53 protein-coding genes, 1 tRNA gene and 1 riboswitch (1 of these 55 running past the window's edge) are annotated in these 56,879 nt (G+C 66.3%); of the genes, 28 read left to right on the top strand and 26 right to left on the bottom strand.

Annotated elements, in window-relative coordinates; all coding sequences use genetic code 11:
- Positions 1–454: 454 nt before the first annotated feature.
- A complete protein-coding gene (gene apaG, locus QX039_RS31245; protein WP_315735770.1) occupies positions 455–847 on the bottom strand; it encodes a Co2+/Mg2+ efflux protein ApaG in 393 nt (130 codons plus the stop codon).
- 323 nt (positions 848–1,170) lie between these two features.
- On the opposite strand from apaG, the gene QX039_RS31250 reads away from it, so the two are divergent.
- The 3 genes from QX039_RS31250 to QX039_RS31260 are packed head-to-tail and all read left to right on the top strand — an operon-like array spanning position 1,171 to position 4,446.
- Positions 1,171–2,511, top strand: a complete 1,341-nt coding sequence (locus tag QX039_RS31250; RefSeq protein ID WP_315773993.1) for an OpgC domain-containing protein — start codon at positions 1,171–1,173, stop codon at positions 2,509–2,511.
- Positions 2,511–3,269, top strand: coding sequence for an SGNH/GDSL hydrolase family protein (locus QX039_RS31255; protein ID WP_315735774.1), 759 nt, complete (start codon positions 2,511–2,513; stop codon positions 3,267–3,269). Before QX039_RS31250 ends, QX039_RS31255 begins: the two co-directional genes overlap by 1 nt.
- A 13-nt stretch (positions 3,270–3,282) precedes the next feature.
- Positions 3,283–4,446, top strand: coding sequence for an SGNH/GDSL hydrolase family protein (locus QX039_RS31260; protein WP_315773991.1), 1,164 nt, complete (start codon positions 3,283–3,285; stop codon positions 4,444–4,446).
- A gap of 101 nt (positions 4,447–4,547) precedes the next feature.
- Here the strand turns inward: QX039_RS31260 and QX039_RS31265 are convergent, their stop codons facing one another.
- Complete coding sequence (locus QX039_RS31265) at positions 4,548–5,756, bottom strand: O-succinylhomoserine sulfhydrylase (RefSeq protein ID WP_315773990.1); 1,209 nt, start codon at positions 5,754–5,756, stop codon at positions 4,548–4,550.
- A gap of 76 nt (positions 5,757–5,832) precedes the next feature.
- Positions 5,833–5,912, bottom strand: a riboswitch (SAM riboswitch).
- Positions 5,913–6,024: 112 nt separating this feature from the next.
- Between QX039_RS31265 and QX039_RS31270 the strand changes: the two genes are divergently transcribed.
- Positions 6,025–7,131 carry a 2'-deoxycytidine 5'-triphosphate deaminase gene (locus QX039_RS31270; RefSeq protein ID WP_315735780.1) on the top strand — a complete coding sequence of 369 codons (1,107 nt, stop codon included), beginning with the start codon at positions 6,025–6,027 and terminating at the stop codon, positions 7,129–7,131.
- 120 nt (positions 7,132–7,251) lie between these two features.
- Positions 7,252–8,730: an MATE family efflux transporter gene (locus QX039_RS31275; protein WP_315735782.1), complete on the top strand. Its 1,479-nt coding sequence runs from the start codon at positions 7,252–7,254 to the stop codon at positions 8,728–8,730.
- 16 nt (positions 8,731–8,746) lie between these two features.
- Here QX039_RS31275 and QX039_RS31280 read toward each other — a convergent pair whose 3' ends face one another.
- From QX039_RS31280 to QX039_RS31300, 5 genes are all read right to left on the bottom strand, one after another.
- Positions 8,747–9,148, bottom strand: coding sequence for an SRPBCC family protein (locus tag QX039_RS31280; protein WP_315735783.1), 402 nt, complete (start codon positions 9,146–9,148; stop codon positions 8,747–8,749).
- A 10-nt stretch (positions 9,149–9,158) separates the two neighbouring features.
- Positions 9,159–9,518: a VOC family protein gene (locus QX039_RS31285; protein WP_315735785.1), complete on the bottom strand. Its 360-nt coding sequence runs from the start codon at positions 9,516–9,518 to the stop codon at positions 9,159–9,161.
- Positions 9,519–9,570: 52 nt separating this feature from the next.
- Positions 9,571–10,410, bottom strand: coding sequence for an AraC family transcriptional regulator (locus tag QX039_RS31290; RefSeq protein WP_315735788.1), 840 nt, complete (start codon positions 10,408–10,410; stop codon positions 9,571–9,573).
- 76 nt (positions 10,411–10,486) lie between these two features.
- On the bottom strand, positions 10,487–11,059 hold the full coding sequence (locus tag QX039_RS31295; protein WP_315735790.1) for a methylated-DNA--[protein]-cysteine S-methyltransferase: 573 nt from the start codon (positions 11,057–11,059) through the stop codon (positions 10,487–10,489).
- A gap of 224 nt (positions 11,060–11,283) precedes the next feature.
- Positions 11,284–11,703 (bottom strand): SPW repeat protein, encoded by a 420-nt coding sequence (locus QX039_RS31300; RefSeq protein ID WP_315735792.1) that lies wholly within the window; start codon positions 11,701–11,703, stop codon positions 11,284–11,286.
- A gap of 242 nt (positions 11,704–11,945) precedes the next feature.
- Between QX039_RS31300 and QX039_RS31305 the strand changes: the two genes are divergently transcribed.
- Positions 11,946–12,019 (top strand) — tRNA-Gly (locus QX039_RS31305).
- 34 nt (positions 12,020–12,053) lie between these two features.
- Here QX039_RS31305 and QX039_RS31310 read toward each other — a convergent pair.
- Together QX039_RS31310 and QX039_RS31315 are read right to left on the bottom strand one after the other, a co-directional pair.
- Positions 12,054–13,919 carry an AMP-dependent synthetase/ligase gene (locus QX039_RS31310; RefSeq protein ID WP_315735794.1) on the bottom strand — a complete coding sequence of 622 codons (1,866 nt, stop codon included), beginning with the start codon at positions 13,917–13,919 and terminating at the stop codon, positions 12,054–12,056.
- 174 nt (positions 13,920–14,093) lie between these two features.
- Positions 14,094–14,459, bottom strand: a complete 366-nt coding sequence (locus QX039_RS31315) for a nuclear transport factor 2 family protein (RefSeq protein WP_315735796.1) — start codon at positions 14,457–14,459, stop codon at positions 14,094–14,096.
- Between the two features lie 165 nt (positions 14,460–14,624).
- On the opposite strand from QX039_RS31315, the gene QX039_RS31320 reads away from it, so the two are divergent.
- The 7 genes from QX039_RS31320 (at position 14,625) to QX039_RS31350 (ending at position 19,954) form a co-directional block, all read left to right on the top strand.
- Positions 14,625–14,984, top strand: coding sequence for a hypothetical protein (locus tag QX039_RS31320; RefSeq protein WP_315735798.1), 360 nt, complete (start codon positions 14,625–14,627; stop codon positions 14,982–14,984).
- A 426-nt stretch (positions 14,985–15,410) separates the two neighbouring features.
- Positions 15,411–15,701, top strand: coding sequence for a hypothetical protein (locus QX039_RS31325; RefSeq protein ID WP_315735800.1), 291 nt, complete (start codon positions 15,411–15,413; stop codon positions 15,699–15,701).
- Positions 15,698–16,222, top strand: coding sequence for a hypothetical protein (locus tag QX039_RS31330; RefSeq protein WP_315735802.1), 525 nt, complete (start codon positions 15,698–15,700; stop codon positions 16,220–16,222). The genes QX039_RS31325 and QX039_RS31330 overlap by 4 nt, the downstream gene beginning before the upstream one ends.
- A 132-nt stretch (positions 16,223–16,354) precedes the next feature.
- A complete protein-coding gene (locus QX039_RS31335; protein WP_315735804.1) occupies positions 16,355–16,543 on the top strand; it encodes a hypothetical protein in 189 nt (62 codons plus the stop codon).
- Between the two features lie 21 nt (positions 16,544–16,564).
- Positions 16,565–17,158 carry an SCO family protein gene (locus QX039_RS31340; RefSeq protein WP_315735806.1) on the top strand — a complete coding sequence of 198 codons (594 nt, stop codon included), beginning with the start codon at positions 16,565–16,567 and terminating at the stop codon, positions 17,156–17,158.
- 98 nt (positions 17,159–17,256) lie between these two features.
- Positions 17,257–18,165 (top strand): transporter substrate-binding domain-containing protein, encoded by a 909-nt coding sequence (locus QX039_RS31345; protein WP_315735807.1) that lies wholly within the window; start codon positions 17,257–17,259, stop codon positions 18,163–18,165.
- A gap of 142 nt (positions 18,166–18,307) precedes the next feature.
- Positions 18,308–19,954 (top strand): lysine--tRNA ligase, encoded by a 1,647-nt coding sequence (locus QX039_RS31350; RefSeq protein WP_315735809.1) that lies wholly within the window; start codon positions 18,308–18,310, stop codon positions 19,952–19,954.
- 193 nt (positions 19,955–20,147) lie between these two features.
- On the opposite strand, the gene QX039_RS31355 is transcribed toward QX039_RS31350, so the two are convergent.
- Positions 20,148–20,909 (bottom strand): carbonic anhydrase family protein, encoded by a 762-nt coding sequence (locus tag QX039_RS31355; RefSeq protein WP_315735811.1) that lies wholly within the window; start codon positions 20,907–20,909, stop codon positions 20,148–20,150.
- A 254-nt stretch (positions 20,910–21,163) separates the two neighbouring features.
- Here QX039_RS31355 and QX039_RS31360 point away from each other — a divergent pair, with 254 nt between their 5' ends.
- Together QX039_RS31360 and QX039_RS31365 are read left to right on the top strand one after the other, a co-directional pair.
- Positions 21,164–21,508: a DUF952 domain-containing protein gene (locus tag QX039_RS31360; RefSeq protein WP_315735813.1), complete on the top strand. Its 345-nt coding sequence runs from the start codon at positions 21,164–21,166 to the stop codon at positions 21,506–21,508.
- The gene (locus QX039_RS31365; RefSeq protein ID WP_315735815.1) at positions 21,505–22,599 is read left to right on the top strand and encodes a quinone-dependent dihydroorotate dehydrogenase; all 1,095 of its coding nucleotides are present in this window, start codon (positions 21,505–21,507) and stop codon (positions 22,597–22,599) included. The genes QX039_RS31360 and QX039_RS31365 overlap by 4 nt, the downstream gene beginning before the upstream one ends.
- 63 nt (positions 22,600–22,662) lie before the next feature.
- Here the strand turns inward: QX039_RS31365 and QX039_RS31370 are convergent, their stop codons facing one another.
- The 5 genes from QX039_RS31370 to QX039_RS31390 form a co-directional block, all read right to left on the bottom strand.
- Positions 22,663–23,967 carry an MATE family efflux transporter gene (locus tag QX039_RS31370; protein ID WP_315737001.1) on the bottom strand — a complete coding sequence of 435 codons (1,305 nt, stop codon included), beginning with the start codon at positions 23,965–23,967 and terminating at the stop codon, positions 22,663–22,665.
- A gap of 107 nt (positions 23,968–24,074) precedes the next feature.
- Entirely contained in the window at positions 24,075–24,809 is a 735-nt protein-coding gene (locus QX039_RS31375) for an MBL fold metallo-hydrolase (protein WP_315735817.1), read from the bottom strand.
- A 13-nt stretch (positions 24,810–24,822) separates the two neighbouring features.
- Positions 24,823–25,131 (bottom strand): DUF6460 domain-containing protein, encoded by a 309-nt coding sequence (locus tag QX039_RS31380; RefSeq protein ID WP_315735819.1) that lies wholly within the window; start codon positions 25,129–25,131, stop codon positions 24,823–24,825.
- 120 nt (positions 25,132–25,251) lie between these two features.
- On the bottom strand, positions 25,252–27,120 hold the full coding sequence (locus tag QX039_RS31385; protein ID WP_315735821.1) for an ATP-dependent DNA ligase: 1,869 nt from the start codon (positions 27,118–27,120) through the stop codon (positions 25,252–25,254).
- Positions 27,117–28,163 (bottom strand): ligase-associated DNA damage response exonuclease, encoded by a 1,047-nt coding sequence (locus tag QX039_RS31390; RefSeq protein ID WP_315737002.1) that lies wholly within the window; start codon positions 28,161–28,163, stop codon positions 27,117–27,119. The genes QX039_RS31385 and QX039_RS31390 overlap by 4 nt, the downstream gene beginning before the upstream one ends.
- A gap of 115 nt (positions 28,164–28,278) precedes the next feature.
- Here QX039_RS31390 and QX039_RS31395 point away from each other — a divergent pair, with 115 nt between their 5' ends.
- From QX039_RS31395 to pdeM, 4 genes are all read left to right on the top strand, one after another.
- Positions 28,279–29,205, top strand: a complete 927-nt coding sequence (locus QX039_RS31395; RefSeq protein WP_315735823.1) for a methyltransferase domain-containing protein — start codon at positions 28,279–28,281, stop codon at positions 29,203–29,205.
- A 109-nt stretch (positions 29,206–29,314) separates the two neighbouring features.
- Positions 29,315–30,544, top strand: coding sequence for an ABC transporter substrate-binding protein (locus QX039_RS31400; protein WP_315735825.1), 1,230 nt, complete (start codon positions 29,315–29,317; stop codon positions 30,542–30,544).
- A gap of 379 nt (positions 30,545–30,923) precedes the next feature.
- On the top strand, positions 30,924–33,635 hold the full coding sequence (locus tag QX039_RS31405) for a ligase-associated DNA damage response DEXH box helicase (protein ID WP_315773988.1): 2,712 nt from the start codon (positions 30,924–30,926) through the stop codon (positions 33,633–33,635).
- Positions 33,636–33,684: 49 nt separating this feature from the next.
- Positions 33,685–34,338: a ligase-associated DNA damage response endonuclease PdeM gene (gene pdeM, locus QX039_RS31410; RefSeq protein WP_315737003.1), complete on the top strand. Its 654-nt coding sequence runs from the start codon at positions 33,685–33,687 to the stop codon at positions 34,336–34,338.
- 247 nt (positions 34,339–34,585) lie between these two features.
- Here the strand turns inward: pdeM and QX039_RS31415 are convergent, their stop codons facing one another.
- Positions 34,586–35,452 (bottom strand): LysR family transcriptional regulator, encoded by an 867-nt coding sequence (locus tag QX039_RS31415; RefSeq protein WP_315735829.1) that lies wholly within the window; start codon positions 35,450–35,452, stop codon positions 34,586–34,588.
- 97 nt (positions 35,453–35,549) lie between these two features.
- Here QX039_RS31415 and QX039_RS31420 point away from each other — a divergent pair, with 97 nt between their 5' ends.
- On the top strand, positions 35,550–36,470 hold the full coding sequence (locus tag QX039_RS31420; protein WP_315735831.1) for a DMT family transporter: 921 nt from the start codon (positions 35,550–35,552) through the stop codon (positions 36,468–36,470).
- Positions 36,467–37,246, top strand: a complete 780-nt coding sequence (locus QX039_RS31425) for an MBL fold metallo-hydrolase (protein ID WP_315773986.1) — start codon at positions 36,467–36,469, stop codon at positions 37,244–37,246. The genes QX039_RS31420 and QX039_RS31425 overlap by 4 nt, the downstream gene beginning before the upstream one ends.
- Positions 37,247–37,257: 11 nt before the next feature.
- Here QX039_RS31425 and QX039_RS31430 read toward each other — a convergent pair whose 3' ends face one another.
- The 5 genes from QX039_RS31430 to QX039_RS31450 form a co-directional block, all read right to left on the bottom strand.
- Complete coding sequence (locus QX039_RS31430) at positions 37,258–38,037, bottom strand: TIGR02186 family protein (protein WP_315735834.1); 780 nt, start codon at positions 38,035–38,037, stop codon at positions 37,258–37,260.
- Entirely contained in the window at positions 38,034–38,960 is a 927-nt protein-coding gene (locus QX039_RS31435) for a sulfite exporter TauE/SafE family protein (protein ID WP_315773984.1), read from the bottom strand. The genes QX039_RS31430 and QX039_RS31435 overlap by 4 nt, the downstream gene beginning before the upstream one ends.
- Positions 38,961–39,113: 153 nt before the next feature.
- The gene (locus tag QX039_RS31440; RefSeq protein WP_315773982.1) at positions 39,114–39,947 is read right to left on the bottom strand and encodes a hypothetical protein; all 834 of its coding nucleotides are present in this window, start codon (positions 39,945–39,947) and stop codon (positions 39,114–39,116) included.
- Between the two features lie 151 nt (positions 39,948–40,098).
- Positions 40,099–43,620, bottom strand: coding sequence for a hypothetical protein (locus tag QX039_RS31445; protein WP_315773980.1), 3,522 nt, complete (start codon positions 43,618–43,620; stop codon positions 40,099–40,101).
- Between the two features lie 188 nt (positions 43,621–43,808).
- The gene (locus QX039_RS31450) at positions 43,809–44,396 is read right to left on the bottom strand and encodes a PadR family transcriptional regulator (protein WP_315757610.1); all 588 of its coding nucleotides are present in this window, start codon (positions 44,394–44,396) and stop codon (positions 43,809–43,811) included.
- 137 nt (positions 44,397–44,533) lie between these two features.
- Here QX039_RS31450 and QX039_RS31455 point away from each other — a divergent pair, with 137 nt between their 5' ends.
- From QX039_RS31455 to QX039_RS31470, 4 genes are all read left to right on the top strand, one after another.
- Positions 44,534–44,932, top strand: a complete 399-nt coding sequence (locus QX039_RS31455; protein ID WP_315735843.1) for a nuclear transport factor 2 family protein — start codon at positions 44,534–44,536, stop codon at positions 44,930–44,932.
- Between the two features lie 128 nt (positions 44,933–45,060).
- The gene (locus QX039_RS31460; RefSeq protein ID WP_315735845.1) at positions 45,061–46,851 is read left to right on the top strand and encodes an acyl-CoA dehydrogenase C-terminal domain-containing protein; all 1,791 of its coding nucleotides are present in this window, start codon (positions 45,061–45,063) and stop codon (positions 46,849–46,851) included.
- An 87-nt stretch (positions 46,852–46,938) separates the two neighbouring features.
- Positions 46,939–48,147 carry an acetyl-CoA C-acetyltransferase gene (locus QX039_RS31465; protein WP_315735847.1) on the top strand — a complete coding sequence of 403 codons (1,209 nt, stop codon included), beginning with the start codon at positions 46,939–46,941 and terminating at the stop codon, positions 48,145–48,147.
- A 153-nt stretch (positions 48,148–48,300) separates the two neighbouring features.
- Complete coding sequence (locus tag QX039_RS31470; RefSeq protein ID WP_315735850.1) at positions 48,301–50,514, top strand: 3-hydroxyacyl-CoA dehydrogenase NAD-binding domain-containing protein; 2,214 nt, start codon at positions 48,301–48,303, stop codon at positions 50,512–50,514.
- A gap of 327 nt (positions 50,515–50,841) precedes the next feature.
- On the opposite strand, the gene gstA is transcribed toward QX039_RS31470, so the two are convergent.
- Entirely contained in the window at positions 50,842–51,456 is a 615-nt protein-coding gene (gene gstA, locus QX039_RS31475) for a glutathione transferase GstA (RefSeq protein WP_315735852.1), read from the bottom strand.
- Positions 51,457–51,604: 148 nt separating this feature from the next.
- On the opposite strand from gstA, the gene QX039_RS31480 reads away from it, so the two are divergent.
- The 3 genes from QX039_RS31480 (at position 51,605) to QX039_RS31490 (ending at position 54,473) form a co-directional block, all read left to right on the top strand.
- Positions 51,605–52,093: a helix-turn-helix domain-containing protein gene (locus tag QX039_RS31480; protein ID WP_315735855.1), complete on the top strand. Its 489-nt coding sequence runs from the start codon at positions 51,605–51,607 to the stop codon at positions 52,091–52,093.
- A gap of 96 nt (positions 52,094–52,189) precedes the next feature.
- Entirely contained in the window at positions 52,190–53,560 is a 1,371-nt protein-coding gene (locus tag QX039_RS31485; RefSeq protein ID WP_315735857.1) for a glutamate--cysteine ligase, read from the top strand.
- A gap of 250 nt (positions 53,561–53,810) precedes the next feature.
- The gene (locus tag QX039_RS31490; protein ID WP_315737005.1) at positions 53,811–54,473 is read left to right on the top strand and encodes a PAN domain-containing protein; all 663 of its coding nucleotides are present in this window, start codon (positions 53,811–53,813) and stop codon (positions 54,471–54,473) included.
- 96 nt (positions 54,474–54,569) lie between these two features.
- Here the strand turns inward: QX039_RS31490 and QX039_RS31495 are convergent, their stop codons facing one another.
- The 4 genes from QX039_RS31495 to tldD all read right to left on the bottom strand — a co-directional run.
- Positions 54,570–55,139 (bottom strand): nucleotidyltransferase family protein, encoded by a 570-nt coding sequence (locus QX039_RS31495; protein ID WP_315735859.1) that lies wholly within the window; start codon positions 55,137–55,139, stop codon positions 54,570–54,572.
- Positions 55,140–55,215: 76 nt separating this feature from the next.
- Complete coding sequence (locus tag QX039_RS31500) at positions 55,216–55,554, bottom strand: MmcQ/YjbR family DNA-binding protein (protein WP_315735861.1); 339 nt, start codon at positions 55,552–55,554, stop codon at positions 55,216–55,218.
- A 13-nt stretch (positions 55,555–55,567) separates the two neighbouring features.
- Complete coding sequence (gene lepB, locus QX039_RS31505; RefSeq protein ID WP_315735863.1) at positions 55,568–56,359, bottom strand: signal peptidase I; 792 nt, start codon at positions 56,357–56,359, stop codon at positions 55,568–55,570.
- On the bottom strand, positions 56,356–56,879 hold the end of the coding sequence (gene tldD, locus QX039_RS31510; RefSeq protein ID WP_315773978.1) for a metalloprotease TldD. Its footprint extends 901 nt past the window's final position; only the last 524 of its 1,425 coding nucleotides appear in the window; its start codon lies off the right edge, out of view; it ends in the stop codon at positions 56,356–56,358. Before tldD ends, lepB begins: the two co-directional genes overlap by 4 nt.

The raw sequence follows: 56,879 nt of genomic DNA on the forward strand, positions 1-56,879 counted from the left end.
CCGCCGCGGCGGGTGTGTCAGTGCGATCGAGCTTGATCATCTTGATCCTCCGAGGGCCGGATGGTTCGGAAATCCAAATCCTAACCCTTCTTGACCACCCGCCGCCCCATAGGATCTGTGGTACCTGCCGCCTGCATTTTTTTTCTGCAGGCGGGCCGCAGGCCTCAGCCGAGGCCTGGCCTTCCCTGCGCCCTCTATTTGCGGAGGGCGGGCGGATGAATGGGCAAAGCTCGGACGCGGGATGCGTCGCGAGAACGATGACGTGCGGCGTGAGTACAGGATCCATCGTATTGCACGTCGTCCGCTGGCGCGTTGTCGGAAGCTTGCCGGGACGACAGCGGGCCAAACATCGGCAGGCGAGGCGAGCCGCAAGGACAAGGTATTGAACGTCGAGAGCAGCACAAGAGACAGCGAGCGGACGACTGGGGGGCAGTCGAACTGCATGCCTTCTCAGCTAATTCAACACCCGCTTGCCGTCGGGGCTGTCGAGCGAGAAGGCCGGCACGGCGATGTCGAAGTGCTCACCGCTCTCGCTCTCCATCTGGTACGAGCCGGCCATGAAGCCGGACGCGGTGGTGAGCGGGACGCCGGAGGTGTATTCGAAGCGTTCGCCTGGCGCGAGCACCGGCTGCTCGCCGACCACGCCCTCGCCGCGGACCTCCTGCTGCCGGCCGATCCCATCGGTGATGATCCAGTGCCGGCTGCGCAGCCGCACCGTCTCCTCCCCGCTGTTGGTGATGACGACGGTATAGGACCAGAACCAGCGGCCATCGGCCACCGACGACTTCTCAGGCAGGAAGTTCGGTTCGACGGTCACTTCGATGTGGCGAGTCACGGCGCGATACATGGTGGCATTGTAGCGGAAACCAGCGCCGGAACCAATCGGGACGCCATCGTGCTTTCAACACAGTTCCGCATTATGGCACCAGAATCGCGGACTCTGTCGCCCGTATGCGCGATCCGTTCCTTGGGCTCGGATCGGGCGCGGCCGGCAGCACCCTGGCGGTGATCGCCCTGTCCTGCGTCGTGCGATCGCCACCAGCCGTCCGCCAAGGTCGAAAAACTGGGCACGGCCCAGCTGATAAGTCCTTCATCGCTTGCGCGAAAACTGCGCAGCCCTACATTTCCCCTGCCGGGCCTCGAGGGCTGGCAGCTTTGACGCGGTGCCTGATGACGTCGATTGTCGATCGCCTTGCCGGACCGTCCGCCCCCGCAGCCAGCGCCGCACCCGCGCCGGCTACGGAGACTGCCGCTGCGGCGAGCGCGGCTGCACCTGCGGTTGCATCTGCATCTGCCGTCGCGGCTGCGCCGGCCGTCAGCGCTGCACCCGCCACCACCGCCGTCCCTGCGATCACCTTCCCGGCGGTCGGCGAGCGCGAACTGCGGCTCGACCTGTTTCGCGGGCTGGCGCTATGGCTGATCTTCATCGACCATCTGCCGCCGAACCTGCTGACCTGGTTCACGCTCCGCAACTACGGCTTCTCCGACGCCACCGAGATCTTCATCTTCATCTCAGGCTACACGGCGGCGTTCGTCTACGGCCGGGCGATGCAGGATGCCGGTTTCATCGTCGCAACCGCGCGCATCCTGCGCCGCGTCTGGCAGATCTACGTCGCCCACGTCTTCCTGTTCACGATCTTCCTCGCCGAGATCTCCTACGTCGCGACCAGCTTCGAGAACCCGCTCTACACCGAAGAGATGGGAATCATGGATTTTCTCAAGCAGCCGGACGTGACCATCGTGCAGGCGCTGATCCTGCGCTTCCGCCCCGTCAATATGGACGTGCTGCCGCTCTACATCGTGCTGATGTTGTTCCTGCCGTTGATTCTGTGGCTGATGCGTTGGCGGCCCGACGTGACGCTCGGCCTATCCGTCATTCTCTATGCCGTGACCTGGGAGCTCGATCTCTATCTGACGGCCTATCCCAACGGCTTCTGGGCCTTCAATCCGTTCGCCTGGCAATTGCTGTTCGTGTTCGGCGCCTGGTGCGCGCTCGGCGGCGCGCGGCGCATGTCGCGCATCATCAACTCGCCGATCACGCTCGGGCTCTGCGTCGCCTATCTGGTCGCGGCCTTCTGTGTGACCCTGACCTGGTACATTCCGCAGCTCGGCCATCTGATGCCGCGCCGAATCGAGCAGTGGATGTATCCGATCGACAAGACCGACCTTGACGTGTTGCGTTTCGCGCATTTTCTCGCACTCGCAGCACTCACCGTGCACTATTTGCGCAAGGATTGGCCGCTCTTGAAGTCGCCGTGGCTGCGTCCGCTGATTGTCTGTGGGCAACACTCGCTCGAGATCTTCTGTCTCGGCGTGTTTCTGGCGTTTGCGGGCCACTTCGTCCTTGCCGAAGTGTCCGGCGGCGCCATGATGCACGCGGTGATCAGCCTTTGCGGCATCCTCATCATGTGGGGGGTGGCGTCGTTGATTTCGTGGTACAAGCGTGAGGCCGATAAGGGCGCGACGCGAAAAGGTGCGCGCAGCAACGCCGATCTGGCGGGAGGGGGCTGATGAAGTCCGTCTCGTGGTTAAGGTTTGGTATCGCAGTGCTGGCTGTTTCGCTGGCGGCCTCTGCGCGCGCGGAAGAAGCGCCGCAGAACTGCGAGGTGCCGGCCTACCTGCTGACCACCGAGAGCCCGCTCCCGAAGGTTGCAGACGCCGTCAAGAACGGCCGCACGCTGGATATTCTCGTCGTCGGAAGCAGGTCATCCTCCATTGTCAGCACGTCCGACGCCAATGCCTACCCCGCCCGTCTGCAGGCTGCGTTGAAGGACAAGCTGCCAACCGTCGCCGTCAATCTCAGCATCGAGCTGCAGCCCAAGAAGACGGCCGAGGAGGTCGCGGGCAATCTCGTTAAACTGGTGGAAGGAAAAAGGCCTAATTTGGTCATCTGGCAGACCGGCACGGTCGACGCCATGCGGTCGATCGATCCTGATGAGTTCCGGCAGGCGGTCGACGACGGTGTGGCGACGCTGCAGAAAGCGGGAGCTGACGTCGTCTTGATGAACCTGCAATACAGTCCGCGGACGGAGACATTGATCTCCGTGCCGCCCTATGTCGACAACATGCGTGTGGTGGCGCAGCACCGGGACATTCCGCTGTTCGATCGGTTTGCCATCATGCGGCAATGGAACGAGCAGGGCGATTTCGACCTGTTCAATCCGACGCACGGAGTCGAGCTGGCCAAGCAGGTTCATGACTGCCTCGGCCGGGCGCTGTCGAAGTTCATCATCGACGCGGCGCATATCGGGCCGGCGCAGCAGAACTAGGGTTATGTCGTTCATGACGTCGAATGAGTGTCACCGCGTCTCCGGGACATGGGAGAAGCTTTCGGCCGTTGCGGTCATTGCCATTGCCATCGCCCTCGCGCTGAGCCCGCAGAAGCTACGGGCGCAGAGCGCAGCGCCGGCTGCGCCCGCCGCGCTTTCCGATGCGGAGAGCTCCGATCCAAAGGCTCCGCTGATCAGCGGGCTGCGACCGAGCATCGGTCACGTCACGGTGGCGCAGGCGAGCGATCAGGTGCCCGGGCCGATCGCCGTGGCGCGCCCGGCGACCACAACCTCGCCGCCTGCGGCGACGACCGCGCCGGCCATGACCGATGCACAGCCGCCGGCTGCAGCCGGGCAGGCCGTCGTGGCGGCGCCGCCGTCGCGCAGCATCACCGAGCGGGCGATCGACAAGGTCAAGCAGGTCGCGAAGTCGGCCACCGACATCTTCAACCGCGTGCCGTGCCTGACGCCGAAGGGCGTCGCCAAGAAGAATTTCATTTCGCTGCCGCACGTCGCCAACAAGCTCGCCTCCGGCCTGCCGGTCGTCATCGTCGCCTTCGGCTCGTCGTCGACGCAGGGCTATGGCGCGAGCGCGCCGGACTACACCTATCCGAATCGGCTCGCCGCGCAGCTGCGCCGGCAATATCCGATGGTCGACATCAGCGTCATCAATGCCGGCGTCGGCGGCGAGGATGCGCCGGAGATGATGAAGCGGCTGGAGACGTCGGTGATCGACCGGCATCCGGATCTCGTGATCTGGCAGGTCGGCACCAATGCCGTGCTGCGCGATCTCGATCCCGCCGAGACCGCCAAGCTGGTCGATGACGGCGTCGCCAAGATCCAGGCGGCGGCCTCCGATGTCGTGCTGGTCGACCTGCAATATTCGCCGCGCGTCAACGAGCGCTCGGAGAACGCCAGCCGCATGAACAAGCTGCTCGGGCGTATCGCCGAGCTGCATCACGCCGGCATCTTCCCCCGCTTCGAGGTGATGCGCGACTGGCACGAGCGGCAGGCGATCCCGATCAACGAGTTCGTGATCTCGGACGGTCTGCACATGAGCGATTGGGGCTACGCCTGCTTCGCCCAGCTGCTCGGCGACGACATCATCCGCTCGGTCGGCCAGGTCAAGCTCGGCATCAACACGCCGGCCAACGTGCTGACCTATCGGCCGATGTGAGAGTGGCGAGTAGGGAATAGCGAGTAGCGAGTAGCGAGTAGCGAGTAGCGAATAGGATGCAATCGGTACGCCCTATTCGCCATTCTCTATGCGGCCATTCGCTACGCGGCCCTCAGGGCCGCATCCAGATCCTCGATCAGATCGTCGGCATGCTCGAGCCCGGCGGAGAAGCGGATGAAGCCCTCGCTGATGCCGAGCTCGGCGCGCGCCTCCGGCGTCAGCCGCTGGTGCGTCGTCGTCGCCGGATGCGTGACCAGCGTCTTGGCGTCGCCGAGATTGTTGGAGATGCGCGCGAGCTTCAAGCCGTTGAGCGTGCGGAAGGCGCCGGCCTTGCCGCCCTTCACCTCGAAGCCGACCAGCGTCGAGCCGGCGCGCATCTGCTTGCGCACGGTCGCCGCCTGCGGATGGTCCTCGCGACCGGGATAGATCAGCCGCGAGATCTTCGGATGCGCCGCGAGAAAGTCGGCCACCTTCGCCGCCGTCTCGGTCTGCGCGCGCACGCGCACCGCCAAGGTCTCCAGGCCCTTGAGCAGGACCCAGGCGTTGAACGGCGAGATCGACGGACCGGTCTGGCGCATGAAATTGTGGATGTGCTCGGCGATGAACGCCTCCGACGACAGGATCACGCCGCCGAGGCAGCGGCCCTGGCCATCGATGTGCTTGGTCGCGGAATACACCACGACGTCGGCGCCGAGCGCGAGCGGGCTCTGCCAGATCGGGGTCGCGAACACGTTGTCGACGATCAGTCGCGCGCCACGGGCGTGCGCGATCTCGGCGATCGCGGGAATGTCCATCACGTCGAGCGTCGGATTGGTCGGGCTCTCCAGGAAGAACGACTTGGTGTTCGGCCTGACCGCCTTCTGCCATTGGTCGAGGTCGAGCCCATCGACCAGGGTCGATTCGATGCCGTAGCGCGGCAAGAGATCTTCGACGACGTAGCGGCACGAGCCGAACAGCGCCTTGGCGGCGACGACGTGATCGCCGGCACGGAGGGGAGCGAGGATTGCCGTGGTGACTGCGGCCATGCCGGTTGCGGCCGAGCGGCAGGCCTCGGCGCCCTCGAGCTCGATCATGCGGCGCTCGAACATTGCCGTGGTCGGGTTGGAGAAGCGCGAATAGATGAAGCCGGGATCCTCGCCCTTGAAGCGCGCCTCGCACTCCTCGGCGGTGGCGTAGACGAAGCCTTGCGTCAGATAGAGCGCCTCGGCGGTCTCGCCGAATTCGGAACGCAAGGTGCCGGAATGCACCAGACGGGTTTCAGGACGATAGCGGGCGAACGACGCCGGGGCCTTCGCGGGGGACTTCGACATGTGACCTCCATCGTGACCACCGCCTCCAGCGATGGGCACAAAAAAACCGGCCTGGGAAAACTCCTCACGGCCGGGATCACAATCGTCCCCGGCCTGTTTAGCGACTTATTTAACGTGGCTGCAAGCCGGCCGGCTCAAATCACCACGGGATAAGTCGTGCTCATAGTCGCAACCGGCCTTTCCGTCAAGCCAGCCATCGGATAACCGGTAAAAAGACCCTATATAGGCTCGATAAGCCGCCGTTCCGGCGCCTGCAAAGGATCAGGTCTTGCCGTTTTCGCTCAGCCCCGACGCCCACGGCATCCTCCCCGATCGCATGATCGTGGCGATGGCGGAGGCTGGCCTGATCATCCCCGCATACGATTTTGTCGAAAGCCAGATCCAGCCGGCGAGCCTGGACCTGCGGCTCGGCGACATCGCCTATCGCGTGCGGGCAAGCTTTCTGCCCGGGCCGGGCGCGACGGTCGCCGAGCGTATCGACGAGTTGAAGCTGCACGAATTCGCGCTCGCCGACGGCGCAGTGCTGGAGACCAACTGCGTCTACATCGTGCCGCTCTTGGAGAGTCTCGCGCTGCCGAAGGACATCGTCGCGGCCGCCAATCCGAAGAGCTCGACCGGGCGGCTCGACGTGTTCACCCGCGTGATCGCCGACGGCACGCGACGGTTCGACATGATCGGAGCCGGCTATCACGGTCCGCTCTACGCCGAGATCAGCCCGAAGACGTTTCCCGTTTTGCTGCGCGAAGGCTCGCGCCTGTCCCAGGTCCGCTTCCGCTACCGCGACGCGGTTCTGTCGGAGGACGAACTGATCGCGCTGCATCAGGCCGAGCGGCTGGTGGATCGCGATGATGCGGATCTCGTCGGCGGCGTCGCTCTTTCCGTCGACCTGTCCGGCAGCAATGCCAACGGCTATGTGGGCTATCGCGCCAAGCGCCATACCGGCGTCGTCGACGTCGACCGCCGCGCTGGCTATGCCGTGGAGGAGTTCTGGGAGCCGATCAAGGCGCGCCCCGACGGCAGCCTCATTCTCGATCCCGGCGAGTTCTACATCCTGGCTTCGAAGGAGGCCGTGCAGGTGCCGCCGGACTACGCCGCCGAGATGGTGCCGTTCGATCCGCTCGTGGGCGAATTCCGTGTCCACTATGCCGGCTTCTTCGATCCCGGCTTCGGCTATGCCGGCGCCGGCGGGCAGGGCTCGCGCGCGGTGCTCGAGGTGCGCTCGCGCGAGGTGCCGTTCATCCTCGAGCACGGTCAGATCGTCGGCCGCCTCGTCTATGAGAAGATGCTGGCCCGGCCGAACGCGATGTATGGCAGCCGCATCGGCTCCAACTACCAGGCCCAGGGCCTGAAGCTCTCCAAGCACTTCCGCCTCTAGGCCCGGCTGCGCGCTGACCGCGCACCCCCAATGCGCCCGCTGCACGGGGCGCGGCCCGGCGGTGTGCTAGGAGGAACGACAAAGGTCCCGCCAGATGGCGCGGCCAAACGGGGAGCGAGCATGTCCGAGATCGGCTTGGCCGACAGTCCGGTCGGCGAGGGGCGTACGTTGCCGCCCATCGCGAAGCCGGTTCGGAATGCGCTCGTCGACGGCCCCATTCTGCGCACCCTGCTGTCGCTGGCCTGGCCCAACATCATCGCGAACACGGCAGGCACCTGCGTCGTCATCGCCGAGACCTCCTATATCGGCCGGCTCGGTATCGAGGCGTTGGCGGCGATGGCACTGGTGTTCCCGCTGGTGATCCTGACCATGACGATGTCCGGCGGCGCCATGGGCGGCGGCGTGGCCTCGGCGATCGCGCGGGCGCTCGGCGCCGGCGACACCGAACGGGCCTCGACCCTCGCCACGCACGCGCTGCTGATCGCGCTATTGTTCGGCGCGACCTTCATGATCGGCATGCTGGTGTTCGGACCTGCCTTGCTGGAGGTGCTCGGCGGCCGCGGCGCGGTGCTGAGCCATGCCACGGCCTATCTGCAGATCTTCTTCGGCGGCGCCATCCTGCCCTGGCTGATGAACTCGATGGCCGGCATCCTGCGCGGCACCGGCAACATGAAGCTGCCGTCGTTCATGATCCTTAGCTCGGCCGTGCTGCAGATCGTGCTCGGCGGCACGCTGAGTCTGGGCCTCGGGCTCGGCATGCGCGGCGTCGCCGCCGGCGCGCTGCTGGCGTTCTGCGTCAGCATCTCGGTGATGGGCTGGTATCTGTTCTCCGGCCGCGCGCGCGTCCGGCCGAAGCTGCGGGGCCTCAAGATCAGCCGTGCGATGTTCGCCGACATCCTCAAGGTCGGCGCCATCGCCTGCTTCTCGCCGCTGCAATCAGTGCTGTCGATCGCGATCTTCACGCACATGCTGGCATCGTTCGGCACCGCCGTGCTGGCCGGCTACGGCATCGGCGCACGGCTCGAATTCATGGTGACCACTGTCGCGTTCTCCGTCGGCATGGCCTCGGTGCCGATGGTCGGCATGGCGATCGGTGCGGAAAGAATCGTGCGCGCCCGCCGGATCGCCTGGACGGCGGGGCTGGTCTCTTTCGCGTCGGTGGGTGCGCTGTCGACGCTGATCGCGATCGTTCCGCAATTGTGGGTCGACATCTTCACCCAGGACGAGAGCGCGCGCAGCGCGGGTCGGCACTATCTTCAGGTCGCAGCGCCAATGTATGCCTTCATCGGCCTGGCGATCTCGATGTACTTCTCCTCGCAGGGCGCAGCCAGGGTGATCGGTCCGGTGCTGGCACAGACGGTGCGGCTCGTCTTCATCGCCGCAGGCGGCAGCTATCTGCTGAGCCATGCCGCGACCGAGGGCGACTTCTTCATGCTGGCGGCGTCCTCGATGGTCCTGCTCGGAGTGCTGACGCTCGCCACCGTCATGCTCACCCGCTGGGGCCCGAAGCCGGCCGCAGCGCTGGAGCTGCGCCCGGCCGTGCTGGCGGCCGAGCTCGGCTCGGGGGCGCAGATCCCGCCATCTCCGCATGTCGGCTGACGGCTGCTCGGCTCGTCTAGGCGCGCAGCCCGCCTAGGGCGTCCTGCATCGCGCGCGTGCCGAGCGCCATCTGCTGCTCGATATAGGGCGCGATGGCGTGCGGCAGCACGTCGGTGATCCAGAGCATCCGGCAACCCTGCGCGCCGTCGGGGATGATCTGCACGGACGCGTTGTGATGCGTCACGCGTTCGCTCTCGATCGTGTAGACCAGACGCTGCTGCGCCTCGTCGCAACTGACGAGGCGTTCGCGCGCCACATTGCCGTTGGCGAAGGTCACGATCCGGACGTCGCCGTCGAGCTGGCAATCGACGACGAAGCCGGGCGCCAGCCGGGTATGAACGGCGCCGAAGTCGCGCACGGCGTCCCAGACGGCGGCTGCGGAGGCTGCGATCGGGATGTCCTTCTGAATCGATGCCATGGCCGGGACCTCACGGACACACGGCTTCGATGTTGTTGCCGTCGGGATCGATCAGGAAGGCGGCGTAGTAGGTCGGACTGTAGTCCGCGCGCGGCCCGGCGCCGCCATTGTCGCTGCCGCCGGCCGTCAGACCCTCGCTGTGGAATCTGGCGACCGCCGCGTGGTCCTGGGCGCGGAACGCGATATGGGCGGCGCCTTTGCTGGCGCCCTTGTCGAGATACAGCCACAGCGCCGGCTCCCCCTTCGGGCCGATGCCCGCCGACGCCTCGTCCTTGGAGCAGAGGATGTGGCCGAGCGGCGCCAGCGCCGATGTGTAGAAGCGTACGCTCGCGTCCAGATTGCCGACCTTGAGGCCGATATGATCGTACATCGATGATCTCCATGCTTCGCGTGCGGCCGTCGCACGCGCTGGGATCATCCAATCAATGGCGGCTCAGATGATCTTGGAGAATCTTGCGCTCGCCGCGCGACGCCTTGCGAAACTTCGCCGGCGACACGCCGGCAGCGCGCGCGAAGGTGCGGGTGAAATTCGACAGATCGGCAAAACCCGAATCGTAGGCGATGGTGGTGACCGGCGTATCCTCCTCGCTGAGACGCCGTGCGGCGTGCCGCAAGCGGGAGCGGATCAGATATTGATGCGGCGTCACGCCGATCGTGGCCGCGAACAGCCGCAGGAAATGGAACGGGCTGACGCCGGCCTCACCAGCCGCAGCCGCCAGATCGATGTCGCGCGCCGCATTGTCGTCGATCCACAATGCGCTCTCGACCGCGCGCCGGCGATCACGAAGGCTTGGCGTCGCCGCCCGTTCCTGCTGGCCCGTGGCGGTCGCGACGAAGCGGCTGGCGATGATCTGGCCAACCTCGTCCAGACCGAGGTCCTGCTCGCGCGCGGCGACGGCCTCCGCGAGCTCACCGAGGACCATGAGCTCCGGCAGCGGCGGCATCGCGCCAACCCGCCAAGCCTGCCTGTTGCCGCCGATCTCGTCGATGAGCGCATGATCGAAGAAGAATGACAGGCATTCGTCGCCGCAGACGTGATCGTGCGTGCACATGAACTCATCGCCGGGATGGCCCACCAGCAGCGAGCCGGTGACCAGCTCGAAGAAGCGGCCGCGGTGCCGACAGCCGAAGCTCCCCTTGCGCACATAGGACAGCGAGTAGCCGGAATACTGCTCGACATAGGGACGCTCGCCCGGAACCGCCGCACAGCGGAACTCGGAGACGGTGACGTCACGGCTTTCGAACAGGATGGTGGCGGTCATCCTGCAAATCTAGCGCATTGCGGATGAAAGAGGAGGGCTGCGTCCGAGATAATATCGCGCGCAGCGAGGCGCCCGCTTACAACGCGCGCGGCCGGTCGACCGCGAGAAACGCGTCGAACAACGTCAGGCCCGCATGAGGCCGTGCGCCTTCGAGCGACAGCAGCCGCCGCTTGGAGATGACGCCGCTGTTGGGCGACGGCTTGTCGAGGCCGTTGCCGATGTCGCGCACGCGGTGACAGGGAACGATCAGCACGAGCGCATTCTTGCTCAGCGCCTGCGCGATCGAATTCAGCGCCTTGGGAACGTGCAGTTCGTCTGCGATCGCGTCGGCGCTGCGCGTCTCGCCGCGCGGAATGGCACGAATGCAATCATAGACGCGCTGGTTGAATGGTGTCACGCCGCCGAGATCGAGCACGACATCGGAGAAGTCGACCTCCTGCCCGCGCAGCATGGCGGTGATGCCTTCGATGGCGAGTTCAATATTCGAACACGGGCGCTGCTCCCGCGCTTCGGGAAATTGGCGAAACAGGCGCCGCCGCGTCTCGATTTCCCGTGCTTCCGGCAGTTGTACGCCGGTGATTCCGGCATCGCTCCACGCAATGCCGCAACGGCCGAGGGCCGTATCAAAGATCGTATACCCACGCCCCATGACGCCACCCCAACCCCACGTCACATCATATCATCGTCACGATCGCCCGCATCAACTTTGTTTACAAAGTGTTAACAGCGCGGCGTGACCGGGGCGGGTTTGCCCTGATTTGGGTGATGGTTGTCAAGCGTCCCGTTGCGATCGTTGTCTGCGATCTCTGTCATCGGCATCGCGATCGCGGAATGCGGCGCAGCGCGCAGGCGAGGTGCGATCGACCAGAGGCGCTACGGCTGGCTCACCAATGCAGGCCTATCGCCAGCAAAATCAGGATCGTGCGCAAGCCACAGTTCGAGCAGGCTCAGGAAGGTCACGGCGATCCCGATCGTGATGCTGACATGCATCGCCGACGTATGCACGAACCCGAGCAGCCACGGAGCTGCAATCAGCCACAATCCAAGCGCGACCTTCAGCCACTCCTCCCAATCGGCAAACGCCAGGAGGCCGCCGAGCGAGAGCACGACGACGGCAGCCCCCGCCAACGCAGCATCGATCCGGCCGGCGCTGCCGACAAAGCCGAACAGCCAGGGCGCGACGGCAAGGAACAGACCGCAGCCGAGGGTGTAAAGGTCGAGCGCCGACGGGCCCGCCATGATGGCGAGGGCTTTCGAGGTTGCGGTCTGAGACGCGGGGCTGTGGCTCTGCATGATGTGAGCTCCCAGGACATTGACGGCGGACCTTGACGGCGCGGCGAAGCAGCGAGGGGCGCCGCCTCCAACGGGCAAAAGCGCGACCGGCCCGATCCGTTCCGGAGCCGGCGGTCGCGGCCGATCACGATCCGGAGATCAGGCCGATGGAGAACTATTGCGTCCGCCACTCTTGGGCCTGGCGGTGTCGCGGCAACAAGCCGCTTGGCGAAACGCATGGTCTCGGCTAAGCATTGGCGAACGCGGGCGTAGTTCAATGGTAGAACGGCAGCTTCCCAAGCTGCATACGAGGGTTCGATTCCCTTCGCCCGCTCCAATGCCGCAATGTCCTGCTGCTACGCTCTGCAAAATCAGCTTCGTACGGTAGCCGATGGCCGCAAAGCTGCCGCGCGTTTTGCATAGATCGCCTCGATCTCCTTCGCGAAGCTCCGCTCGATCGCCGGACGCTTGTTCTTCAACGTCGGCGTGATCAGGCCTTCCTGCACGGTCCACGGCTCCAAGGTCCAATGCACCGCCTTCGGCGTCGCGTAGGACGGATAGGCCTTCGCGGCTCGCGCAATGTGGCGCAGCAGAGAGGCCGCTTCGGCCTCGGTGCCGCGCTGGCCGTGCGCCGCGAGCCTCGCCTGCTGCTCAGCCCAGCCGTTGGCGTTGAGCACGACGATCGCGGTCAGGAACGGCCGGTTCTCGCCGATCACGATGGCCTGCTCGAACAGCGGATCGGTCAGGATCGCGGTCTCCAGATCGGCGGGCGCGATCTTCTCGCCGGTCGAGGTGACGAGGATGTCCTTGATCCGACCGGTGATGGTGATGCGTCCGCCGTCGATGCGGGCCTGGTCGCCGGTGTGCAGCCAGCCGTCGGCTTCCCTGGTGCGCGCGGTCTCCTCCGGCCGGTGCCAATAGCCGAGCATCACGTTCGGGCCGCGCACCATCAACTCGTCATTGTCGCCGATGCGCACCTCGATGCCCGGCAGGGCGCGGCCGACGGTGCGAGGGTCGTTGTCGTCAGGCGTGTTGACGCTGACGACGGGCGATGTCTCGGTCATGCCGTAGCCCTGCAGCACCTCGAGCCCGAGCGCCAGGAACAGCCGCACCACCGGCTCGGCGATCGGGGCGCCACCGCTGACGGCGACGTGCAGCCGTCCGCCGAATCGAGCCAGTATCTTGGCGGCGACCAGGCGTTGCAGCAGCGGCCACGCGATTCGGTCGAACGCTGAAAGTCTGGTTCCGCGCCCATGCTGCGCATCGAAGCGCCGGCCGCCGATCGCGATGGTCAGGTCGAGCAGCGCCCGTTCGAGCGGGTTTGCGATCGCGCGGTGATGCATGATGACCGAGTAGATCCGCTCATAGATGCGCGGCACGGAGATCAGGATGGTCGGACGGACCTCCACCAGATCTTCGGACAGCTGCTTCACCGAGCGCGCATAGGCGACGCAGGCGCCGATGGCGATCGGGTAGTAGTAGCCCGCAGTGCGCTCGAACGTGTGTGACAGCGGCAGGAACGACAGGAATACGTCGTCGGTATCGGCCGCCAGCCGCTGATGAATGGCCTTGAGGTTGGAGACGACGTTGTCGTGCGACAGCATCACACCCTTGGGCCGGCCCGTCGTGCCCGAGGTGTAGACGATGGCGGCGAGGTCGTGCGGCGCGATGGCGATCCGGGTGCCGGGAAGCGTGGCGTTGCCGGCTGCGTTCAACCACGCCTCCAGATCGACGAGGCGCGGATCGCCGGTCGGCTGGGTCGTTCGCCGGTCGGCGCAGACGATCCGCCGCAGGTCGGGCAGGGCCTCGCCGACCGCTGCGATCTCATCCCAGCGTGTGTCCGAATCGACCAGCAGCAGCCGGGCACCGGAATCGGCGAGTATGTAGGCGATGCTGTCGGCATTATCGACGGCATGCATCGGCACCGGCACCAGGCCGAGCGAGAGCGCGGCCTGGTCGATGGCGAGATGCGCGATCCCGTTCGGCATCAGGATGGCGACACGCTCACCCTGGGCGAAGCCGTCGGCCGCAAGCGCCCGCCGCCAGCGGTCGACGACGAGATCGATCTCGCGCCAGCAGAAGCTCGCCCATCGGCCGCTTCCTGCGTCGAAATGTCGGTAGGCCTGCTTGTCCGGGCTCCGTTCGACGCGCCAGCGCCAGAGTTCGGGCAAGGTGGTGATGGCGGCCAGCGTGCCGGTCGCCATGGCGTGATCATCGATGGGATTTGACTGCTGCACGCCCGTCTCCGGCGATCCTGAACTCGTCGCGAAGCAGAAGCTCTGCAGCGGCGGACCGGATCCGACGTTGACGTAGCGCAATCACCACGAGACAGGTCGTGCGTCTGCGCATGGGAGCCCGGCCATCGCGGCAGGCCGACCGCACTGCGGAAGCCGGGCGGAACGGGACGTCCGTCAGGCGCCCTGCGGGACCTTGTCGAGAAACCCGGTGACGCGCTGGATGCGGCCGTCGGCCAGCTCGACGAAATCCGTGCCCTGGATCGGGGCTTCCGCATCCTCGGGGCCGAGCTCCCAGGAAAAGCGGAGATGATGACCGTGGCCGTCCGCGGAGCCGATCAGGCGAAAGCGGAAGTCGGGAAAGCGCTTCTGCACGCCCGCGACCAGGCCATCCACCCCATCGCGTCCTTCACCGCGCATCAGCGGGTCGACATAGAGCGCATCCGCGGTCCAGTGACGTGCGAGCAATGCACTACGCTGCGCGGCATCGCGTTCGTTCCACAGCGCGATGTAGCTCTCGGCGATCTCGGTCGGGTTGGTCATCGGTGCTCTCCATGTTGTGAACGATGAGGAGCCCATCATCGCGCCCGGCGCGCAGCGAATCGATTACGTCGAACGTCATCTCATCCGGAATGACAGAACTGTAAGTTGCCGCCTGTTTGCGCGAGGACTACTCCACGCGCGGAGGCGGTGCGGGGAATGCGTCTCATGATGTCCGACACTTGGAAGTGGATTGCCGTCGCAATCTGTCTGGTGCTGTTCACGGCGGATACCGTGCTCAAGCCGCAGGACAAGCCCAATCGCATGGTGTTCTTCGAGCTGCATCGCGGCGAGCGCCCGACGATGATCGGCATGATGCGCGACGACCTCGTCAAGCTGCCGGGACGCGGCGCCAGCCGCATCCGCGACGCGCTCGCGCGCGGCGAGACGTTAACGGTCTGGCAATATGAATTAAGAAAGATTGAAGACGGCAGCTATCAGGAGGTGCCGGAGCGGCAGATCCAGCTCAGCGCCGCCGATGCGCCGCTCGTCACGTTTGGAGCGCGGATTCGGCTGCCCGATAATTAGTTAACTTCACGGGGACCGAGGGCGTCGGGAGGCAGATCGCCCTCCCCGCTGCCAGCGCGATATCGGCCGGACCTCGCTCCATCTCGCGATCAGACGGCGCGCTGCTGGGAGTGATCCTGCCGCGCCCGCTTGCGGGGCGGGGCTCGGCACGGTCCAAACTTGTGATTGCATTGGTCGCATCTCCGGATTTCGGCCATGCCAGCCAGGGCTGGCGGGAGCCCGCACCCACGATCGTGATCGCACGAGCGCCCCTGGGCCGGCGATGAGAGGGGTGAGCGTCCCGCCGTCACCGGGCAACGGGGCGTGTGTCGCGCGGAAGCTCGGCCACCGGGCTTTTCCGGAGTGTCGTTTGTGCCGCCGTGACGCCGCTGCCGCGCCGATGGGCGAATCATGCCGGGCCTCTGCCTTGCTCGTGGCGCCATCGCCATGTCCGGAACCAGCGTTCGGCCATTTTCGGTGGTAGCGACTCATTGGTGCAGCGGGCTTGCAACACTCGCGGTGAATTTGGCTTTCGTCACCGCGCTGTCCTGGACAAAAACACGATCTCGAAACACGCTGCATTTGCGATTTGGATTTGGCTTTCGCGTTCCGGTTCTGCGGATGGGCTCGTGGTCGCAAGGTCCCGCCGCAGTCCAAGTATCAGAAGAAGCGCATCTCAAGACGCGTACCAAAGTCGGTCAGATCGGTTTCGCCGGGTTGAACTGGGGCTCGACATGAAATTCTGGACGGGGTTGCTTGCGGTCGTTCTGTTGCTGTCGGGGGTCGGCGCCAGCCAGGCCGTGGTCCGGATCGCCGATGACCGCGGCGGCCGGATCGGAACCTATGTCGACAAGTACCAGGGCCTGCGATCCTCCGGTGAGTATGTGATCATCGACGGGCTTTGCGCCTCGGCCTGCACCATCGTGCTCGGGGCGATCCCCCACGAGAAGATCTGCGTCACCTCGCATGCCAATCTCGGATTCCACGCCGCCTGGGATTTCGGCGCCAACGGCCGCGCCGTCACCAACCCCGAGGCGACCCAGATGCTGTACTCGATGTACCCGTCGCCGATCCGCCGCTGGATCACCCAGCGCGGCGGCCTGACGCCCCGGATGATCTTCCTGAAGGGCAAGGAGCTGCAGGCAATGTACAAGCCCTGCTATATGGATGCCCAGGCATCCTCTCCGGCCTCCTCGCATGTCGCGCCCAATGCGCCGGCCATCTCGCCGGCCGCGGCCAAGGCCTCCGCTTCCCATTGATGACGCCGGCCACCGGCCGTTTCGGGTGATCGGCTGCCCGTCCGCGGCGCTTGCCTGGACCGGCCGCGGGGCTTATCTGAAGCGCGAGGGGCGGGCCGCTCGGGCCAGCACCCGCCCGATGAGTACGTCATCATGCAGCCTCTTTCAGCGCCGCAAGAGATACCGTCCGCGTCGGGTGACCGGCGTTCGGCCTCCGCTTCGGCCATCGTGGCTGGGGTTGCGGCGATCGGGCTCGTCGCCGGCGCCGTGACGATGTGGGTGCAGTACGGGACCGCGGTGTTCTTCGAGACGATCGCGGCCGGCTGGCAGGCCTGCTTCTGAGAGACAATGAAGGAGCGCGCAATGCCATCCAATGCCACCCGCCCCCTGGTGATCGTCGGAGCCTTTGCCGCCAGCCTCGTGGTCGGGCTTTCGCTGATGTTCCTCATCATGGGCGGCGGCCGAAACATCGCGGCGCCGGCCGCGATCGGCGGACCGTTCCAACTGACCGACCAGAGCGGGGCCGTCGTCACCGAGAAGAGCCTCGAAGGCCGTCCGACCCTGATCTTCTTCGGCTTCACCCATTGCCCGGACGTCTGTCCGACCTCGCTGTTCGAGATCTCCGAGGTGCTGCGCGCGATGGGCAAGGACGCCGACGGCGTCAACGCCTATTTCGTCTCGGTCGACCCCGAGCGCGACAATCCGGCCGCGATGAAGGACTACCTCTCCAGCTTCGACCCGCATCTGAAGGGTCTGACCGGCGATCCCGAGGTCCTGGCGAAGGTTCTCACCGAGTACCGGGTCTATGCCAAGAAGGTCCCGCTGAAGGACGGTGATTACACCATGGACCACACCGCCCTGGTGTATCTGATGGACCGCAACGGCCGGTTCGTCGCGCCGTTCAACCTGAAGCGGACGCCCGAGGAAGCGGCGGCGGATCTCAAGAAATACCTCTGAGCGCGTTGACGCTCCAGCCGGGCGGCCGCCTCCGGGCCGAATCCAGCCTCGAATTTGCGCCGGGATGGTCTATAAGGCGCTGACCATCGGGACCGCTGATGCAGACCGTCTTATCAAAGCCCGTGAAATCCGCGCCTGCGGCCCGCGCCGCCATCGCCAGCGCGCTGCTCTGCTTCGGTCTCGCCGCAGCCGGCTCGGAGGTGCGCGCCCAGGCGCCCGTGCGGCCCGCCGTCGAGGCGGCGCCGCAGGCCGTCCCCGGCTTCTGGGACCCGCGACGCCGGCCCGACCGGCCCGATTTGTCGCGCCTCACCGTGATTCGTTTCCTGACCGAGACCGACTATCCGCCGTTCAACTTCACCGGTCCGGACGGCAATCCGGCCGGCTTCAACGTCGATCTGGCACGGGCGATCTGCGACGAGATCAAGGTCACCTGCACCGTCCAGATGCGCCGGTTCGAAACCCTGCTCGATGCGCTGTCCTCGAACCGGGGCGATGCGATCATCGCCTCGATCGCGGTGACGCCGCAGATGCGGGCGCGGGCCGACTTCTCCGATCCGTATTACCGGGCGCCCGCCCGCTTCGTGTCCCGCCGCGATGCCGTCATGACCGAGATCCGCCCCGAATTTCTCGAGGGCAAGAAGATCGGCGCCGTCGCCGGCACCGCGCACGAGGCCTACCTCAAGGCGATGTTCACCGACGCCGAGATCAAGACCTATCCGAACGACGAGGCGCTGCGGCAGGCGCTGCGCCGGGCCGAGGTCGACCTGATCTTCGGCGACGGCATCTCGCTGGCGTTCTGGGTCAATGGCACCGATTCCGGCGATTGCTGCGCCTTTTCCGGTGGACCTTTCGTCGAAAGCCGCTATTTCGGCGAGGGCGTCGGCATCGCCGTGCGCAAGGGCAACGACCTCTTGCGCCAGGCGCTGAACTGGGCGCTGTTCCGGGTCTGGGAAAAAGGCCGCTACACCGACCTGTGGCTGCGCTACTTCTCGATCAGCCCTTTCTAGCGCTTGCCGTCGTTCCGGGGCGCGTCGAAGACGCGAACCCCGGAACCTCGAGATTCCGGGTTCGATGCTTCGCATCGCCCCGGAATGATGGGTATCATGACCGCTGTTTTGCACTGACGTCTTCGGAGAAGTCTTTTTCACGATGTCCACGATCGATCTCGTCCAGACCAGCCCGAGCGACTTGCGCGCGCTCGCCGAACAATCCAACGCCTGGCCGTTCGAGCAGGCGAAAGCGATCGTCAACCGGCTGAAGAAGAACCCCAAGGACGAGGTGCTGTTCGAGACCGGCTACGGCCCGTCCGGCCTGCCGCATATCGGCACCTTCGGCGAGGTAGCGCGCACCACCATGGTCCGCCACGCCTTCCGCGTGCTCACCGAGGACAAGATCAAGACCCGCCTGATCGCGTTCTCGGACGACATGGACGGCCTGCGCAAGGTGCCGGACAACGTGCCGAACAAGGACATGCTGGCCACGCATCTGGGCAAGCCGCTGTCGCGCATCCCGGATCCGTTCTCCAACGAATATCCGTCGTTCGCCGCTCACAACAATGCGCGGCTGCGCGCCTTCCTCGACCGGTTCGGCTTCGACTACGAGTTCGCCTCCGCGACCGACTACTACACCTCCGGCAAGTTCGACGCGGCTCTGCTGCGCATGCTGGAGCGGCTCGAGAAGGTGATGGCGATCATGCTGCCGAGCTTGCGCGAGGAGCGCGCGGCGAGCTACTCGCCGTTCCTGCCGATCTGCCCGCGCACCGGCCTCGTGCTGTATGTGCCGATCGTCGAGCACGACGCCAAGGCCGGCACCATCTCCTACGACGATCCGGAGACCAAGGAGCGCATGACCGTTCCGGTGACCGGCGGCCATTGCAAGCTGCAATGGAAGCCGGACTGGGCGATGCGCTGGCATGCGCTGGGCGTCGACTATGAAATGGCCGGCAAGGACCTGATCGATTCGGTGAAGCTGTCGGGCAAGATCTGCGCGGCGCTCGGCGGCACCCCGCCTGAGGGCTTCAATTACGAGCTGTTCCTCGACGAGAAGGGCCAGAAGATCTCGAAGTCGAAGGGCAACGGGCTGACCATCGACGAATGGCTGCGCTACGCCTCGCCGGAATCGCTGTCGCTGTTCATGTATCGCGAGCCGAAGGCGGCGAAGCGGCTGTATTTCGACGTCATCCCGCGCAACGTCGACGACTATCAGCAGTTCATCGATGGTTTTCGGAAGCAGGATGCCAAGCAACAGCTCGGCAATCCGGTCTGGCACATTCATTCCGGCAAGCCGCCGAAGGCCGACATGCCCGTCACCTTCCAACTGCTGCTGACCTTGGTGTCGTCGTCGAACGCGGAGAATGCCGAGACGCTGTGGGGCTTCATCGGCCGCTACCGGCCCGGCGTGACGCCGCAGACCCATCCCAAGCTCGACGCGATGGTCGGCTACGCCATCAACTACTATCGCGACTTCGTCGCGCCGACCAAGACCTTCCGCGAGCCGACCGAGGGCGAGCGCGTGGCGCTGCAGGACCTGCGCGATGCGCTGTCCAATCTTCCGGCGGAGGCCACGGCCGAGGACATCCAGAACGTGGTCTACGAGATCGGCCGCCGCGAGCCGTTCCTCGACCACGCCAAGAAAGGCAAGGACGGCCGCCCCGGCGTGTCGCTGGACTGGTTCAACATGCTCTACCAGGTGCTGCTCGGCCAGGAGAAGGGCCCCCGTTTCGGCTCCTTCGTCGCGGTCTACGGCGTGAACAATGCGGTGGCGATGATCGACGGGGCGCTGGCGCGGAGCGCGTGAGGGGCTCGCTCGTCGTCACACAAAAAGGTGTCGTCCCGGCCCTGAGCCGGGATCCATAGCCACGAGCCGAGGTGAGGTGACGGATATCCGCCACCTCGCAAGACAACTGAGATTCCGCGGTATGGGTCCCGGCGTTCGCCGGGACGACAGCGGAGAACTCGGCGGCCGCGTCAGTCCGAAGCGGCCATTCGTACTACACCCCGTGCAGCACGAAGCGGCGGTCGAGCTTCTGCACCGGGCGCGCGTTCATCGGATACAGCTTGGCGAATTTCGTGACGTCCGCTTCCGCGACCGAGACCGGCTCGCTCAGCAGCAGCCATTCGACCACCTCTGAGCAGGGCGGCGTCGTCAGCGAGCCGGCATAGCGATAATAGGAGCGGCGTGCCGGCAGCATCATGTTGGGGTTGATGCGCGGATCGGCCTTGACCGCGGGACCCTCCTTGTCCGGCATCGTCGCCACGATCTGCGCGAAGGCGGGATTGGGCCGGCCGGTGGTCATGAGAACGCCGACCACGGCGAGCCCGCCCGACGCGGCGCGGTGGACGAAATGCGCCTCCATCGGATAGTTCTTGCCACCGATCTGATGCTCGCTCGGGCGATGGAAATGCACCTGCAGCAGCTTGTAGGTGGTGCCGTCGAGCTTCAGGGTGCTGCTGCCGTCGGCAAAGTTGAGCTGGATGGTGTGACCATTGTTGACGATGGTGTCGGCGGTCCTGGCCCAGCTCAGCTTGAAGTTGGGCAGTTGGGCCCGGGTCGAGTGCTCGATGTCGATGGGCGATTGCTGGGTGCCGACGCCGCAGACCTTGTTGGCCGCATCGAGATCCCCCCAATTGGCCGGTCCGGTCGCGCCCTCATAGCTCCAATGCGGGGCGCCCTCGGCGGCGAAGCCCGGGGTCGCGCAGGCGGGGCAGAGGGCGAGCCCCGCAAGAGCCTTCAAGACGTGGCGGCGGTCCATGGCAATCTCCAAAAGGTTCAAGCGTGGGCATGATCGGTTGCGAATCGCGCGCAACAGGAAAACCGAATCAGGTTAACCCTTGCTGAGGAACCGGCTGCGTCCTCGCGAACTCGCAGTCACTCGGGTGCAGCCTGAGCGGGGCGGCCGCCGGGCTGTCCCGGGCAAACGATGCTTGAGTTCGCCGCCCCCTGCCGATACGGTCGGCCGCTCCGAAAACATCAGCAAACTCAAGCTCGAGCCAGGACCGCGCGAAGGTGCCCAAAATCTACAAAATCTGCTCAGCTTCGGCCTGGCGCGAGGCGGAGCGGCTGGGCGTGTACCGCGGTAGCGCCGACGATCTGCGCGACGGGTTCATCCATTTTTCGACCGCCCCCCAGGTGCCGGAGACGGCCCGGAAGCACTTTTTCGGGCAGAGCGCGCTGTTCCTGGTCGAGGTCGAGGCGGATGCACTGGGTGCAGGCTTGCGCTGGGAGCGCTCGCGCAACGACGAGCTGTTCCCGCATCTGTATGGCGAGCTCGATCTCGGCGCCGTGACCGCCGTTCACCAGTTGCACAGCCGTGCCGATGGCGGCCATGACATTCCGGACCTGAAGCCGTGATCCGCGCTTTCGACCAGCTCTCGCTGCCGCTGCTCCGCTGGCTCGACGCCGAGGATGCGCACCGGCTCGCCATCCAGGGCCTGAAGCTCTTGCCGGCGATCAAGCCGCGACCGGACGATGCGAAGCTCGCGGTGCGCGCCTTCGGGCTCAACTTCCCGAATCCGGTCGGCATGGCCGCCGGCTTCGACAAGAACGCCGAGGTGCCGGACGCGCTGCTGCGGCTCGGCTTCGGCTTCGTCGAGATCGGTTCGGTCACGCCACGGCCGCAGAGCGGAAATCCGCGCCCGCGGCTGTTTCGGCTGGAGCGCGACGAGGCGGTGATCAACCGCATGGGCTTCAACAATGACGGCGCCGAGATCGTGTTGCGGCGGCTTGCCGGCCGCGCCCATCAGGGCGGCATCGTCGGCGTCAATGTCGGGGCCAACAAGGATTCGGCCGACCGCGTCGCCGATTACGTCCGGCTGATCGAGACCTTCGCGCCGGTGGCGAGCTACTTCACCGTCAACATCTCCTCGCCCAACACGCCGGGCCTGCGCAACCTGCAGCAGGCTTCTCAGCTCGACGAACTGCTATCCAAGGTGCTGGAGGCGCGCGACCGTATCCGCCGCAAGGCCGGCGACACCCCGGTGCTGCTCAAGATCGCGCCGGATCTCAGCCTCGCCGAGCTCGATGACGTCGTCCATGTCGCGCGCTCGCGCGGCGTCGACGGCATGATCGTGTCGAACACGACGCTCGCTCGGCCCAGCTCGCTGCGCGAGCAGTTGCGCGCCAAGGAGCAGGGCGGCCTGTCCGGGCGGCCGCTGTTCCGGCTGTCGACCCGGATGGTGGCCGAGACCTTCGTGCGCGTCGAAGGCGCGTTCCCGCTGATCGGCGTCGGCGGCATCGACACGGGCGGCGCCGCGCTCACCAAGATCCGCGCCGGGGCCAGCCTGATCCAGTTGTATTCCTCGCTGGTCTACAAGGGCCTCGGCCTGGTCGAGAGCATCAAAGCCGACCTGACCTCGACGCTGCTGCGCACGGGGCGTGACTCCCTGGCGGAGATCGTCGGCGCCGATGCCGCGACGATCACGGCCGAGGATTGGCCGGTTTAGTTGCAGCCGAGCTGTCGCATCGTTCACGCACGGCTGTCATCCCCGCCTTCGGACGATGACAGCTTACATTGTCGGTCGAGTCGGGCTCTTCCCGAACGACGCCCGCAGCAGCGCCGGATAGCGTGCGGCCTGGAAGCCGCCGCGGGCGGCGTAGAAGCCGAGCATCGCGATCCACAGGCCCGTATTGCCGAAGCCGCGCAGCGCCAGCCAGATGCCGAGGAAGACGATCAGCGCCGCCACCATGAGATTGCGCATGTCGCGCGCCCAGGTGGCACCGATATAGACGCCATCGAACGCGAAGGCGAACACCGACAGCAGCGGCGACGCCACCACGAACGGCAGATAGTCGCGCGCTGCGCGGCGCACCGCATCGTTTGCCGTCATCGCGTCGATCAGCACCGGACCGAACAGCGCGAAGATCACCGCAACGGCGAGCGCGAAGCCGAAGCCCCAGGCGAGCACCAGCCTTGTGGCGCCGGAAAAGGCGTCGCGGTTGCGCGCGCCGAACGCATAGCCGCACAGCTGCTCGGCGGCGTTGGCGAGCCCGTCGAGGAAAAACGCGGCCACCAGCAGGAAATTGTTCAGCACCGCGTTGGCCGCCAGCGTCGTGTCGCCGGCACGCGCGCCTTGTGAGGTGAAGAACAGGAAGGCGACGATCATCGCCGCGGTGCGGATCATGATGTCGCGGTTCACCGCCATCATGTGCATCAGCTTGGCGCGGTCGAGCAGCGCAGCGCGCGATATCCGGGCGTCGGCTTTGACCAATCGGCGCGCCAGCACGAGGCCGATCGCGACACCGACCGTCTCCGCGATCACGGCGGCAATCGCCGCGCCGGCGATACCGGCCTGCAGTATCTGGACGAACAGGATGGTCGCGGCCATGTTGATCAGGTTGATCGCGACCTGAACGGCCAGCGCCAGCCGTGCGCGCGCCAGTCCGACGAGCCAGCCGAGCAGCACGTAGTTGGCGAGCGCCAGCGGCGCCGACCATATCCGGACGATGAAATAGCTGCGGGCCGCGCTCAACACGGCGTCGCTGCCGCCCATGATGTCGAAGATGATCGCGCCCAGCGGCAGTTGCAGCGCGATCAGGGTGACGCCGATCAGCGCGGCCAGCGCCAGGCCGCGGATCAGGACCATCAGGATCTCGTCGCTCTCGCCGGCGCCGAGCGATTGCGCGGTGAAGGCGAGTGTGCTGGCGCGGAGGAAGGCGAACAGCCAGAACAGGCAATCGAAGATCACCGAGGCCATGGCGACGCCGCCGAGCATGGCCGCTTCGCCGAGCCGGCCGATCGCCGTGGTCGAGACGATGCCGATCAGCGGCGTGGTCAGGTTGGCGATCATCGCGGGACCCGCGATGTCGAACACCTGCGCTGTCGTGATTTTCGCTGAAGCGGTCAAGAACGTCTCGCGGATTGGCAAAGCGCGCGGCACGCGCGTCTCTCCTGGTCTTAGCGGCCTTTCGCGTCTCTCAGCTAGAGGTCGATGCTCATGCCGTCATGCGCGGCCACATGGCCGATGCGGTCCAGCCGGCCCAGCATGTCGTCGCTCATATGGGTGAGCACCAGCCGCTTCGGCCCGATCTCGCCGAGATGCCCCTCCAGCGCCGCGAGGCTGAGATGGTTCTTCACCGCCTTGTCGTAGGTGTAGGCCTCGGCGATCAACAGGTCGGCGTCGCGGCCGAGCGGGATCAGGCTGTCGGTCCACTCGGTATCGGCGGTGTAGGCGACGATCTTTCCCTCGGCCTCGATCCGGTAGCCGAGAAACGGTCCGCCCGAATTGCCGTGGACGACTGGAAACGGCGTCACGCAGACCGCGCCGAAGCGCGTTGGCTGCTCAGGCGCGAGCTCGATCACGGACAGTTCGAACTTCCGCGGCGTGCGCGACGAATGCTCGAACAGCGCTTCCATCACCTGCGTCAGCCGCGCCTCGATGCCGGCCGGGCCGGCGATCACCAGCGGCTGCGTCCGGCGCGAAAACTGCGCATCGAGCAGCAGGAACGGCAGGCCGGCGAAATGATCGCCATGGAAATGCGTGATCAGGATCAGTTTGATATCGTTGCAGGCGATGCCGAGCCGCTTCAGCGCCGGCAGCGACGAGGCGCCGCAATCGATCAGGAGATTCGTGCGCGAGCCGGTCAGATGGAAGCAGGTGTTGGACCTGCCGCCCGAGCCGAACGCGTCACCGCAGCCGACGAAGCGGAGCTGCATCGGCTGCGTCTCTCTACCGGCCGCGCGGGGCGAACAGCCGCGACAGGAACCAGATCGGGATCACGATCACGGCGCCGAGCAGGAAGTAGCGCCACAGCCAGTTGAAGGCGTCGAAGCCGAGCTCGTACAGCCGGATGAACAGCAGCCGGATGCTGTGCAGGATGTTCAAGGGATCGAAGCCGATCGCCGACAGCACCACGCCGACCAGGATCGACAGCAGGACCAGCCGGAACGCCACCGACAGCGGCGAGCCGCCGAGAAAGCGATACAGGCCATCCGAGCTGCGGGCGCGGGCCGGATAGTCCCTGATGTCGTTCGACATGTCATCGTCTCCAGGCGGGTTCGTCGGATTCGCGAGCCCGATTATAAAGCACGGCAGGGCAGGTGGGGAACCCGGCTCGCCGCCGCAAGCTGGTTACTGGCATTTAATGTTCCCGCGCTGTCACGCCGGGGTCTCGCTCTTCAGCATGCGCTCCAGCGTCTCCAGCCGGTCGGCGTCGCGCGGTGGCTTGTCCCAGCGCAACCGGTTGATGCGCGGAAAGCGCATCGCGATGCCGGATTTGTGCCGCGGCGAGCGCTGCAGGCCCTCGAACGCCACTTCGAGCACGAGCCCCTGCCCGGGCTCGTGCACGACGTGGCGGACGGGACCGAACTTCTCCGTGGTGTTGCGGCGGACGAAGCGGTCGATCTGCAGCAGCTCCTCGTCGGTGAAGCCGAAATAGGCCTTGCCGACGGGCACCAGCTGATCGCCGCCGTCTCCCGCCGTCCAGACGCCGAACGTGTAGTCGGAGTAATAGGACGAGCGCTTGCCGTGGCCGCGCTGCGCATACATCAGCACGGCGTCGATGATGTGCGGATCGTGCTTCCACTTCCACCACTGCCCCTTGGGACGCCCCGGCAGATACAGCGCGTCGCGCCGCTTCAGCATCACGCCTTCCACCGCTTCGGCATCGTCGCCGGCCCCGGCCGAGGCGGGATTGGCGCGCGCGGCCTTCAACGCATCCCAGGTCGCGAACGCAATGGTCGGTGACAGGTCGACGCGCGGATCGTCCAGGCGCTTGATGAACGCCTCCAGCTTCGCGCGGCGCTCGGCGAACGGCAGCTCGCGCAGGTCATTGTCCTCATCGCCGAGCAGGTCGTAGGCCCGCAGGTGGATCGGGTACTCCTTCATCAGCTTCGGCGACACCGTCTTGCGATTCAGCCGCTGCTGCAGCACGTTGAAGCTCTGTACGCGCTGATCGCGCACCACCAGCAGCTCGCCGTCGAGCGCGCCAGGCAGATGCAGCGACGGCAGCAGGTCCGGAAAGCTTCCCGTGATGTCCTCGCCGCTGCGCGAATACAGCCGCGTGACGATGCGGCCATCCGCCTCGCGGCCGCTCACCGCCTGCACGCGGATGCCGTCCCATTTCCATTCCGCGATGTAGTCGGCCGCGTTCATGCCGGCGAAGTCGTCGTCCTCGACCGCATGCGCCAGCATCACAGGGCGGAACGGCGCGGGATCGCGGTTGATCGGCCTGTCGCCGCGGCCCTCGAGCCAGGCGAACAGGTCGAGATAGGGCGGCGCGAGCCCCGGCCAGATCAGCTCGACCTCGTGCGGGTCCTTGTCGCCGAGCGCGGCCGCTGCGGTCTTGGCAAGCCGCGCGGAGATGCCGATGCGCAGCGCGCCGGTGACCAGCTTCAACAGCGCCCAGCGCCCGGTCTCGTCGAGCTCATCCAGCCATTGCGCGAGTTGCCGCGGCATCTCGGTCTTGCCGAGGGTGCGCAGGGTGGTGACGACCTCGGTCAGCGTCGGCGGTGGCGGGTTGTTGTGGCCGGATGCTCTCGTAAGACCACCTGTGTGGCACCCCCCTCCCTGACCCTCCCCCACAAGGGGGGAGGGAACGGAGAGAGCAGTGCTCGGAGGAGCAAGATCACTTGTTGAGCCCCTGTTGGCTATCGAACGAGATGCAAGCTCCGAGTGCCACTCGGCTCCCTCCCCCCTTGTGGGGGAGGGGTGGGGAGGGGGGTACCCAGGAACGAGCTGCTGATGATGCGCCCTGTCCTTCGGCCACATCAGCGCGACGGTCTCCGAGAGATCGCCGACATAGTCATACGACAGCGCGAACAGCACCGGATCGGTGCGCGCGGCGATGAGGTCGCGGATCAGCGCCGGCTTGGCGTGCTTGAACGACAGCGCGCCCGTCAGCGCGCCCAGCGCGTAGCCGCGACCGGGATCCTCGACCTCGCGGAAGTACGACGTCAGCAGGCGCAGCTTGTTGTTGCGGCCGGGCTCATAGGCGAGGCGGTCGAGCAGCTCGGCGAAGCGGTTCATGCCTCCGCGTCCTCCGTCGCCACCACCTCGCTCTCCTCCTCGTCGCCATAGCCGACCAGGTCGAGCGGCCGGGCCGCCAGGCCCTTGCTCCGGCACCAATGCACCAGCGCGTCCTCCTGGCCGTGGGTGACCCACACCTCGCTTGCGCCGGTCGCCGCGATGGTGGCGGTCAGCCCGTCCCAGTCGGCATGGTCCGAGATCACCAGCGGCAGCTCGATGCCGCGCTGCCGGGCCCGGGCGCGCACCCGCATCCAGCCCGAGGCGAACGCGGTGACGGGATCGGGAAAGCGGCGGGTCCACAGGTCGGAGGTCGCACTCGGCGGCGCCAGGGTGATGGTGCCGGCAAGCTCGGCCTTCTTGACGCCCTTCACGGGCCGGAGCTCGCCGAGCGCGATTCCCTTGTCTTGATAGTAGCGCGTGATCTTGTCCATCGCGCCATGCAGGTAGATCGGCCGATCATAGCCGGCCTCGCGGATCAGCGCGATGACACGTTGCGCCTTACCGAGCGAGTACGCGCCGACCAGGTGCGCGCGCTCGGGAAACAGCACCACCGAGGCCAGCAGCTTGTTCACCTCCTGCGCCGCGTCGCCGTGACGGAACACGGGCAGGCCGAACGTCGCCTCGGTGATGAAGACGTCGCATTGCACCAGCTCGAACGGTGCGCAGGTCGGATCGCGCGCATCCTTGTAGTCGCCGGAGGCGACGATGCAGGTGCCGCCGCAGGACACCTTGATTTGCGCCGAGCCCAGCACATGGCCCGCAGGGTGGAAGCTGACGGTGACGTCACCCAGCCTGATCCGCTCGCCATAGCCGATCGCCTGCGTGGAGCCTGCAAAGTTGTCGCCATAGCGCAGCCGCATGATGTCGAGCGTTTCCTGGGTCGCCAGCACCGCGCCGTGGCCGGGGCGGGCGTGGTCGGAATGGCCATGGGTGATCAGCGCCCGCTCGACCGGGCGCACGGGATCGATGTGAAAGCCGCCGGCCTTGCAGCAGAGGCCGGACGGAACGGGCAGCAGAATGTCTTGCGGACGCATGTGGGTCATATAGGTCATGCAAGACGCGTTTTCAGGTCGTGCCCGTTTCCATCTCGTCATGCGCGGGCTTGACCCGCGCATCCATCTCCTCGATGAAAAGTTCGCATTGACGACGATGGTTCCCATGCCCCACCGCCTGTTCCTGTCCTCCGGCGATCTGATCGCCGACCGCCGCTACGAGTTCGCCCGCGACCTGCAATTGAAGGGCGACCTGGTCGCGGCCGCCGAGGTGATGGAGCAGGCCATCGAGGTCGCCCCCAGCTTCGCCTCGGCCTGGTTCGAACTCGGCAAGATCAGGATCGCGCTCGGTGAAACCGACAAGGCAATCTCTGCCTTCCGGAACGCCTGCGTCGCCGATCCGGATGACCGCCACGGTGCCGCTGTGCGTCTGATGCAGCTCGGCGCCGCGCCGCTCTCGGACATGCCGAAGGCCTATGTGCAGTCGCTGTTCGACCAGTACGCGCCGCGTTTCGAGACCGAGCTGATCGAGCGGCTGCACTACCGTGCGCCCGCGATCCTGTTCAAGGCGGTGATCGCGGTGCGCGCGGCCGAGCGCAAGCTGGCCTATTTCAAGCGCGCGATCGATCTCGGCTGCGGCACCGGGCTGGGTGCGGCGGCGTTCGCCAGCAACGTCGATAGCTTCATCGGCATCGACCTGTCGGCCGGCATGATCGCGGAGGCGCGCGCCACCGGGCTCTATGCCGGGCTCGAGGTCGACGACATGACCGCAGGGCTGCAGCGCCAGGACGTTGCGTCTGCTGATCTCATTCTCGCAGCCGATGCGATGGTCTATGTCGGCGACCTCGGCCCGGTGTTGCGCGAGGCGCAACGTGTGCTGACGCCGGACGGGCTGCTGACCTTTACCGTTGAGACCCATGACGGCGACGGTGTGATCATGGGGAAGGGGCTGCGTTATGCCCATGGAGCGGAATATGTCCGTGGCGTGATCGCGGCCGCGGGATTGAAGCTGGCCCATCTCGAGCCGGCGTCGCCACGCACCGAGGAGCAGCTGCCGGTGCGCGGGCTGGCCGTGGTCGCCGTCAGGACTTGAGTCTACACGCTATTGAATGCGCTGCACGCAGCGTCCAATGCGGCAACTTCGCTCTTGCCGCAGCTCTCCCGATGCCAAAAAATGTCGGTAGTCTAGGGAGAGACAAAAAATGAAAAAACATCTGACGCGGCGCGATTTCTGCGCCACCGCGCTTGCGACCATCGGCGCTTCGACCATCGCCTCGCCTTACGTCTGGGCTGCCGAGAAGAAATATGATGCCGGCGCCAGCGACACCGAGATCAAGATCGGTCAGACCATTCCGCATTCCGGTCCCGGTTCGCTGTACGGCGTGCTCGGCCGGGTGGGTGAAGCCTATTTCCAGATGCTCAACGAGCAGGGCGGCATCAACGGGCGCAAGGTCAAGTTCTTGACCATGGACGATGCCTATAGCGCACCGAAATGCGTCGAGGCGACGCGGCGGCTGGTCGAGCAGGACGAAGTGCTGGCGCTGTACGGCTCGCTCGGCACCGCGCCGCAGACCGCCGTGCACAAATACCTCAATTCCAAGGGCGTGCCGCAGCTGCTGCTCAACACCGGCGCCTCGAAGTGGAATGATCCGAAGAACTACAAATGGACCATGGCGGGGCTGCCGCTCTATCCGACCGAGGCGCGCATTCTCGCCAAGCACGTGCTGAGCGTGAAGCCGGAAGCCAAGATCGGCATCCTCTATCAGAACGACGATTTCGGCCGCGACTTCCTGGGACCGTTCAAGAAGGTGCTGGCCGACGCCGGCGGCAAGGCGCAGGTGATCATGGAGCAGACCTATGATCTCACCGAGCCGACGGTGGACTCGCAGCTGATCAATTTGTCGAAGTCCGGCGCCGACGTGTTCTACAACATCAGCACGGGAAAGGCCTCGTCGCAGTCGATCCGCAAGGTGGCCGAGCTCGGCTGGAAGCCGCTGCAGCTGCTGTCGGCGGGCTCGACCGGCCGTTCGATCCTGTCCGCCGCCGGCCTCGAGAATGCCAAGGGCATCGTCGCGATCCGCTATTCCAAGGACGCCGGCGTGCCGCAGTGGAAGGACGATCCGGACGTGAAGGGCTTCGAGGCGCTGCGCGCCAAGTACCTGTCCAGCATCGATCCCGACAACACCATCGCCTATGCCGGCTACGGCCAGGCGGTGTCGATGGGCGAGATCCTGCGCCGCTGCGGCGATACGCTGACGCGCGAGAACGTGCTGAAGCACGCCACGACACTCGCCGGCTTCCACTCGCCGTTCTTCCTCGACGGCGTCAACTATGCCTACACGCCGGACGACTACACGCCGATGAAGACGCTCTACATCTCGATCTTCGACGGCAAGGACTGGAGCATCTCCGAGAAGCCGATGACGGAGTAGGGGGCAGCGGTCTCGTTCGTCATTGCGAGCGAAGCGACGCAATCCAGAGTTCCTCCGCGGACGCAGTCTAGATCGCTTCGTCGCTTCGCTCCTCGCAATGACGATGTGGCGAGGGATGCAGCCTCAAACTCCGCTGTCGTCCCTGCCTAGTGCGCAATTGCGCACGCGGCGCAGGGATCCATAACCACCGGCTTTGTTGGGACGATGACGGGCAGTATGCGTCTCACCGATGCCGCGGTATGGGTCCCTGCGTTCGCGGGGACGACGGCGGAGCGTGGCGAGGCGCTGGCGCTTCAGGATAGGCTGGCACGGCAGCCGTGAAGGCTAAGGCGCCTATCCGCCCCTCGACGAACCGCGGGCGACTGCCTACCTTCCCCCGGTGCCGCCCCGCGTCTCACCAGTCCCGCCTGACGACAGCGCCGCCTTGCCCGACCATTTCACCGAATGGTTCGCGGCGCGCGGCTGGGCGCCGCGCGCGCATCAGCTGGCGCTGCTGGAGAAGGCTCGCGCGCAACGCTCGGCGCTGCTGATCGCCCCGACCGGCGCCGGCAAGACGCTCGCCGGGTTCCTGCCGACCCTGGTGGAGCTCGGCTCCGCCGTCGCGCCGAAGTATCGTTCTGTTCTTGCCAAGCCATCCGCTCTCTCCACTCCCTCCCCCCTTGTGGGGGAGGGGCGGGGAGGGGGAGGGGGGCCTCCGGCGGCGGTGTCGATGGTGGCACCCGGCACCGAGCCGAATGTACTGGTCGAACTCGCGAACACGGAAAAGAGCAAGCAGACGGCGAACCGCATCCCGCGACCCGCCGGCCTGCACACGCTCTATATCTCCCCGCTGAAGGCGCTCGCGGTCGACATCGCGCGCAATCTCGAGGCGCCGATCTCCGAGATGGGCCTGCCGATCAAGGTCGAGACCCGCACCGGCGACACGCCGGTGTCCCGCCGGCAGCGGCAGCGCCGCTATCCGCCGGACATCCTGCTGACCACACCGGAGCAGATGGCGCTGCTGCTGTCGTCCGACGATGCGCCGTTCCTGTTTTCCTCGCTGAAGCGCGTGGTGCTCGACGAGCTGCATGCGCTGGTCACCTCCAAGCGCGGCGATCTCTTGTCGCTCGCGCTGGCGCGGCTGTGGCGGCTTGCGCCGGACATGCGCATGATCGGCCTGTCGGCGACCGTCGCCGAGCCCGAGCAGCTCGCGCGCTTCCTGGTGCCGCAGCCGAGCGGCGGCATTGCTGCTGCGGATGTCGTGGTCGCCGGCGGCGCCGCGCAGCCGGTGGTCGAGATGCTCGACACGCAGGAGCGGCTGCCGTGGGCCGGCCACAGCGCGCGCCATGCGCTGGCCGAGATGTACGAGCTGATCAAGCGAAACAAGACCACGCTCGTGTTCGTCAACACCCGCAGCCAGGCCGAGATGCTGTTCCAGGAGTTCTGGCGCATCAACGACGACAATCTCGCCATCGCCCTGCATCACGGCTCGCTCGACGTCGCGCAGCGCCGCAAGGTCGAGGATGCGATGTCGGCAGGCAGGCTGCGCGGCGTCGTCTGCACCTCCTCGCTCGATCTCGGCGTCGACTGGGGCGACGTCGATCTCGTCATCAATGTGGGCGCGCCCAAGGGCTGTTCGCGGCTGATGCAGCGCATCGGCCGTGCCAATCACCGGCTCGACGAGGCTTCGCGGGCGGTGCTGGTGCCGGCCAACCGCTTCGAGGTGCTGGAATGCTCGGTCGCGATCGACGCCATCGCCGACAATGCGCAGGACACGCCGCCCTTGCGCACCGGCGCGCTCGACGTGCTGGCGCAACACGTGCTCGGCTGCGCCTGCGCCGAGCCGTTTCTCAGCGACGAGCTCTATGTGGAGGTCATCACTGCGGCCCCCTATGCGTCGCTGTCGCGCGCTGATTTCGACGATGTCGTCGACTTCGTCGCCACCGGCGGCTACGCGCTGAAGACCTATGAGCGCTTCGCGCGCATCAAGCAGGATGCAAAAGGACGCTGGCGCGTCGCCAATCCCAAGGTGCGGCAGAGCTATCGCCTGAACGTCGGCACCATCGTGGAAGAAGCGATGCTGAAGGTGCGGCTGGTGCGCTCGCGCGGCGGCGGCGCCGGTTCGACCGGCGCGATCGCGCGCGGCGGCAGGCTGCTGGGTGAGATCGAGGAGGCGTTCATCGAAGGGCTCACGCTCGGCGACACGTTCGTGTTCAGTGGCGAGATCGTGCGCTATGAGGCGCTGGCCGAGGACCAGGTGTATGTGTCGCGCGCCAACGATGCCGATCCCAAGGTGCCGTCCTACATGGGCGGCAAGTTTCCGTTGTCGACCTATCTCGCCGATCGCGTCCGCGGCTTGCTGGATGATCGCCGCGCATGGTCGGCCTTGCCGGAGCAGGTGCGCGACTGGCTGTTGCTGCAGAAGGACGTGTCGCGCGTGCCGGCGCGCCGCGAGCTCCTGGTCGAGACCTTCCCGCGCTCCGACAAGCATTATCTCGTCTGCTATCCGTTCGAGGGCCGGCTCGCGCATCAGACGCTGGGCATGCTGTTGACGCGAAGGCTGGAGCGGGCGCGCGTCCGGCCGCTCGGCTTCGTCGCCAATGAATATGCGCTCGCGGTGTGGGGGCTGGGCGACATGTCGTTGATGGTCAGCCAAGGCCGGCTCGATCTCGCCGCCTTGTTCGATCCGGACATGCTGGGCGACGACCTCGAAGCGTGGCTGGCCGAATCGGCGCTGATGAAACGCACGTTCCGGTCCTGTGCGATCATCTCCGGCCTGATCGCGCGGCGTTCGACGACCGAAGAGAAGACCCGCCGCCAGGTGCTGTTCTCGACCGATCTGGTTTACGACGTGCTGCGCCGGCATCAGCCCGATCACATGCTGTTGCGCGCCGCGCGCGCCGATGCCGCCACCGGCCTGCTCGATCTGAAGCGGCTCGGTGATATGCTCCAGCGCATCGAGGGACGAATCACGCATCGGGAACTCGATCGCGTCTCGCCGCTGGCGGTGCCGGTGATGCTGGAAATCGGCCGCGAATCCGTCTATGGCGAGGCCGCTGACGAGCTCCTGGCGGAAGCTGCCGAGGAACTCGTGAAGGAAGCGATGGGGTAGATCGAGAAGCGAGGCGGCTTTGCGGGGGACTGTCTGCGCATCGGGAATGATGGACGTCGCCGGCATCGCGCTGCGCGTCGATCTCTCCGGCGCGCTGGTGTGGGACGAGCAGCGCCTGCTCGTCGTTTCCGACCTGCATCTGGAAAAAGGCTCGAGCTACGCGTCACGCGGCACGCTGCTGCCGCCGTTCGACACCGCCGCGACCTTGCACCGGCTGGCCGCCGTGGTCGCGAACTACAATCCGCGCGCCGTGATCGCGCTCGGTGACAGCTTTCACGATCGCGACGCGCATACGCGCCTGACCGGTGACGATCGCGCCTGCATCGCCAACCTCCAGGTCGGCCGCGACTGGATCTGGATCACGGGCAATCACGATCCGGCCCCGTGCGGCATCGGCGGCGAGGTGGTCAACGAGATCACGGTCGGCGCGATCAGCTTCCGTCACGAGCCGACCGGCGCGCGTGGAGAGATCGCCGGCCATCTGCACCCCAAAGCGCGGGTGGCGACGCGGGCGCGCACTTTGGAGCGGCGCTGCTTCGTCTGCGACGGCGAGCGCGCCGTGATGCCGGCGTTCGGCGCCTATGCCGGCGGCCTGAGCGTGCGCGACGCGGCCTTCGCCAAGCTGTTTCCGAAGCGCGCCTTCATCGCGCACGTGCTGGGAGATAGGCGCCTGCACAGCATCGCCGCGGCGCGGTGCTATTAGTCGGATGATGGAAATTCATTAGTTGGATCAGTGATCAGAGGTCGAACGGATCATTCGAAGCTGGACTGATCATGCCCGCTGCGCGCACCGCTGCGCCCTCTCCCCCGCTCGCGGGGGAGAGTTGGAGAGGGGGCGCCAAGCGCACCGCCGTCGGAGCGGCCCCCTCCCTAGCCCTCCCCCGCAAGCGGGGGAGGGAATGCACTTTGCTCGTGGCGCCATGGTCGCAGGAGTCGCGGACGTCTCGCTGCTATGCCGCCTTCGCCTGCACCTTCTCGCAGAACTCGGCCAGCCGGTCGGCCAGGCGCAACGTCGCCGGGCTCGCGTCGGGCGAGGCGACCAGTGCAACCTCCGTGCGCTCGATCGGCGCAAAGCCCTCGCGCGCCGTCAGCACGCGGTGCTCCGACTGCACCGATATCTCGGAGAGGATGCTCAGCCCCATCCCGGCCGCGACCGCGGCCTGAATGCCGGCGAGGCTCGACGATGTGTAGGCCATGTGCCAGGCGCGCCCTCTGCTCTCCAGCGCATGGATCGCCCGGGTCCGATAGAGGCAGCCGAGCGGGAAGCCGATCAGCGGGAGCGAGCGGGCGTCGAGGTCGACGGGATGGGCCTTGCTGGTCACCCAATAGACCTGCTCCGGCCATGCCGCGATCGCTGCCCTGGTGTCGTCGACGCCGCGCTTGAGCAGCGCCAGATCGAGATCGCCGCGCTCGATGTCGCGCTTCAGGTTGAGGCTCTGGTCGGCGCGCACGTCGAGCCGCAGATCGGGGTGGGCGCGCGAGAACGCGGCGAGCAGCTTGGCGAGCCGGTAGGCCGCGAAATCCTCGGGGATGCCGAGCTTCACCGCGCCGTCGGGTCCGGGCCGCGCCACGACATCGCGGGCCTCCTCGGCGAGTGCCAGCAGGCGGCGGGCATAGGACAGCAGCCGCTCGCCGGCCTCGGTCGGCGTGACCTCGCGGCCGTCACGGTTGAGCAGCGTCTGGCCCAGATCCTCCTCGAGCCGCCGGATCTGCTGGCTGATCGTTGATTGCGTGCGGTGGACGCGCTCGCCGGCGCGGGTGAAGCCGCCGGCCTCGACCACCGAGACGAAGCTGCGCAACAGGTCCAGATCGAGCACGCGGGACCTCCATTCGGAAAACCACTGAGTATCAGTCTATCATTTAATTTCCAAATGGGAAAGAACAGCCCTACACCGGCGACGAAGGAGAGCTCCGATGTCGTCCGTTTCCTCGGTTGCCGTGACCCCGATGAAGTCGAACCTGCTGCCGCTCGAAATCGGCCTGTTCTGCTTGCTGTGGAGCTTCGCCTTCGTCGCCGGCAAGGTCGGCGTGACCTATTGTCCGCCGCTGCTGCTGCTCGCGGCGCGGTTCTCGCTCGCCGGCGTCCTCATTGTCGTGGTGTCGGCGGTCCGGGGCGAGCTGCGCATGAGCTGGCGCGATGCGGCCGTGTTCGCGATCATCGGCATCGCCAACAACGCGCTCTATCTCGGCCTCGGCTACACCGGGCTGCAGACGGTGTCGGCGGGGCTCGGCGGCCTGATCGTCTCGGCCAATCCCGTGTTCACGGCGGTGTTCGCGGCGCTGCTGCTGGGCGAGCCGCTGACCCTGCGCAAGATCTCAGGCCTCGCGCTCGGCACCATCGGCGTCGCCATGATCGTCTGGCACCGCATGTCCGTCGGGACCGACCAGCTCGAAGGTATTCTCTATACGCTGGCGGCGCTGGCCTCGATCGTGACCGGCACCATCCTGTTCAAGCAGCTCGCCCCGAAGGGCAGCCTGTGGATCGGCAACGGCATCCAGAACCTCTCGGCCGGGCTGGTGCTGTGGCCGGTCGCGCTCGGCGTGTCGAACATGGGCGCGATCGTGCCGAATGCGCAGCTGATCGGCGCGTTCGCCTTCCTCGTGCTCGGCGGCTCGATCCTGGCCTATGTGCTCTGGTTCCATCTCTTGAAAGTCTGCGGCGCGACCGCCGCCAGCGCCTATCATTTCGTGATGCCGCCGCTGGCGATGATCTTCGCCTTCCTGGTGCTCGGCGAGCACGTGGCGCTGCAGGACCTGCTCGGCGTCGTTCCCGTCGCGCTCGGGATCTATCTGGTCACGCGGGCGCCGGCCCGTACCGTTGGAGCATCATCATGAGCGTTGCGATCACCCTGATCGGCGGCCCGACCGCCCTGATCGAAATCGATGGCTTCCGCCTGCTGACCGATCCCACATTCGATGCTCCCGGCCGCTATGAATTGCCGCATGTCGTGCTGGAGAAGCTCACTGGACCGGCGATGACCGCGGAGGCGATCGGCGAGGTCGATGCCGTGCTGCTGAGCCATGACCAGCATTCCGACAATCTCGACCACGGCGGCCGCGCCTTCCTGACACGTGCACCGCGCGTGCTCACGACGGAAGTCGGCGCAAGCAGGCTCGGTGCGCCGGCGGAAGGGCTGGCGCCGTGGCAGACGACGCAGCTCGGCAAGGGCGGCAGGACATTGACGGTCTCGGCGACGCCGGCGCGCCATGGTCCCGCCGGCATCGAGCCGCTGGCGGGCGATGTGATCGGCTTCGTCCTCATCCCGCAGCAGGGCGCGACCGTCTATGTCAGTGGCGACACGGTGTTCTATGACGGCGTGGCGGAGGTGGCGCGGCGTTTCAAGCCTGGCGTCGTGATGCCCTTTGCCGGAGCGGCGCAGACACGCGGGCCGTTCCACCTCACCATGGACACCAACGACACGATCGAGACCGCGCGCGTGTTTGCCGAGGCCGCCATCGTTCCGGTTCACACGGACGGCTGGGCCCATTTCCGCCAGGACGCGCAGGATCTGCGCAAGACCTTCGATGCGCTCGGGTTCGGTGCGCGGCTGAAGCTTCTGGAGCCCGGTGTGAGGACGGTGATCGCCTCGTCGCCCAGCTCCTCGCAATGAGGCGGAAAAGATCAATCCCGACGGAACACGATCGAGGCCATCCATCCCGTCATCAGTGCCATCGCGGCGGTGACGAGACCATAGACGAAGCCGTTCTGCCGCGCTGAGTTCGCGACGAACTGCTCGAAGCCGACCTTGACGATCTCGAACGCGGTCTCGGTCTTGGTGACCAGCGCGCCGTCGGCGAGCAGCTTGATCTCGACCTCATAGGTGCCGATCGGCACCGCAGCGGGCAGAGGGATGCCGGTACGGAACAGGGTCGGCGTCAGGAGGGTCACCGCGGACGTGTCCTCGCGATACAGGCCGTGCTGCGACTGCAGTCGCACGAAAGCGCTACGGAACGCGTCGTTCGGGACCACGTCGGCATAGTCGGGACCGACGCGCTGGGTCAGCAGCACGTTGTTGAGTCCGAGCTGCTGCCGGCGCAGCACCTCGGGCGCGGCCATCGTGTCGAACGGGCGGTTGGCGAACAGCGCCAGATAGCCGGGCACTTTGAGGAACTGGCGCGAGTCGGTGTTGATCCAGATGCCGAACTTCCGCTCCTTGCGCCGCGTCACCATGTCGGCGCGCGGGCCCCGGACGGTGACGACGAGGTCATAGGCGGTGCGACCCGGCGGGGTCTGGACGTCCTTCTCGACCGAGCCGAACAGCACCAGCTCCTCCCCGGAATAGTTCGGCGTCACCGTCACGCGATGGTTGGAGACCGAGACGATCAGCCGCTCGGCGCGCGCCGATGCGGCGCCGGCAAGCAGCAGCATGAAGGTGAGGCTGGCGAGGCGGAGCGGCGTCATCTGCTGATCTCGGTCTCGCGGATCGTGAACAGGTCGTCGGGCTTGATCACGAGCTCGATCGCGAACCGGATGCCGACGGCGAGGATCAGCAGGCCGAGCAGCAACCGCAGCTGCTCGCCGCGGATCATCTGGCCGGCGCGGGCCCCGAACTGCGCGCCGGTGACGCCGCCGACCATCAGGATCAGCGCCAGCACGGCGTCGACCAGATGATTGCTCATCGCGTGCAGCATGGTCGCGATCATCATGGTCGCGAGCGTCAGGACCATCGAGGTGCCGATGACGGTCGAGGTCGGCACGCGCAGCAGGTAGATCAGCAGGGGCACCAGAATGAAGCCGCCGCCGATGCCCATCACGGCGCCGAGGAAGCCGATGATGAGGCCGATGGCGACCACCGGAATGACCGAAACGTAGATCTTCGAGCGCTTGAAGCGCATCTTCAGCGGCAGGCCGTGGATCCAGACATGGCTGCCCGGACGCCGCACGGTCGCGACCGCGCCCTGGCGCGCGCGCATCATCGCGCGCAGGCCTTCCCAGAACATGGTGCCGCCGACGCTCGTCAGCAGGGCGACATAGGACAGCGCGATCATCAGATCGAGCTGGCCGAGCGAACGCAACAGGGTGAAGGTGGCGACGCCGAGCCCGGTGCCGAGCGCGCCGCCGATCATCAACACCGAGGCCAGCGAGGGATCGATCGCGCGCCGCCGCCAATAGGACAGCGCGCCGGAGAACGAGGAGGCGGCGATATGGCTGGAGACCGAGGCGACCGCGACCGCGGGCGTGATGCCGACGAAGATCAGGAGCGGCGTCATCAGGAACCCGCCGCCGATGCCGAACATGCCGGAGACGAAGCCGACGGCCGCGCCCATCGCCAGCAACAGGAAGATGTTGACCGGGATGTCGGCGATCGGAAGATAAATCTGCATCGGCGCGGCCTCTGCGAACCTTCGAGCGAGCATCCCGCGCATGCAAAGCAGGACGCCGGGCTCCTGCATAACCGAAAATGGGAGCGAAGGGATCAGTCATTCCCGCCCAAAGTGACATCCACCGGCGCCGAGCGTGGGGGTCTGGGCGCTCCGTCAAAGGGCCTTGAGCGGCGCGGTCACCAGCCTCATGGCCTCGGCATCGCTCGGATCGAGCCAGCGGATCTCGCGGGTCTGCGACATCGCCTCGATGACCTGCGACGATACGCCCATGCGTGTCATATAGCCGAGGATGGCGCCGGTCACGCGCTGGGTGTCGGCGACCGCGTCGGCGCCACGGGCCTCCGACGTGAAGCGGTGCACGCCGAGCGCCGAGCCATCGAGGCCATAGCGGGTCTGCCCGCCGGCAAAGGCGAACACGCAGGCGCTGGCGCAGAAGCCCGGACGGATGCGGCCGGAATTGTCGGCCACGCCGACGGCGGTGGCGAGTCCGTGAGCGCGGATGATCTCGCCCATCAGCACTCCCTGGTCGAGGTTGCCGCCGGGCGAGGACAGCAGGATCAGGTCGCCCGGCTTGAGATGGGCCTCGCTGATCCGCTCGCGCAGCCAGCCGGCCGCCGCGGGTCCGATGGGGCCGCTGACGGCGAGCACGGTGCGCCTGTCGCCCAGCCCGGCAAGCGCGGGGTCGGCGACCAGCGCCGCCGACAGACTCGGCGAGATGTACTGATCCTTCCAGAACGACCAGGCGTCGGGTCGCGACAGGTCGCGGTAGGCGCGAATGCCCCCGCCGAGTAGGATTGCAACGAAGAAAATGACGGAAGCCAGCCGACGCCATCGGAACGCCGCAGGATAGCCGTCGGTCACTTGCTGGATTGGTTGGCGAGGAGGCGGAGCGGGGGCGACGTTCGCCGTGGTCCGCGGCGGCACGCGGGGGCCCGTCGGCGACTGCAGGAAGCGCGCGCCGTCGTGTTGTTCGTTCCCCGCTGACACGCGTCGATGCTCCCTCGCGGCGCTCGTGATGATCCGCCGCGACAACCTATATCGATCGACCGCGCGACACTATGGCGGCGCGATTGCAAGCCAGGAGGATTTTGCAGGCCGCGCGCGAGCGCTCGTCAGCCTGCCCAGAGAAATGCCCTCGTCAGCGCAGCGCCGTCGCAGCCGCGCGCTTCGCCAGCGCCGCCTTGGCCGCGGCTGCCTTGGCGATCGCCTGCGTGCCATCCCAGCCGCCGGCGGGTGCCGGCACATTCACGGCGTCGTCGGGCTGCGGTTCGACCGTGAAGGTCTGGATCGCGAGCTTGGCCGCGGCGAGCGACTGGACATCGAGCCGCTTGGCGACATCGTCGCGCTTGCGCCCGGCATCGACGTCACCCTGCGCTGCGGCCAGGGTGAACCATTTGTAGGACTCGGCGAGGTTCTGTTCGACGCCGATGCCACGGGCATAGAGAATGCCGAGGTTGAACTGGCTGTCGGCGACGCCGCGCTCGGCGGCCTTGCGGAACCATTGCGAGGCGCTCTTGTAGTTCGCGCCCTTGCCGCCGCCGTCGGCATCCAGCACGGCGAGATTGTGCATCGCCTTGGCGCTGCCGCGCTCGGCGGCGACGACGTAGTAGCGGCGGGCGATGTCGGCGTCCTTCTTCACGCCGAGACCCTTCTCGTAGAAGGTGCCGAGACGGAAGACCGCCGGGATCAGCCCCGCCTGTGCCGCGCGGTCATACCACTTCGCGGCTTCCTCATAGTTCGCCGCGACACCCTTGCCCTCGGCAAAGCGCACGCCGACCTCGTAGGCGGCGGTCGGATCACCCTTCAGAGCGGCGTTGCGCAGCGCCAGTCCGCCGATGGCATCGGGCAGCTTCTCGGAGGCGGGCACCTGCACCAGACCGAGCTTCTGGCCGTTGGCGGCGGTTGGGATCGTGCCGGTGACATCAGTGGGGACGGCAGCGGGTACCGTGGCCGGCTTTTCGACGTCCTGCGGGATCGCGAGCATCGCGATCGTCTCCGCTTCGCTCGGCATGGCCCGGTTGTAGGACTGACGGTCGATCGGCGTCGGCGACGTCAACGACGGCACGCTCTGGTCGGGCGTCGTCGGCCGCGGCGACAGGCCCGGCGAGGCCGACGGCATCTGCGCCCGGGGCGCCTCGCCCTGGGTTTCCATCGGCGAGATCGGCGGCGGCGTGCTGCCGCTGTCGAGCAGCGACATCGCAAATTTGAAGGTGCCGAGCACGATCACCACGACGCTGGCACCGACCAGCAGCGAACGGATCTTCGACCCGATGGTCGAGACCTCCTCGTCACCCTCAGCGGTGAGAGCGAACGTCGGCTTGTCCTTGGGTTTGGCCTTGGGCTTGGCGACGTCGCTGGCGACTTCCTTGACGACGTCCTTGGGCGGCTCCTTGGCCTTCTCCTTCGGCTTGTCCTTCTTCGCCTTCTTGGCGTCAACGGGCTGTGCAGCCGCCGCGGCCTGCGCCGCGCGGCGCGCAGCCGCGATGAAGCTCGACGTCGACACCGGCTCCCGCTTGCCGGCGGGAAGCTCGCTCAGCGCATCCTCGGACGCGGCGATCCGCTCGGCGGGCGATGCGGTCCGGCCAGGCGGACGGGTGCCCGGTTCAAGCGGATGATCCGGTGGCAGCTCGGGGACGATGATGGTCGCGCGGGGCGCCTGTGCCGCGTGCGGCTCCAGGATGTCGGCGATTGCCTTCGGCGGAATCGGCGGCGGCATGGCAGCCGCCGGCGCCTGAGCGGCGTGGAAGTCGCGCGAGGCGGCCGCGAACGCCTGTTGACCCGCGGCCGGAGCGACAATCTGTCCCGCTGGCTGCTCGGCCGCCGGATTGGGCAGCTCCGGCCGGTAGGCAGGCTCTGGCCTGGCCGGCTCGGCATGGGCCTGGGGCGCCGGCGCGCGTGCAGCCGGCATCGGCGACTCGATTGGCGGTGCCAGCGGCGGCAGCGCGGCCGGCGGGCCCGCGGTGGCGCGCACATTGCGCAGGTCGCCTTCGATCATGGCGAGGCGGTCGACGACGTGCCCCAGCGTGTTGTGGACGGCCTCGAGCGAGTCCTGGGTGTTGCGGTCGGTCTCGGTCTGGCTGAAGCGGATGTCGGACAGCTCGCGCTTGACCATGTCGATCAGGCCGCCGTCCTGCGACGTTTCGCGCTGCGAGCGGCTCTCCGCCAGCGCTGCGAATGTCGCCTGCTGCCGTTCGAGATAGCGCAGGATGTCCTGCAGGCCGTCCTCGACGCGGGTCATGTTGCCGCCGCGCGGGTCGTTGGCGGCCTCGAGCCGCTCCAGCAGATAGCTGATCCGCTGTTCGAGATGGGTGATCGCCGATGAGCCGTCGTTGCCGACCTGCAGGCGGTCGATGCGGTCGGACAGGCCGCGCAGCGCGTCCTCGATCTGGGCGGTGTTGTCGCGCGCTGCCGGCGGCGGCTCGCGGCTCTCCAGCGTCGAGGTCAGCGCGGCGATGCGCTGTTCGAGCGCCGCAAAGGAATCATGGAACGACTCGTGATTGTCGCGCGCCTGCGTGACTTGGTCGACCTTCGACGACAGCTGCCGAAGATCGTCCGACAGCCGTTCCAGGGCGTCGTTGGAGGCGACATTGGCGACGATCGCACGCAGCGCCGCGATGGCGCTTTCGAGCTGCTGCACGGTGCCGGGGTCGTCATTGGCGCGCAGGATCAGGTCGAGCTTGGCGCCGAGATTGCGGATCGCCTCGTCATAGACGGCGAGCTGCTCGGCAGGCTTCAGCGAGCCGACGACCTCGCGGATGTCGGTCAGCGCGCGCTCGATCCCGGCCAGTGCCTGGCCGTCGACGCCGGTGTTGCGGTTCTCGTCGATGCGGCGCGACAGCGAGCGAATCTCGTTCTCGATCGACTCGATCGCCCGGCGCGGCATCGCCTCGGTGATGGCGTGACGAATCTCGGAGAGCTCGTTGCGGAAGCCGGCGATCGACTGCTCGATGCCGTCGTCGGGGCGATGCAGCGCCTCGATCTGGCTCGTGATCTTGAGCAGATGGCGTTCGAGCAGCGAGAAATCGGGAGTGGGGGCTGCCGGTTGCGGCGGCGTCAGCGGCGCGCTGATCGGGGTCATCAACGGCGCTGCTGCGGATGCCATGGCAGGCGCGGTCGGCGGCGCCTGGTGCGGCGGCAGCGGGCGCGCATTGTCGAGCTCGCTCTGGCGGGCGCTGATTTCCGCGACGGCCACGTCGAACGAACCCGCGCTGAGCGGCTGGGCGGGCCGGTAGAGCTGTGCGGCGGCGCGCTCGACGCCGTCAGGACCACGATAGCGGTCTTCGGTGTCCGGCTTGCGCAGCGGCGTCGAGATCTGTGACAGGCGGGCGTCGAGCCGCGAGATCGCATCGTTCAGCTGACGCGCGACGCCCTGCTCGTCGCGTGGCGCATCCTTGCGCGCGACGGGGCGCGACATCTGCTCGATCTGCCGTGCGATGGAGTCGAGCCGCTGGTGGATGTCGGTCACCTCGCGGGCATCGCGGCTGACGGTCGGCGTGCTGCGCGGCGCGTGGCTGCCACGGAAGTCGGGCGGGGTAGATGCGCCGAGCGTGGAGTTGATCCAGTCGTTCAGCGTCATGCCGGCGCGTTGCGCCGCGGCCTCGGCCCTTTCACGGACGGACGGGTCGATGCCTTCATTACTCCACGGTACGCGCGAATTCATGTCTCGTCCGGTTCCGCTTCCAGCGCTCCACCAAGCGCCTCCAGCCTCTCCACGCGTCCCGGACATGAACATGAACGGGTCCGCGCAGATCGTCTGCTCCAGGTCCCGACTTTTGACTTTTACGGTAAATAACGCGTTAAGTTTACCGCCGGCGCGGTCAGAAGTTTTGCCCTATCGAACGGCGGGTATCAGCCGGCATTTTCACGCGATGATGGATCGAGCGATCGTGCGCTGCTGGCGCCGGATATCGTCGAGAGCGCGGTGATCGCTTCCTCGCACCATTCGGCCACCATGCGTTCGTGGCGCAGGCCGAGACGCAGGTTGAGGAGCTTGCCCATATCGGCCGGGGCCACGTTGCCGTCCGCATAATGCTTCTTGAGGATGCGATCGTAGCGCTCGGCGCGGTCGCGATGATGCTCGAGCCGCGCCATCAGGTCGGCCCGGATCGGCCCGATGTCGGCGGCGCCCAGTGCATAGAGCCGGACGAGAAGATCGTCCTTCGTCGAGGCCGGCGTGCTCGGCCGCGCCGCCCAGCTGCGAAACGCCGCGCGGCCCTCCGCGGTCAATGTGTAGACCAGCTTGTTGGGCTTGCCGGTCTGCACCACCTCGCGACCCTGGATGTAGCCGCGGTCGCGCAGCCGCGACAGCTCGCGGTAGATCTGCTGGTGGTCCGTCTTCCAGAAGAAGCCGATCGAGGAATCGAACGTCTTGGCGAGCTCGTAGCCCGTCATCGGATGTTCGGTGAGGCAGGCGAGGATGGCGTCGCCGAGGGCCATGGCCGGAAACTGCTCCCGTTTTTCTGATCGTGTTCTGCCCCGCTCCACGCTTGACATTATGCACATTGGCGCATATGCGTCAATGTGCATATGGGGTGGTTGTGGTGCTGGCCTGTTCCGCCCTGAGGAGACGCCCAATGACAATGACCGGCCTCGATGGATGGTACGGCTATATGAGGTCTCACGATCTCGGCGCTTTGCGGGAGCTGCTGCATCCCGACGCCGTGTTCGAAAGTCCCGTCGTGCACACGCCGCAACGCGGCCGCGACATCACCTTCAAATATCTCGCGAGTGCTGAGAAAGTCTTAGGCGGTCCCGGATTCAAGTATGTCGGGGAGTGGCGTAACGCCACGGGCGCCGTGCTCGAATTCGAGAACGAGATCGAAGGCATCAAGCTCAATGGCGTCGACATCATCACTTTCGATGACGCCGGTCGGATTACTCACTTCAAGGTGATGGTGCGCCCGCTCAAGGCGATCAATTTGCTGCACCGCCTTATGGGCGAACAGCTGGCCGCGATGAGCAAGCCGTCGTGATGTGACCGACAGCCGCAAACGAATGGCTGCCGCAAGCTCTTAGAAGTCGCTACAGTCCGCGGCCAGCATTGCCTGCCGCGTCCTCACAATTTCAGTCTGAAACTTCAGCCTTCCTGCCGGAGACGCCGATGCCGATCTACAAAGCCCCCGTGGAAGATGTCACCTTCCTGCTCAACGACGTGTTCCAGATCGACCGCTACGACAATCTGCCGGGCTTCTCCGATGCCTCGGCCGATGTCCGCGAGGCGATCCTCGGCGAGGCCGCCAAGCTCGCCGAAGAGGTGCTGCACCCCCTGAATCGCGTGGGCGATCTCGAAGGCTGCAAGCGCCATGACGACGGCAGCGTGACCACGCCGAAGGGCTTCAAGGAGGCCTACAAGCAGATCGTCGAGGGCGGCTGGCTCGGCCTGTCGGCGCCGACCGAATATGGCGGGCAGGGCCTGCCGGTGACCTTGAGCCAGACCGTCAACGAATTCCAGTGCTCTGCCAACATGGCGTTCTCGATGTATGGCGGCCTCACCATGGGCGCCACCGCCGCGCTGATCGTGCATGGCAACGAGGAGCAGAAGAAGACCTACGTGCCGAAGATGGTGGCCGGCGAGTGGACCGGCACCATGAACCTCACCGAGCCGCATTGCGGCACCGATCTCGGTCTCTTGCGCACCAAGGCGGTGCGTCAGCCCGACGGCAGCTTCAAGATTTCCGGCACCAAGATCTTCATCTCGGCCGGCGAGCATGACCTCGCGGACAACATCATCCACCTCGTGCTTGCCCGCATCGAAGGTGCACCGGCCGGCATCAAGGGCGTGTCGCTGTTCGTGGTGCCGAAATTCATGGTCAATCCGGACGGCACGGTGGGCGCGCGCAACGGCGTCACCTGCGGCTCGATCGAGCACAAGATGGGCATCCATGGGAACTCGACCTGTGTGATGAACTACGACAACGCCACCGGCTGGCTGATCGGCGAAGAGAACAAGGGCATGCAGGGCATGTTCGTGATGATGAACGAGGCCCGGCTCGGCGTCGCCGTGCAGGGGCTCGCGCAGTCCGAGGTCGCCTATCAGAACGCGGTCGCCTATGCGCGCGAGCGCATCCAGGGCCGCTCGCTGACTGGGCCCAAGGCGCCCGACAAGGCGGCCGATCCGATCATCGTGCATCCCGACGTGCGCCGCACCCTGCTGTCGATCCGCGCCTTCAACGAGGCCGCGCGCGCCATGGTCGTCTGGACCTCGCTGAAGAGCGACGTCGCGCACCGCTCGCAGGACCCGAAGGACCGCCAGGCCGCCGACGACCACATGGGCCTGATGACCCCGGTCATGAAGGGCTACATGACCGACATGGGCTTCGCCAACGCGGTGCAGGCGCAGCAGATGTATGGCGGCCACGGCTACATCGCCGAGCACGGCATGGAGCAGTTCGTGCGCGATGCCCGCATCGCGATGATCTACGAGGGCGCCAACGGCATCCAGGCGCTCGACCTCGTCGGCCGCAAGCTGCCGCGCGACGGCGGCCGCGCCGTGATGGCGTTCTTCGCCGAGGTCGGCTCCTTCGCCAAGGAGCAGGGCGGCAATGATGCGATGAAGCCGTTCGTCGCTCCGTTGTCGACCGCGCTCGGCCATCTGCAGCAGGCCACGACCTGGCTGATGCAGAACGCGATGACCAAGCCGGACAATGCCGGCGCCGCCGCGACGGACTACATGCATCTCTTCGCGCTGGTCACCTTCGGCTACATGTGGGCGAAGATGGCCAAGGTCGCGCAGGACAAGATTGCGGCCGGCGACAGCTCGACCTATCTGACCACGAAGCTGGTCACGGGCCGCTTCTTCATGGAGCGCGTGCTGCCCGAGACGGCGGCCCATCTCGCGCGCCTGCAGACCGGCTGCGCGACCGTGATGGAGCTGCCGGCGGAAGCCTTCTGATGCTGCGGCGGTAGCCGGTGCGCCGCTCGCGCGCCGGCTACCGTCGAACACCAACGACAACGAATCCGATCAGATGAGGAGGGCGTGATGCCTGAGGCCTTTATCTACGACCACGTGCGTACCCCCCGCGGCCGCGGCAAATCCGATGGCAGCCTGCATGAGGTGACCGCGCTCGCGCTCGCCACGGTGCCTTTGAAGGCGCTCAAGGACCGCAACAACATTCCCGAGGACGCGGTCGATGACGTCGTGCTCGGCGTGGTCGATCCGGTCGGCGAGGCCGGCTCGGACATCGCGCGTTTCGCCGCGCTGAATGCGGGTCTCGGCGACGCCGTCCCGGGCATTCAGATCAGCCGCTTCTGCGCCTCCGGCCTCGACGCCGTGAATTTCGCCGCCGCGCAGATCATGAGCGGCCAGCATGAGCTGGTCATCGGCGGCGGCGCGGAGTCGATGAGCCGCGTCGGCATCGGCGCCTCCGGCGGCGCCTGGCCGATGGACCCGTCGATGGCGGTGCCGGCCTACTTCATGCCGCAGGGTGTCTCCGCCGATCTGATCGCGACGAAGTACGGCTTCTCGCGCGACGACGTCGACGCCTACGCGGTGCAGAGCCAGCAGCGCGCGGCGAAGTCCTGGGAGGAAGGCCGCTTCGACAAGTCTGTCGTTCCGGTCAAGGACATCAACGGCCTGACCATCCTCGCCAAGGACGAGCACATGCGACCGTCGACGACGATGCAGTCGCTGGCGCAGCTGCAGCCGTCATTCGCGGCCATGGCGCAGATGGGCGGCTTCGATGCGGTGGCGATCCAGTCGCATCCGGAGATCGAGCGCGTCAACTACGTGCATCACGCCGGCAACTCCTCGGGCATCGTCGACGGCGCCGGCGCGGTGCTGCTCGGCACCAAGGAGGCCGGGGCGAAGTATGGCATGAAGCCGCGCGCGAAAATCCGCGCCTTCGCCAATATTGGATCCGAGCCGGCGATGATGCTGACCGGCCCGGTCGACGTCACCGAGAAGCTGTTCGAGCGCTCCGGCATGAAGACCTCGGACATCGACCTGTTCGAGCTCAACGAGGCGTTCGCCTCGGTCGTGCTGCGCTACATGCAGGCGTTCGAGATCGACAAGGACAGGATCAACGTCAATGGCGGCGCGATCGCGCTCGGCCATCCGCTCGGCGCCACCGGCGCGATGATCCTGGGCACCGTGCTCGACGAGCTCGAGCGCACCGGTAAGGCCACCGCGCTGGTCACGCTGTGCATCGGCGGCGGCATGGGCACCGCGACCATCATCGAGCGGGTGTGACGAACCCCTAACGTAGGGTGGGCAAAGCGAAGCGTGCCCACCATCGTCTTCATCGACACCGTCGGTGGGCACGGCGCAAGGGCGCCTTTGCCCACCCTACGATCGCAGGATTTTTTGCCGCGCCGACCGGCTGCAGGCACGAGGGAGCACCACATGGCCTTCAAGAACTTCAAGCTCGAAACCGATGCCGACGGCATTGCGCTGATCACCTGGGACATCCCGGGACGTTCGATGAACGTGCTGGACGAGACCTCGGCGATCGAACTCGAGACCATCGTCAAGGAGACCACTGCTGACGCCGCCATCAAGGGCGTCGTCATCACCTCGGCCAAGGAGGCGTTCTGCGCCGGCGCCGACCTGTCCATGCTCGAGGGCATGAACCGCTCCTATGCCGAGGTGCTGAAGGGCAAGGGCGAGGAAGCCGCCAACCAGATGCTGTTCGACAACAGCCGGCGCTTCTCGCAGATCTACCGGGCTATGGAAACGTCGGGCAAACCGTGGGTCGCCGCGATCAACGGCCTCGCGCTCGGCGGCGGCTTCGAGCTGACCTTGGCCTGCCATCACCGCGTCGCGGCCGAGAACCCGAAGACCCGTCTCGGCCTGCCCGAGATCAAGGTCGGCCTGTTCCCCGGCGCCGGCGGCACCCAGCGCGTGCCGCGCATCGTGCAGCCGCAGGACGCGATGAACCTGCTGTTGAAGGGCGAGGCGCTGACGCTCGACAAGGCCAAGGCCTTGAAGCTGGTCGACGCCATCGTTCCGGCGGCTGACCTCATCAAGGCCGCCAAGGACTGGATCAAGGGCGGCGGCAAGGCCGTTCAGCCGTGGGACGAGAAGGGCTTCAAGCTGCCGGGCGGCCCGGTGTTCTCGAAGAACGGCATGATGATGTTCCCGGCCGGCAACGCCATCTACCGCCGCGAGACCTACGACAACTATCCGGCCGCGCGCGCGATCATGAGCTGCGTCTATGAGGGCCTGCAGTTGCCGATCGACGCCGCGCTGCGCGTCGAGTCGCGCTACTTCGCCCACATCCTGCGCTCCAAGGAAGCCGCAGCGATGATCCGCAGCCTGTTCCTGTCGATGCAGGAGTTGAACAAGGGCGCGCGTCGTCCGGCCGACGTGCCGCCAAGCAAGCTGAAGAAGATCGCCGTGATCGGCGCCGGCTTCATGGGCGCATCCGTCGGCTACGTCTCGGCGCGCGGTGGCCTCGAGGTCGTGCTGATCGACCGCGACCAGGAGAGCGCCGACAAGGGCAAGGCGCATGCCCAGAGCGTGGTCGATGGTCTGGTCAAGAAGGGCCGCGCCAAGCCGGGCGAGGCGGAGGCGATCATGGGCCGCATCACCGCGACCGCCGACTACGCCGCGCTGAAGGATTGCGACCTGGTCATCGAGGCCGTGTTCGAGGACCGCAAGGTCAAGGCCGAGACCTACGCCAAGGCGCAGCAGCATCTGAAGGACGGCGCGATCTTCGCCTCCAACACCTCGACCTTGCCGATCACCTCGCTGGCCGAGGAGTTCAAGGACCAGGGCCGCTTCATCGGCATCCACTTCTTCTCGCCGGTCGAGAAGATGATGCTGGTCGAGATCATCATGGGCAAGGCCACCGGCGACGTCGCGCTGGCGACCGCGCTCGACTATGTCCGCACCATCGGCAAGACGCCCATCGTGGTCAACGACTCCCGCGGCTTCTTCGCCAACCGCTGCGTGATGCGCTACATCGCCGAGGGCAACGAGATGTTCCTCGAAGGCGTGCCGCCGGCGATGATCGAGAACGCGGCCAAGATGGCCGGCATGCCGGTTGGCCCGCTGTCGCTGTCGGACGAGGTCGCGCTCGATCTCGGCCTCAAGATCATGAAGGCGACCGAGCACGATCTCGGGCCCAACGCGATCAACCAGGACCACAAGAAGCTGATGGTCGAGCTGGTCGAGAAGCAGGGTCGCTTCGGCCGCAAGAACGCCAAGGGCTTTTACGACTATCCCGAGAAGGGCAAGGGTCAGAAGAGCCTGTGGCCGGATCTCGCCAAGCTCCAGCCCAAGCATCTCGATCCCGACACGCTCGACGTCGAGGAGCTGAAGCAGCGCTTCCTGGTGGTGCAGGCGGTGGAGGCTGCGCGCACCGTCGAGGACCACGTCATCACCGACGTGCGCGAGGCCGATGTCGGCTCGATCCTCGGTTTCGGCTTCGCGCCGTTCACCGGCGGCACGCTGTCCTACATCGACTTCATGGGCACGAAGAAGTTCGTCGAGCTGTGCCACAAGTTCACAGAGAAGTACGGCTCGCGCTTCGCCCCGCCGAAGCTGCTGGAAGAGATGGCCGCCAAGGGCGAAACCTTCTACGGCCGCTTTCCGCCGAAGAAGGCGGCGGCTTGACGATTGCGGGCTGCCTGATGAGTCTCGATAGCACCGCATCGACGGTGCGCTCCCCTCCCCCTTGCGGGGAGGGGTCGGGGGTGGGGGTCTCAGGAAAAGGTCTCACAGTCCTGGAGACATCCCTCGCTGCGCCGGCCTTTTTATCACGAGCGTAGTCTGCAGAGGGGATAGCGTCCGTCCTGCGTTCTCGCGGTCGCGATGGAGCACGCAGGTCGGTGGACTCAGCGGGAGTCATCGTGTGGACCCCCACCCCCGACCCCTCCCCGCAAGGGGGAGGGGAGCTCACCGGCTTCGTGGCGTCGCAATCGCTTCGTAAGAAGCAAACCCTCACCCCGCCTTCATCAGCCCTTCCTTCGTCAGCGCCTCCTGCACCTTCGGCCGCGCGGCGACGCGGTTCTTGTAGGCCACCAGATTCGGCATCGCCGACAGGTCGAACTTCATCCGGTCCGCCCAGGTCAGGATGGTGAACAGATAGCCGTCGGCGACCGTGAACTGCTGGCCCATCAGATAGTCGTGGCCGGCAAGCTGGCCGTCGATATATTTGAACTTGCCCATCACGCGGTCCTTGAAGAACGCCTTGGCGTCGTCGGCGAGCACCGGCGAGAACATCGGGCTGAAATTCTTGTGCAGCTCCGAGGTGATGAAGTTCAGCCACTCCAAGAGCTTGTAGCGCTCGCCGCTGTCGCGCGCCGGGGCGAGGTTCTTGGTCGCCGCCCGGTCGGCGATCATCTGGACGATGACCGGGCCTTCGGTCACGATCTCGCCGCTCGGCAACCCGAGCGCCGGCACCTGGCCCTTCGGATTGACCTTGAGGTAATCGTCGCCATTTTCCAGGGTCTTGGCGCGCAGATCGACCTTGACGAGATCGTAGGGCAGGCCGGCCTCGAGCAGGGCGATGTGGGGCGAGAGCGAGCAGGCGCCGGGTGAATAATAAAGCTTCATTGGGTATTCCCTCCGTGAGACCATCGTCGTGGTTGGAACCGATCGCGGCGTCACACCCGCCCTTACATGCACTTGCATGGAATAGTCAAGATTGATGCAGGTGCATCGAATGCGCTAGAACGAGGACCTGAAGGATACGAGCCGGCCCATGAAACGCAAACCATCGACCGAGGCGACCGCCGCCTGGATCCGCCTGATGCGGGTCCAGAGCCGGGTGCTGGACTGCGTCGAGCAGGAGCTGAAGAAGGCCGGTTTTCCGCCGCTCGCCTGGTATGATGCGCTGCTGGAGCTGTCCCGGGCCCCCGCGGGCGAGCTGCGCCCGGTCGAGCTCGAGCGGCAGATGCTGATCCCGCAATATTCCACTTCCCGGCTGATCGACCGGCTGGTCGAAGAAGGTCTGGTCGTCCGGCGCGAATGCAAGATGGACAAGCGCGGCCAGTTCGTCGAGATCACCGAGGCCGGACGCGAACTGCAGAAGCGGATGTGGTCGGCCTATTCCGCCGCGATCGAGAAGCATGTCGGCTCCAAGCTGTCGGATACCGACGCCGCCAAGCTTTGCATGCTGCTGGATCGGCTTGGCTGCTCCTGTGGTCAGGCCGCTCCGTTGGCGGCTGGAGAGGGCGCGGCGACCCGATGAAGCATCCGTTCCCATTCACATCCGCGGCCCCCTGGGGTCCGCGGCCCTTCCTGTCACCACGCGCGACCCTCGAAGCGCTTCTGAACCGAGACTCCCATGGCGCGTGACCAGATCGATATGACCCCGCTGCAGTCGCGCGACGAACTGGTGGCGTGGCTCGCGGCCGGCGTGAAGCCGCCGTCCGCCTTCCGCATCGGGACCGAGCACGAGAAGACGCCGTTCACGCTCGACGGTCACCGCCCGGTCCCTTACGAGGGTGCGCGCGGCATCGGCGCGCTGCTCGAAGGCATGAAGCTCCTGCTCGGCTGGGAGCCGATCATGGAGCGCGGCAACATCATCGGGCTCTATGATGTCACCGGTGGCGGCGCCATCTCGCTGGAGCCGGGCGGCCAGTTCGAGCTGTCGGGCGCGCCGGTCGAGACCGTGCACCAGACGCATGCGGAACTGATGGCGCATCTGGCGCAGGTACGCGAGATCGCAACTCCGCTCGGCATCGGCTTTCTCGGCTTGGGCATGACGCCGTCCTGGTCGCGCGCCGAAATTCCGGTGATGCCCAAGGGCCGCTACAAGATCATGACCAGCTACATGCCGAAGGTCGGCCGTTACGGCCTCGACATGATGTACCGGACCTGCACCGTGCAGACCAATCTCGACTTCTCCTCCGAAGCCGACATGGTCAAGAAGCTCAGGGTCTCGGTGGCGCTGCAGCCGATCGCGACCGCGCTGTTCGCCAATTCGCCATTCACCGAAGGCAAGCCGAACGGCTTCCTGTCGTTCCGCTCCGAGATCTGGCGCGACACTGACAATCAGCGCTCGGGCATGATCCCGTGGGCGTTCGAGGATGGCATGGGCTTCGAGCGCTGGGTCGACTACGCGCTCGATGTTCCCATGTATTTCGTGAAACGCGAGGAGGCCTATATCGACGTCTCCGGCACCTCGTTCCGCGACTTCTTCGAAGGCAAGAACCCGGCGATGCCGGGCGAGCGTCCGACGCTGTCGGATTGGGCCAATCACCTCTCGACGATCTTCCCGGAGGTGCGCCTGAAGCGCTATCTGGAAATGCGCGGTGCCGACGGTGTGCCGTGGGGCCGGCTGCCGGCGCTGCCGGCGTTCTGGGTCGGCCTGCTCTACGATGACGTCAGCCTCGACGCGGCCTGGGACCTGGTCAAGACCTGGACCGCGTTCGAGCGCCAGAACCTGCGCGACGACGTGCCGCGCCTCGGCTTCAAGGCGCGTATCCGCAATCGCTACGTGTTCGAGATCGCCAAGGAATGCCTGACCCTGGCGCATCTCGGCCTGCGCCGGCGCGGTCGCATCGACCATCTCGGCCGCGACGAGAGCCGTTATCTCGAGCCGCTCGATCAGATCATCGATTGCGGCCGCTCGCCTGCCGAGGAGATGCTGGAGAAGTTCGACGGCCCGTGGGGCGGCTCGGTCGAGCCGGCCTACGACGAATATGCGTTCTGATCGGAACGGCTGAGCCTGCGACCGTCGCAGGTTCGCTGCGCCGCCTGCTCCACGTTGAGGCGGCTGGCGGCTTGGGTCCGCTGTTTTTTGTTGCGATTTGTGTCCCAGGTTCGATTCAGCGCCTGGGCGCCGCTGCGTTGCCTTCCGCTGCTCCCACCGGTCCGAGCCGTTCATCCGCCATACAGGTTCGTGGCGATCAAATGACTGCCTAAAAACTCGCAAGAAAACTCGAACATTAACAATGGGTCGGATGGTTCAGCGGCGGCGCGTGGGGCGCTTCATCGGGGCATGGCTGAGGGCACTGGCGTGCCTGTTCGCGGCTGCGTGCCTGACGCCGGCTTCAGCCCAGACCTATTCCGATCGTCCCGGCGGCGACTACATGAGCGCGCCGATCACCTCCGGCGACCCGGCCGATTGCGCGCTGCTGTGCGAGCACGACCGGCGGTGCCGCGCCTGGAGCTTCAACTATCCGACCGTGATGGAAGCGGGTGCGGTGTGCTGGCTCAAGAACAGCGTGCCGGCGCGCGTGCCGGACAATTGCTGCGTTTCCGGCGTGCGTGGCGCGGGCGTCGTCGAGATCCGCAACGATGCGGTCGAGACGTCGATCGACCGTCCCGGCGGCGACTACCGCAGCTTCGACATCAAGACCACCGATCTGAAGGGCGGCGACAAGGCCGAGAAGGCCGCCGACAAGGGCGACAAGAGCAGCGGTGACAAGGCGGCGGACAAGAAGGAAGAGAAGGCCGCCGACGCCGAGGAGATCTGCAAGGCCGCCTGCACCGGCGACAACAAATGCCGGGCCTGGACCTTCTCGCGGCCCGGCTATGCCGGCAAGGAGGCGCATTGCTTCCTGAAGAAGGAGATCAAGCCGCCGCGGCGCCGCGCGGGGTTCACGTCAGGCGTGGTGCGATAGCGCGGGGCGACGAGGGCCGCTATTTTGCGGGCCGGCTATGGGACGGCAAACGAAGATGCCTGCGTCCCTGTCGTTTCACGTGTTGGTCCAACAATGTTAGTCTTCCGCGACGATCACGGTGATCTCAGGCCACAGTGCCTTCCAACGTTCCGCCTTGGCGATGTAGTTCGTCGCCGAGAAATTGGCCGTGTGGTTCGGCCGCACGATCATCTGCGCGATGTCACCGAGGCCCTTGGGCGCATAGAGCTCATATCCATCGGCGACGGGGCGGAGCCCGACCTGCGTGTTGACGGTGAGAAACCGGTCGATTCCATCGGTTGATCGCGACACGGCGGAGTAGGGACGACCGTGCTTGGCGGGATACCAGAGATGGACGCGGGCCTGGTTGCGCACCTCCACCTTGGCTTCGATGTCATGGAGGCAGGATGTGATGCGCCGGATGACGGCGTCCTCAGCATCCCACGACGTATCCGGATCGAAATAGAAGATGTCGTAGTCGTTGATGCCGTGATCGATCGGACGGCCGGTCCGCACGTTCCAGACGCTCTGAGTCAGGCAGCCGGCGACGACCCAGGCATCGGGCACGGCCGTTTCACGCAGCACGCGCATGATCGCGGTGTTGACGGGGTTGCGCAGCGCGGCTGCGATGAAATCGTCTTTGGTCATGATGGTCGAAGGCATCAGAACATGGGTGCCGTCGGCACGTTCAATACACGAGATGGAGAACGGCGTGCAGCCCGTTTCAGCCGCGATCGAACACGGCTACGGCTCTCCTTGACGCCAGGGCCCGCCACTGCCGGCGCAACAGCGGCTCTGCGTCGGCGCGCTTCGCCTTCGACAGGCGCAGCAACACGATCGGATAGTCGCGGTAGTGATCGGTGAAATAGAACAGCCTTGGGCGCGTCTCGACCAGCATCGCGCGTTCGTCCGGCGGCACGCCCGGAAGGACGAGGCTGTCCCCGTCCTCCTTCAGCCGCGCCAGCATCTTCTTGCGCACCTTCAGCGCGGGCGTCCCGTAGGACGTGCCGTCCTCGACCTCCGGCCATGTCAGCGCAAGCGCCCTGACATCGTCGAAGGTCACGGCCGCGGTCCGCTCAGCGCACCGCGGTGAAGAAGCGATCCAGCCGGAAGCCCGACAGCCAGGCCCAGACCGGCTGGTTCTTGAAGCCGAGGTCCCAGGAGCCGACCACCGCATCGGCGCGGCCCACGAGGTTGTCGATCGGCAGCAGGCCAACGCCGCCGTCGCGCAAGGCAACGCGGCTGTCGGCGGAGTTGTCGCGGTTATCGCCGAGCACGAACAGCTTGCCGGGCGGAACGGTCACCTCCGGGGTGTTGTCGAGCCGGCCGTTGTCGCGCATCTTGAAGATCAAATGCGACACGCCGTTCGGCAGCGTCTCGACGTAACGATAGGCCGGCTCGTTGCGGCCGGTGTCGTCCTCGGCATCGCCGATGCCGTCCGGCTTCAGCGCGGCTGCCTGGCCGTTGATGTAGAGCTGGCCCTGGCGCATCTGGATGCGGTCGCCGGGCAGGCCGACGACGCGCTTGACCCAGGCCTGCGAGTTGTCGCCCGGCCAGCGGAACACGACGACGTCGCCGCGCTTCGGCGTCTCGCCGAACAGGCGTCCCGTCTCCGGCAGCGTGATCTGCATCGGCAGCGACGAGGTGCCGTAGCCATAGGGGAATTTCGACGCCAGCAGGGCGTCGCCGATCATCAGGGTCGGCTCCATCGAGCCGGACGGCACGTAGAACGGCTCGGCGATCGCGCCCTTGGCGACGAACACCACCATCACCACGGCGGCGAGTTGCGCAAGCTGACCGCCCCAAGTGGTTTCCTTACGCACGGCCTTGGTTCCGATCTTGCTCGTGGACATCTTGTCGAGGCTCATCGGCCCGTGCCTCCAACGGTGATGCGATCCATGCGAAGCGTCGGCTGACCGACGCCGACCGGCACGCCCTGGCTGTTCTTGCCGCAGGTGCCGATGCCGGTATCGAGCGACAGATCGTTGCCGATCATGCTGATGCGGTTCAAATCCGTCGGGCCGTTGCCGATCAGCATCGCGCCCTTCACCGGCGCACCGACCTTGCCGTTCTCGATCCTGTAGGCCTCGGTGCACTGGAAGACGTATTTGCCCGAGGTGATGTCGACCTGGCCGCCGCCGAAATTGACGGCATAGATGCCGTTCTTGACGGATGCGATGATTTCGGCCGGGTCGTGCTCGCCGGCCAGCATGTAGGTGTTGGTCATGCGCGGCATCGGCACATGTGCGTAGCCCTGGCGGCGGCCGTTGCCGGTCGGCGCCATGTTCATCAGCCGCGCGTTCTGGCGGTCCTGCATGTAGCCGACGAGAATGCCGTCCTCGATCAGCAAGGTACGGCTGGTCGGCGTGCCCTCGTCGTCGATCGACA

It is taken from the genome of Bradyrhizobium sp. SZCCHNR1043, from assembly GCF_032489675.1.
In the GTDB taxonomy this organism is placed as follows: Bacteria; Pseudomonadota; Alphaproteobacteria; order Rhizobiales; family Xanthobacteraceae; genus Bradyrhizobium.

Coding starts and splice junctions, on each gene's coding strand:
- apaG (WP_315735770.1), bottom strand. CDS start 847: ATGTATCGCGCCGTGACTCGCCACATCGAAGTGACCGTCGAACCGAAC.
- QX039_RS31250 (WP_315773993.1), top strand. CDS start 1,171: ATGACGTCGATTGTCGATCGCCTTGCCGGACCGTCCGCCCCCGCAGCC.
- QX039_RS31255 (WP_315735774.1), top strand. CDS start 2,511: ATGAAGTCCGTCTCGTGGTTAAGGTTTGGTATCGCAGTGCTGGCTGTT.
- QX039_RS31260 (WP_315773991.1), top strand. CDS start 3,283: ATGACGTCGAATGAGTGTCACCGCGTCTCCGGGACATGGGAGAAGCTT.
- QX039_RS31265 (WP_315773990.1), bottom strand. CDS start 5,756: ATGTCGAAGTCCCCCGCGAAGGCCCCGGCGTCGTTCGCCCGCTATCGT.
- QX039_RS31275 (WP_315735782.1), top strand. CDS start 7,252: ATGTCCGAGATCGGCTTGGCCGACAGTCCGGTCGGCGAGGGGCGTACG.
- QX039_RS31280 (WP_315735783.1), bottom strand. CDS start 9,148: ATGGCATCGATTCAGAAGGACATCCCGATCGCAGCCTCCGCAGCCGCC.
- QX039_RS31285 (WP_315735785.1), bottom strand. CDS start 9,518: ATGTACGATCATATCGGCCTCAAGGTCGGCAATCTGGACGCGAGCGTA.
- QX039_RS31290 (WP_315735788.1), bottom strand. CDS start 10,410: ATGACCGCCACCATCCTGTTCGAAAGCCGTGACGTCACCGTCTCCGAG.
- QX039_RS31295 (WP_315735790.1), bottom strand. CDS start 11,059: ATGGGGCGTGGGTATACGATCTTTGATACGGCCCTCGGCCGTTGCGGC.
- QX039_RS31300 (WP_315735792.1), bottom strand. CDS start 11,703: ATGCAGAGCCACAGCCCCGCGTCTCAGACCGCAACCTCGAAAGCCCTC.
- QX039_RS31315 (WP_315735796.1), bottom strand. CDS start 14,459: ATGACCAACCCGACCGAGATCGCCGAGAGCTACATCGCGCTGTGGAAC.
- QX039_RS31320 (WP_315735798.1), top strand. CDS start 14,625: ATGATGTCCGACACTTGGAAGTGGATTGCCGTCGCAATCTGTCTGGTG.
- QX039_RS31325 (WP_315735800.1), top strand. CDS start 15,411: ATGTCCGGAACCAGCGTTCGGCCATTTTCGGTGGTAGCGACTCATTGG.
- QX039_RS31330 (WP_315735802.1), top strand. CDS start 15,698: ATGAAATTCTGGACGGGGTTGCTTGCGGTCGTTCTGTTGCTGTCGGGG.
- QX039_RS31335 (WP_315735804.1), top strand. CDS start 16,355: ATGCAGCCTCTTTCAGCGCCGCAAGAGATACCGTCCGCGTCGGGTGAC.
- QX039_RS31340 (WP_315735806.1), top strand. CDS start 16,565: ATGCCATCCAATGCCACCCGCCCCCTGGTGATCGTCGGAGCCTTTGCC.
- QX039_RS31345 (WP_315735807.1), top strand. CDS start 17,257: ATGCAGACCGTCTTATCAAAGCCCGTGAAATCCGCGCCTGCGGCCCGC.
- QX039_RS31350 (WP_315735809.1), top strand. CDS start 18,308: ATGTCCACGATCGATCTCGTCCAGACCAGCCCGAGCGACTTGCGCGCG.
- QX039_RS31355 (WP_315735811.1), bottom strand. CDS start 20,909: ATGGACCGCCGCCACGTCTTGAAGGCTCTTGCGGGGCTCGCCCTCTGC.
- QX039_RS31375 (WP_315735817.1), bottom strand. CDS start 24,809: ATGCAGCTCCGCTTCGTCGGCTGCGGTGACGCGTTCGGCTCGGGCGGC.
- QX039_RS31380 (WP_315735819.1), bottom strand. CDS start 25,131: ATGTCGAACGACATCAGGGACTATCCGGCCCGCGCCCGCAGCTCGGAT.
- QX039_RS31385 (WP_315735821.1), bottom strand. CDS start 27,120: ATGAACCGCTTCGCCGAGCTGCTCGACCGCCTCGCCTATGAGCCCGGC.
- QX039_RS31390 (WP_315737002.1), bottom strand. CDS start 28,163: ATGACCCACATGCGTCCGCAAGACATTCTGCTGCCCGTTCCGTCCGGC.
- QX039_RS31395 (WP_315735823.1), top strand. CDS start 28,279: ATGCCCCACCGCCTGTTCCTGTCCTCCGGCGATCTGATCGCCGACCGC.
- QX039_RS31400 (WP_315735825.1), top strand. CDS start 29,315: ATGAAAAAACATCTGACGCGGCGCGATTTCTGCGCCACCGCGCTTGCG.
- pdeM (WP_315737003.1), top strand. CDS start 33,685: ATGGACGTCGCCGGCATCGCGCTGCGCGTCGATCTCTCCGGCGCGCTG.
- QX039_RS31420 (WP_315735831.1), top strand. CDS start 35,550: ATGTCGTCCGTTTCCTCGGTTGCCGTGACCCCGATGAAGTCGAACCTG.
- QX039_RS31425 (WP_315773986.1), top strand. CDS start 36,467: ATGAGCGTTGCGATCACCCTGATCGGCGGCCCGACCGCCCTGATCGAA.
- QX039_RS31430 (WP_315735834.1), bottom strand. CDS start 38,037: ATGACGCCGCTCCGCCTCGCCAGCCTCACCTTCATGCTGCTGCTTGCC.
- QX039_RS31435 (WP_315773984.1), bottom strand. CDS start 38,960: ATGCAGATTTATCTTCCGATCGCCGACATCCCGGTCAACATCTTCCTG.
- QX039_RS31445 (WP_315773980.1), bottom strand. CDS start 43,620: ATGAATTCGCGCGTACCGTGGAGTAATGAAGGCATCGACCCGTCCGTC.
- QX039_RS31450 (WP_315757610.1), bottom strand. CDS start 44,396: ATGGCCCTCGGCGACGCCATCCTCGCCTGCCTCACCGAACATCCGATG.
- QX039_RS31455 (WP_315735843.1), top strand. CDS start 44,534: ATGACAATGACCGGCCTCGATGGATGGTACGGCTATATGAGGTCTCAC.
- QX039_RS31460 (WP_315735845.1), top strand. CDS start 45,061: ATGCCGATCTACAAAGCCCCCGTGGAAGATGTCACCTTCCTGCTCAAC.
- QX039_RS31465 (WP_315735847.1), top strand. CDS start 46,939: ATGCCTGAGGCCTTTATCTACGACCACGTGCGTACCCCCCGCGGCCGC.
- QX039_RS31470 (WP_315735850.1), top strand. CDS start 48,301: ATGGCCTTCAAGAACTTCAAGCTCGAAACCGATGCCGACGGCATTGCG.
- gstA (WP_315735852.1), bottom strand. CDS start 51,456: ATGAAGCTTTATTATTCACCCGGCGCCTGCTCGCTCTCGCCCCACATC.
- QX039_RS31480 (WP_315735855.1), top strand. CDS start 51,605: ATGAAACGCAAACCATCGACCGAGGCGACCGCCGCCTGGATCCGCCTG.
- QX039_RS31485 (WP_315735857.1), top strand. CDS start 52,190: ATGGCGCGTGACCAGATCGATATGACCCCGCTGCAGTCGCGCGACGAA.
- QX039_RS31490 (WP_315737005.1), top strand. CDS start 53,811: ATGGTTCAGCGGCGGCGCGTGGGGCGCTTCATCGGGGCATGGCTGAGG.
- QX039_RS31495 (WP_315735859.1), bottom strand. CDS start 55,139: ATGACCAAAGACGATTTCATCGCAGCCGCGCTGCGCAACCCCGTCAAC.
- lepB (WP_315735863.1), bottom strand. CDS start 56,359: ATGAGCCTCGACAAGATGTCCACGAGCAAGATCGGAACCAAGGCCGTG.